The organism is Mesorhizobium sp. WSM4871 (assembly GCF_055811295.1).
The window spans coordinates 228,663-284,106 of the sequence record NZ_JBVVPU010000011.1 but is presented as its reverse complement, the minus strand read 5'-3'; the positions used below and the strand labels follow the sequence as shown (position 1 = coordinate 284,106).

General features: G+C 63.6%; 50 protein-coding genes, 1 tRNA gene and 1 other RNA gene (1 of these 52 running past the window's edge). 28 read left to right on the top strand and 24 right to left on the bottom strand.

Features of this window, described 5'->3' with window-relative positions; translation table 11 throughout:
• The 8 genes from AC0L2H_RS23280 to AC0L2H_RS23245 all read right to left on the bottom strand — a co-directional run.
• The coding region (locus AC0L2H_RS23280; RefSeq protein ID WP_473592393.1) for a hypothetical protein at positions 1 to 186 on the bottom strand (186 nt) is incomplete at its 3' end.
• On the bottom strand, positions 159 to 758 hold the full coding sequence (locus AC0L2H_RS23275; protein ID WP_473592392.1) for a VOC family protein: 600 nt from the start codon (positions 756 to 758) through the stop codon (positions 159 to 161). The genes AC0L2H_RS23275 and AC0L2H_RS23280, both read right to left, overlap by 28 nt.
• Positions 759 to 841: 83 nt before the next feature.
• Positions 842 to 1,672, bottom strand: a complete 831-nt coding sequence (locus tag AC0L2H_RS23270) for an ATP-binding cassette domain-containing protein (RefSeq protein ID WP_473592391.1) — start codon at positions 1,670 to 1,672, stop codon at positions 842 to 844.
• Positions 1,665 to 2,546 (bottom strand): ABC transporter ATP-binding protein, encoded by an 882-nt coding sequence (locus AC0L2H_RS23265; protein ID WP_473592390.1) that lies wholly within the window; start codon positions 2,544 to 2,546, stop codon positions 1,665 to 1,667. Before AC0L2H_RS23265 ends, AC0L2H_RS23270 begins: the two co-directional genes overlap by 8 nt.
• Positions 2,543 to 3,391, bottom strand: coding sequence for an ABC transporter permease (locus AC0L2H_RS23260; protein ID WP_473592388.1), 849 nt, complete (start codon positions 3,389 to 3,391; stop codon positions 2,543 to 2,545). Before AC0L2H_RS23260 ends, AC0L2H_RS23265 begins: the two co-directional genes overlap by 4 nt.
• Complete coding sequence (locus tag AC0L2H_RS23255) at positions 3,384 to 4,391, bottom strand: ABC transporter permease (protein WP_473592387.1); 1,008 nt, start codon at positions 4,389 to 4,391, stop codon at positions 3,384 to 3,386. Before AC0L2H_RS23255 ends, AC0L2H_RS23260 begins: the two co-directional genes overlap by 8 nt.
• A 64-nt stretch (positions 4,392 to 4,455) precedes the next feature.
• The gene (locus AC0L2H_RS23250) at positions 4,456 to 5,982 is read right to left on the bottom strand and encodes an ABC transporter substrate-binding protein (protein WP_473592386.1); all 1,527 of its coding nucleotides are present in this window, start codon (positions 5,980 to 5,982) and stop codon (positions 4,456 to 4,458) included.
• A 132-nt stretch (positions 5,983 to 6,114) separates the two neighbouring features.
• On the bottom strand, positions 6,115 to 7,689 hold the full coding sequence (locus AC0L2H_RS23245) for a phytoene desaturase family protein (RefSeq protein ID WP_473592385.1): 1,575 nt from the start codon (positions 7,687 to 7,689) through the stop codon (positions 6,115 to 6,117).
• 121 nt (positions 7,690 to 7,810) lie between these two features.
• Between AC0L2H_RS23245 and AC0L2H_RS23240 the strand changes: the two genes are divergently transcribed.
• The 5 genes from AC0L2H_RS23240 to AC0L2H_RS23220 all read left to right on the top strand — a co-directional run bounded on the left by AC0L2H_RS23240 (position 7,811) and on the right by AC0L2H_RS23220 (position 14,700).
• Positions 7,811 to 8,602, top strand: a complete 792-nt coding sequence (locus AC0L2H_RS23240) for a cyclase family protein (protein ID WP_473592384.1) — start codon at positions 7,811 to 7,813, stop codon at positions 8,600 to 8,602.
• 249 nt (positions 8,603 to 8,851) lie between these two features.
• Entirely contained in the window at positions 8,852 to 10,423 is a 1,572-nt protein-coding gene (locus AC0L2H_RS23235) for a phytoene desaturase family protein (protein WP_473592382.1), read from the top strand.
• A complete protein-coding gene (locus AC0L2H_RS23230; protein WP_473592381.1) occupies positions 10,423 to 10,905 on the top strand; it encodes a MarR family winged helix-turn-helix transcriptional regulator in 483 nt (160 codons plus the stop codon). Before AC0L2H_RS23235 ends, AC0L2H_RS23230 begins: the two co-directional genes overlap by 1 nt.
• A gap of 47 nt (positions 10,906 to 10,952) precedes the next feature.
• Entirely contained in the window at positions 10,953 to 13,106 is a 2,154-nt protein-coding gene (locus AC0L2H_RS23225; protein WP_473592380.1) for a thiamine pyrophosphate-dependent enzyme, read from the top strand.
• On the top strand, positions 13,099 to 14,700 hold the full coding sequence (locus AC0L2H_RS23220) for an indolepyruvate oxidoreductase subunit beta family protein (RefSeq protein WP_473592379.1): 1,602 nt from the start codon (positions 13,099 to 13,101) through the stop codon (positions 14,698 to 14,700). Before AC0L2H_RS23225 ends, AC0L2H_RS23220 begins: the two co-directional genes overlap by 8 nt.
• Positions 14,701 to 14,792: 92 nt before the next feature.
• Here the strand turns inward: AC0L2H_RS23220 and AC0L2H_RS23215 are convergent, their stop codons facing one another.
• Positions 14,793 to 15,587, bottom strand: a complete 795-nt coding sequence (locus tag AC0L2H_RS23215; RefSeq protein ID WP_473592378.1) for an FkbM family methyltransferase — start codon at positions 15,585 to 15,587, stop codon at positions 14,793 to 14,795.
• A gap of 333 nt (positions 15,588 to 15,920) precedes the next feature.
• Here AC0L2H_RS23215 and AC0L2H_RS23210 point away from each other — a divergent pair, with 333 nt between their 5' ends.
• Positions 15,921 to 16,181, top strand: coding sequence for a GCG_CRPN prefix-to-repeats domain-containing protein (locus AC0L2H_RS23210; RefSeq protein WP_473592377.1), 261 nt, complete (start codon positions 15,921 to 15,923; stop codon positions 16,179 to 16,181).
• 96 nt (positions 16,182 to 16,277) lie between these two features.
• On the opposite strand, the gene AC0L2H_RS23205 is transcribed toward AC0L2H_RS23210, so the two are convergent.
• Positions 16,278 to 16,353, bottom strand: a tRNA-Thr gene (locus tag AC0L2H_RS23205).
• Between the two features lie 353 nt (positions 16,354 to 16,706).
• Here AC0L2H_RS23205 and AC0L2H_RS23200 point away from each other — a divergent pair.
• Positions 16,707 to 17,915 carry a hypothetical protein gene (locus AC0L2H_RS23200; protein WP_473592375.1) on the top strand — a complete coding sequence of 403 codons (1,209 nt, stop codon included), beginning with the start codon at positions 16,707 to 16,709 and terminating at the stop codon, positions 17,913 to 17,915.
• A 58-nt stretch (positions 17,916 to 17,973) separates the two neighbouring features.
• On the opposite strand, the gene AC0L2H_RS23195 is transcribed toward AC0L2H_RS23200, so the two are convergent.
• Positions 17,974 to 19,572: a cisplatin damage response ATP-dependent DNA ligase gene (locus tag AC0L2H_RS23195; RefSeq protein WP_473592374.1), complete on the bottom strand. Its 1,599-nt coding sequence runs from the start codon at positions 19,570 to 19,572 to the stop codon at positions 17,974 to 17,976.
• A gap of 241 nt (positions 19,573 to 19,813) precedes the next feature.
• Positions 19,814 to 20,824 (bottom strand): ligase-associated DNA damage response exonuclease, encoded by a 1,011-nt coding sequence (locus AC0L2H_RS23190; protein WP_473592373.1) that lies wholly within the window; start codon positions 20,822 to 20,824, stop codon positions 19,814 to 19,816.
• A 105-nt stretch (positions 20,825 to 20,929) separates the two neighbouring features.
• Here AC0L2H_RS23190 and AC0L2H_RS23185 point away from each other — a divergent pair, with 105 nt between their 5' ends.
• Positions 20,930 to 21,856 (top strand): methyltransferase domain-containing protein, encoded by a 927-nt coding sequence (locus tag AC0L2H_RS23185; protein ID WP_473592372.1) that lies wholly within the window; start codon positions 20,930 to 20,932, stop codon positions 21,854 to 21,856.
• A gap of 98 nt (positions 21,857 to 21,954) precedes the next feature.
• Positions 21,955 to 22,314: a hypothetical protein gene (locus tag AC0L2H_RS23180; protein ID WP_473592371.1), complete on the top strand. Its 360-nt coding sequence runs from the start codon at positions 21,955 to 21,957 to the stop codon at positions 22,312 to 22,314.
• Here the strand turns inward: AC0L2H_RS23180 and AC0L2H_RS23175 are convergent.
• From AC0L2H_RS23175 to AC0L2H_RS23145, 7 genes are all read right to left on the bottom strand, one after another.
• Positions 22,311 to 23,252 carry a 2-hydroxyacid dehydrogenase gene (locus tag AC0L2H_RS23175; protein WP_473592369.1) on the bottom strand — a complete coding sequence of 314 codons (942 nt, stop codon included), beginning with the start codon at positions 23,250 to 23,252 and terminating at the stop codon, positions 22,311 to 22,313. The two genes, AC0L2H_RS23180 and AC0L2H_RS23175, sit on opposite strands and share 4 nt — an antisense overlap.
• A 40-nt stretch (positions 23,253 to 23,292) precedes the next feature.
• Positions 23,293 to 24,924: an ABC transporter ATP-binding protein gene (locus AC0L2H_RS23170; RefSeq protein WP_473592368.1), complete on the bottom strand. Its 1,632-nt coding sequence runs from the start codon at positions 24,922 to 24,924 to the stop codon at positions 23,293 to 23,295.
• A complete protein-coding gene (locus AC0L2H_RS23165; protein WP_473592367.1) occupies positions 24,921 to 26,060 on the bottom strand; it encodes an ABC transporter permease in 1,140 nt (379 codons plus the stop codon). The genes AC0L2H_RS23170 and AC0L2H_RS23165 overlap by 4 nt, the downstream gene beginning before the upstream one ends.
• Complete coding sequence (locus tag AC0L2H_RS23160) at positions 26,060 to 27,157, bottom strand: microcin C ABC transporter permease YejB (protein WP_473592366.1); 1,098 nt, start codon at positions 27,155 to 27,157, stop codon at positions 26,060 to 26,062. Before AC0L2H_RS23160 ends, AC0L2H_RS23165 begins: the two co-directional genes overlap by 1 nt.
• Positions 27,158 to 27,478: 321 nt before the next feature.
• On the bottom strand, positions 27,479 to 29,356 hold the full coding sequence (locus tag AC0L2H_RS23155; RefSeq protein WP_473592365.1) for an extracellular solute-binding protein: 1,878 nt from the start codon (positions 29,354 to 29,356) through the stop codon (positions 27,479 to 27,481).
• Positions 29,356 to 31,233 (bottom strand): extracellular solute-binding protein, encoded by a 1,878-nt coding sequence (locus tag AC0L2H_RS23150; protein ID WP_473592364.1) that lies wholly within the window; start codon positions 31,231 to 31,233, stop codon positions 29,356 to 29,358. The genes AC0L2H_RS23155 and AC0L2H_RS23150 overlap by 1 nt, the downstream gene beginning before the upstream one ends.
• A 158-nt stretch (positions 31,234 to 31,391) precedes the next feature.
• Entirely contained in the window at positions 31,392 to 32,132 is a 741-nt protein-coding gene (locus AC0L2H_RS23145; protein WP_473592363.1) for a c-type cytochrome, read from the bottom strand.
• Positions 32,133 to 32,325: 193 nt separating this feature from the next.
• Between AC0L2H_RS23145 and AC0L2H_RS23140 the strand changes: the two genes are divergently transcribed.
• Positions 32,326 to 33,054 carry a 3-deoxy-manno-octulosonate cytidylyltransferase gene (locus tag AC0L2H_RS23140; RefSeq protein ID WP_473592362.1) on the top strand — a complete coding sequence of 243 codons (729 nt, stop codon included), beginning with the start codon at positions 32,326 to 32,328 and terminating at the stop codon, positions 33,052 to 33,054.
• Positions 33,055 to 33,078: 24 nt separating this feature from the next.
• Entirely contained in the window at positions 33,079 to 33,942 is an 864-nt protein-coding gene (locus AC0L2H_RS23135; RefSeq protein WP_473592361.1) for a prephenate dehydratase, read from the top strand.
• Positions 33,943 to 34,273: 331 nt separating this feature from the next.
• Here AC0L2H_RS23135 and AC0L2H_RS23130 read toward each other — a convergent pair whose 3' ends face one another.
• The 4 genes from AC0L2H_RS23130 to AC0L2H_RS23115 all read right to left on the bottom strand — a co-directional run bounded on the left by AC0L2H_RS23130 (position 34,274) and on the right by AC0L2H_RS23115 (position 36,224).
• Positions 34,274 to 34,573, bottom strand: coding sequence for a Dabb family protein (locus AC0L2H_RS23130; protein WP_473592360.1), 300 nt, complete (start codon positions 34,571 to 34,573; stop codon positions 34,274 to 34,276).
• A gap of 21 nt (positions 34,574 to 34,594) precedes the next feature.
• Entirely contained in the window at positions 34,595 to 35,536 is a 942-nt protein-coding gene (nudC, locus tag AC0L2H_RS23125; protein ID WP_473592358.1) for an NAD(+) diphosphatase, read from the bottom strand.
• A 41-nt stretch (positions 35,537 to 35,577) separates the two neighbouring features.
• Positions 35,578 to 35,997, bottom strand: a complete 420-nt coding sequence (locus AC0L2H_RS23120) for an HIT family protein (protein WP_473592357.1) — start codon at positions 35,995 to 35,997, stop codon at positions 35,578 to 35,580.
• Positions 35,998 to 36,101: 104 nt separating this feature from the next.
• The gene (locus tag AC0L2H_RS23115; RefSeq protein WP_473592356.1) at positions 36,102 to 36,224 is read right to left on the bottom strand and encodes a hypothetical protein; all 123 of its coding nucleotides are present in this window, start codon (positions 36,222 to 36,224) and stop codon (positions 36,102 to 36,104) included.
• 191 nt (positions 36,225 to 36,415) lie between these two features.
• Here AC0L2H_RS23115 and ffs point away from each other — a divergent pair.
• From ffs to AC0L2H_RS23050, 13 genes are all read left to right on the top strand, one after another.
• An RNA gene (gene ffs / locus AC0L2H_RS23110) (signal recognition particle sRNA small type) lies at positions 36,416 to 36,512 on the top strand.
• 106 nt (positions 36,513 to 36,618) lie between these two features.
• Positions 36,619 to 38,475, top strand: a complete 1,857-nt coding sequence (locus AC0L2H_RS23105; protein ID WP_473592355.1) for a DNA polymerase III subunit gamma/tau — start codon at positions 36,619 to 36,621, stop codon at positions 38,473 to 38,475.
• 31 nt (positions 38,476 to 38,506) lie between these two features.
• The gene (locus tag AC0L2H_RS23100; protein ID WP_097576964.1) at positions 38,507 to 38,830 is read left to right on the top strand and encodes a YbaB/EbfC family nucleoid-associated protein; all 324 of its coding nucleotides are present in this window, start codon (positions 38,507 to 38,509) and stop codon (positions 38,828 to 38,830) included.
• Between the two features lie 15 nt (positions 38,831 to 38,845).
• Positions 38,846 to 39,265 (top strand): hypothetical protein, encoded by a 420-nt coding sequence (locus AC0L2H_RS23095; RefSeq protein ID WP_473592354.1) that lies wholly within the window; start codon positions 38,846 to 38,848, stop codon positions 39,263 to 39,265.
• A gap of 132 nt (positions 39,266 to 39,397) precedes the next feature.
• Positions 39,398 to 40,366, top strand: coding sequence for a cell wall hydrolase (locus AC0L2H_RS23090; RefSeq protein WP_473592353.1), 969 nt, complete (start codon positions 39,398 to 39,400; stop codon positions 40,364 to 40,366).
• Positions 40,367 to 40,654: 288 nt separating this feature from the next.
• The gene (gene recR, locus AC0L2H_RS23085) at positions 40,655 to 41,260 is read left to right on the top strand and encodes a recombination mediator RecR (RefSeq protein WP_473592352.1); all 606 of its coding nucleotides are present in this window, start codon (positions 40,655 to 40,657) and stop codon (positions 41,258 to 41,260) included.
• Between the two features lie 175 nt (positions 41,261 to 41,435).
• Complete coding sequence (locus AC0L2H_RS23080) at positions 41,436 to 42,713, top strand: lytic murein transglycosylase (RefSeq protein ID WP_473592351.1); 1,278 nt, start codon at positions 41,436 to 41,438, stop codon at positions 42,711 to 42,713.
• 772 nt (positions 42,714 to 43,485) lie between these two features.
• Entirely contained in the window at positions 43,486 to 45,129 is a 1,644-nt protein-coding gene (locus tag AC0L2H_RS23075) for an ABC transporter substrate-binding protein (RefSeq protein ID WP_473592350.1), read from the top strand.
• 18 nt (positions 45,130 to 45,147) lie between these two features.
• Positions 45,148 to 46,215 (top strand): ABC transporter permease, encoded by a 1,068-nt coding sequence (locus AC0L2H_RS23070; protein WP_473592349.1) that lies wholly within the window; start codon positions 45,148 to 45,150, stop codon positions 46,213 to 46,215.
• Positions 46,212 to 47,132 (top strand): nickel transporter permease, encoded by a 921-nt coding sequence (nikC, locus tag AC0L2H_RS23065; protein WP_352934111.1) that lies wholly within the window; start codon positions 46,212 to 46,214, stop codon positions 47,130 to 47,132. The genes AC0L2H_RS23070 and nikC overlap by 4 nt, the downstream gene beginning before the upstream one ends.
• Positions 47,129 to 47,968: an ABC transporter ATP-binding protein gene (locus AC0L2H_RS23060; protein WP_473592348.1), complete on the top strand. Its 840-nt coding sequence runs from the start codon at positions 47,129 to 47,131 to the stop codon at positions 47,966 to 47,968. The genes nikC and AC0L2H_RS23060 overlap by 4 nt, the downstream gene beginning before the upstream one ends.
• Positions 47,965 to 48,714 (top strand): ABC transporter ATP-binding protein, encoded by a 750-nt coding sequence (locus AC0L2H_RS23055; RefSeq protein WP_473592347.1) that lies wholly within the window; start codon positions 47,965 to 47,967, stop codon positions 48,712 to 48,714. The genes AC0L2H_RS23060 and AC0L2H_RS23055 overlap by 4 nt, the downstream gene beginning before the upstream one ends.
• Before the next feature lie 147 nt (positions 48,715 to 48,861).
• Positions 48,862 to 50,139 carry a 4-aminobutyrate--2-oxoglutarate transaminase gene (locus AC0L2H_RS23050; RefSeq protein ID WP_473592346.1) on the top strand — a complete coding sequence of 426 codons (1,278 nt, stop codon included), beginning with the start codon at positions 48,862 to 48,864 and terminating at the stop codon, positions 50,137 to 50,139.
• A 9-nt stretch (positions 50,140 to 50,148) separates the two neighbouring features.
• On the opposite strand, the gene AC0L2H_RS23045 is transcribed toward AC0L2H_RS23050, so the two are convergent.
• Positions 50,149 to 51,402 (bottom strand): NAD(P)/FAD-dependent oxidoreductase, encoded by a 1,254-nt coding sequence (locus AC0L2H_RS23045; RefSeq protein WP_473592345.1) that lies wholly within the window; start codon positions 51,400 to 51,402, stop codon positions 50,149 to 50,151.
• Between the two features lie 437 nt (positions 51,403 to 51,839).
• Between AC0L2H_RS23045 and AC0L2H_RS23040 the strand changes: the two genes are divergently transcribed.
• The 4 genes from AC0L2H_RS23040 to AC0L2H_RS23025 form a co-directional block, all read left to right on the top strand.
• Positions 51,840 to 53,129: an imelysin family protein gene (locus tag AC0L2H_RS23040; RefSeq protein ID WP_473592344.1), complete on the top strand. Its 1,290-nt coding sequence runs from the start codon at positions 51,840 to 51,842 to the stop codon at positions 53,127 to 53,129.
• A gap of 96 nt (positions 53,130 to 53,225) precedes the next feature.
• On the top strand, positions 53,226 to 53,537 hold the full coding sequence (locus tag AC0L2H_RS23035) for a (2Fe-2S)-binding protein (protein WP_006338010.1): 312 nt from the start codon (positions 53,226 to 53,228) through the stop codon (positions 53,535 to 53,537).
• Positions 53,503 to 53,988: a bacterioferritin gene (bfr, locus tag AC0L2H_RS23030; protein WP_008872249.1), complete on the top strand. Its 486-nt coding sequence runs from the start codon at positions 53,503 to 53,505 to the stop codon at positions 53,986 to 53,988. The genes AC0L2H_RS23035 and bfr overlap by 35 nt, the downstream gene beginning before the upstream one ends.
• Before the next feature lie 96 nt (positions 53,989 to 54,084).
• A protein-coding gene (locus tag AC0L2H_RS23025; protein ID WP_473592343.1) for a di-heme oxidoreductase family protein crosses the window boundary here: on the top strand, positions 54,085 to 55,444 show its 5' portion. The gene runs 164 nt beyond the window's last position; the window shows 1,360 of its 1,524 coding nt (coding positions 1-1,360); the start codon lies at positions 54,085 to 54,087; the stop codon falls past the right edge of the window.

Sequence of the window (55,444 nt, the reverse complement as noted above, 5' to 3'; positions counted from 1 at the left end):
CCCCCCCCCCCCCCCCCCCCCCCCCCCCCCCCCCCCCCCCCCCCCCCCCCCCCACACAAAAAAAAAAAAAAAAAAAAAAAAAACAAAACCCCCCCCCCCGCGGCGGGGGGGGGGGGGGGGCGGGGGGGGGGCCCCCCCCCCCCCCCCCCGCTCCCGGATTACTTTTCCGGGCTCTTGGGGCTCCACAGCACCGTTTCGGCACCCTTCTCGTAGGCCATGCCCTCGGGATAGCTGATCGCTTCCAGTTGCAGTCCCCAGGGTGCCTGGAAATAGAGGATGGTCTGCCCGGCGGCCGGCCCCTCCTTGACTGGCAGCGGCCCCATCCGTGTCTTCACGCCCTTGGCGTCGAGATATGCCTTGGCCGCGGCGACGTCATCGACATAGAAGGCGATGTGATAGCCACCGATATCGCTGTTCTTCGGTGTCGCGTCCTTCTGGTCCGGCGCGGTGTATTTGAACAGTTCGATGTTCGATCCGTAACCGCAGCGCACCAGGGTGATCTCCTCGATCACTGCCTTGGGGTCGACGCCAAGCAGATCCTGCATGAACGTGCCCTTGTCGTCGGCGAAGGGACCGAACGCCATCGCCTTCTTGCAGCCCACCACTTCGGTGAAGAAATCGACGGCCTGCTTCATGTCGGGCACGGTGATGCCGGTGTGGTCGTGGCCGCGCATGCCGGGTATCGTATCGGCCCAGGCCGCACTCATCGAGCCAAGCAAGGCGGCCGCAAGCATCGTGTTTCTGATCGCGTATTTCATTCCAGTCACCCTCCGTTTCGCGGTCTGTCTGGTCGGCGCACGTCCGAGGCCCGCTTTTCGGCGTGCGGATGCGTTGAGCTTTCTCATGCCGGGGATGTCGCGGCGGGTTGCAGCCAATCCGCATCGATCTCGGGCAGCGGAATGGCCGCGATGAGGTCGCGCGTGTAAGCCTGCTGTGGATTTTCGAACAAGGCGTCGGTGGCGCTGGCTTCGACGATCCTGCCTTCGCGCATGACGATCACCTGTTGGCACAGCCGCCGGATCACCGACAGATCATGGCTGATGAAGGCAACGGTCAGGCCCATCTCTGCGGCCAGCTTTTCCAGCAGCGTCAGGATCTGCGCCTGCGTCGACACATCGAGGCCGGAGACGATCTCGTCGGCCAGCACGAATTTTGGCGACAGCGCCAAGGCGCGTGCGATGCCGACACGCTGGCGCTGGCCGCCCGACAGTTCGTGGCGGTAGCGCCTGGCGAAGCTTTGCGGCAGGCCGACGCGCTGCAAGGCTTCCGCCACGCGCTGCTTGAGCCTGTCGCCGAGACCGTTCTGCTTGAGCGGGGCGGCGATGATGCTGGCAATGGTGCGGCGCGGGTTGAGCGACGACATCGGATCCTGGAAGATCATCTGCAGATTGCGGCGCAGCGGCCGCAGCTCCGCCTCCGGCAGATGCGTGATGTCGCGGCCGTCGAATGTGATGCTGCCGGCGCTCGGCTCCAGCAACCGCACCAAAGCGCGCCCGAGCGTCGATTTGCCCGAACCGGATTCGCCGACGATGCCGGTCACCGATCCCCTGGGCAGGTCGAAATCCAGGCCTTTCAGGATTTCGGCCAAGGGCGCACGGCCGATCAGCGGCTTGCGCGTCATGTCGGGCAGCGCAACCTTCAGCCCGCGCACGGAGATGAGCGACTTAGCCATGCGGCGGCCTCCAGGCCCGGTCGGCGGCGGCGATCTCCGTTGCCAGTCCGGCCAGCACCGCCTCATCCACCGGTTTCAGCGAGGCGAGCGGATCGGTGTAGCGCGGCGTCGCCGCCATCAGCGCCCGCGTGTAGGGGTGTTGAGGTGCTGCGAAAAGCGCCGCCGTGTCGGCTTCTTCGACCACCTTGCCGGCATAGAGCACCGACACTTTCTGGCTGATCTTGGCGACGACGCCGAGATCATGGGTGACGAACAGGATCGCCGTCCCGTGGTCGCGCTGCAATTGCGCGATCAGCCGCAAAATCTGTTTCTGCACGGTCACGTCGAGCGCCGTCGTCGGCTCGTCGGCAACGATCAGTCGGGGCTCGGCGGCAAAGGCAGCCGCAATCAGCACACGCTGGCGCATGCCGCCGGAAAGCTCGTGCGGATAGCTTCTCAGCACGCGGTCCGGGTCGCGGATCTGCACCTCGTCCAGCAACTGGCGGATGCGGGCGTCCGCCCTCTGTCCGCTCCAGCCAAGAATGCGCACCAGCCTATCCGTCATCTGCGGGCCGATGCGGCGCGACGGGTTGAGCGCGGTCAGCGGATCCTGCGGGATCAGCGCCGTGCGGGCGCCGATCAGCGTGCGCCGCGCCTTCGGTTGAAGCCGGCCGAGATCCTCGCCTTCCAGCAGCATTTCGCCTTCGACGATGTGCACGCTGGACGGCAGCACGCCGAGCACCGCTTTGCCGATCATCGTCTTGCCGGCGCCGCTCTCGCCGACCAGCGCGCGCACCTCGCCGGGCTGGACGGCGAGCGACACCGAACGCAGCACGCGCTGTCCGTTCGCCAGCGCGGCGCTGAGGTTTCGAATATCGAGGCAAGCGGCGCTCATCGCAGCACCGGATCGAAACGAGCCTTCAGCGCCTCGCCGAACTGGCTGAATGACAGCACGGTCAGGATCAGCGTGATCAGCGGAAACACCAGCACCCACCAGGCCTGATGGATCGACAGCCGGCCCTCGGCGATGATGCCGCCCCAGGTCGGGTCGTCGGTCGAGATCGACAGATTGACGAAGGACAGGATCGCCTCGACGATCACGGCAATGCCCATTTCCAGCGACAGCAGCACCACGATCGACGGCACCACATTGGGCAGCACTTCGCGCAGCATGATGCCGATGCGGCCATAGCCGGCGATACGCGCATTCTCGACATAGTCCATGCGCGCCTGCCCCATCGCCTCGGCACGGATCACCCGGCAAAAGCGCGTCCAGTCGATGACGGCGATGGCAATGATGACCGAGCTCAGGCCGGTGCCGAGCACGGCGACCAGCAGGATGGCGAACAGCACCGGGGGGAACGCCATCCATATATCGACGATGCGCGAGATGATGCGGTCGGCCCAGCCGCCGAAATAGCCGGCGATCAGCCCGAGCGAAGCGCCGACCAGGCAGGCGGCAATGGCCGCTGCGAAGGCAACGACAAAGGCGATGCGGCCGCCGAAGATCAGTCGTGACAGGAGATCGCGACCGAGGCTGTCGGTGCCGAGCCAGTAGCCCGGCTCGGCACCGCTCATCCAGAACGGCGGCAGGCGTTCGAACATCAGGTCCTGCGCCAGCGGATCCTGCGGCGCGACCAGCGGTGCAAAGATCGCGGCCAGCAGCGCGAGCAGCAACCAGCCGCCGGCAAGCCACAGCCTTGGCCCCAAGCCGCGCCTGCCGATGCGTGCCTCATCCATGGCGCAGCCTCGGATTGAGCAGCGCATACATCATGTCCACGGTGAGGTTGATGAGTACGAACAGCAGCGCGAAGACCAGCACGATGCCCTGGATCAGCGGCAGGTCGCGGTTGATCACGGCATCGATCGCCATGTTGCCGAGACCTTCATAGGAAAACAGCCGCTCGACGATGACCGTGCCGCCGATCAGGAAGGTGAATTGCACGCCGACCAACGTCAGCGTCGGCAGCGCGGCGTTCTTAAGCGCCTCGCGCAGGACCACCTGCGTTTCCGAGAATCCCTTCACCCGCGCGAGCACGACATAGTCGAGGTCGAGCACCTCCTTCAGCGATTGTTTCAGCAGTTGCGCGATGATTGCCGCGAGCGGCAGCGCTAGCGCAACCGCCGGCATCAGCATGTGTTTCAACAGATCCCAGGTCAGGTCGAAGCGCAGCCGCAGGATGCTCTCGACGAGGTAAAACTGGGTGACGAAGGGCAGGTCGAGTTGCGGCGAGACGCGCCCGGAAATGTCGAACACCGGGATCAGCACGCCGAACAAGAGGATCAGCACGAGGCCCCACAGGAAATCGGGAATGGAAAGCGCCGTGCCGCTGGCTATGTCGATGCCGGCCTCGACCGCGGTGCCGCGTTCGCGCGCGCCGAGGATCGCCGCCGTGCCGCCGATAGCCACTGCCATCAGAAGTGCTGTGATGGCGAGCTCCAGCGTCGCGGGCAGCCGGTTGAACACCAGCCCCAGCACGTCCTGGCGCAGCGAGATCGATGTGCCGAAATCGCCTCTCACGACGCCGGACAGCCAGATGAAGAACTGCTGCACGATGGTCTTGTCGAGCCCGTAGAGCGCGCGCAACCGGGCAATGTCGGCATCGGTGGCACCTGGCGGCAACATCATCGCGATCGGGTCGCCGGGCGCGACGCGAATGACGACGAAGACCACGACGGCCACGCCAAACAGCGTGATCGCCATCGTCAGCAGGCGGATCAGAAATCTTTGCAGAAGCATGGTCGCCTGTACATCTGGCGAAAAGGGGCGCGCCACCTTTTTGCGGTGGCGCGCATGCAGTCTATCAGGCCGGGGTCATCAGCGCCGGCAGCAGCGCGCCGGAGACATGCTGCACCACATTGACGCCCTTGGCATGCACGATCGGCTGCGCATATTGCATCAGCGGCAGCACATAGGCCTGCTCGGCGATGTATTTGTCGACGGCCTTCCAGCCGGCAATGCGCTTGGCCTCATCCTTCTCGCCCCACAGCGGGTTGATCATGTCGATCAGGTCCTGGCTGTCCCACACCGAATGCGGGCTCGGCCCGTACATCGCAAAGCCGGTCGACGTCGTCGGATCGCCGATGGCGTTGCCCCAATTGTAGAAGGCGGCCGGCGCCAGCTTGTCGGCGGCGCGCAGCTCATAGTGCTTGGCGATCTCGTAGACCTCGATCGTGGCCTCGATGCCGACCTTGCGCCACATGCCGACGATCGCCTGGATCATCTCGTAGTCCTTGGGCTTGAAGCCCTTGGTCGTCTGGATCGTGAACTTGACCGGCTTCTCCGTCGAATAGCCGGATGCGGCGAGCAATTCCTTGGCCTTTTCCGGATTGTGCTCGACCTTGATGGAGGGATCGTAGGCGGCGTATTCCGGCGTTTCCAGCGTGTCGATCGGCTGGCCGTAGCCGCGCAGCAGCCGGTCTACCAAAAGCTTCTTGTCGACGGCCATCACCGCGGCCTGGCGCACATTCTTGTCCAGCATCACCTCGATGTCGTTGAAGAAGATCATGCCGATGTCGGAGACGTTCTTGCACGAGCCGGCCAGCCCGTCCTTGGCGATCAGCCGGTCATACTCCTCATAGGGGATTTCGAGCGTCACCTGCGAGGAGCCGGATTCGATTTCGGCGACGCGGCTCGCCGCGTCGGTGACGAACTTGATCGTCACATTCTCGAAGGCCGGCTTGCCGCCCCAATAGTTCGGGTTGGCCTTCAGCCGCAGGAAGGCGTTGCGCTCGAACTTGTCGACCATGTAGGGGCCGGTGCCGATCGGCGCCTTTTCGAAGCCCTCGGCGCCGACCTTCTCGTAGTAGGCCTTCGGCATGATGTAGCCGGTCAGGAACGACATCCACTTGAAATACACCGGGTCGAACTGCACCACGTCGCCGGTGATCTTGTTGCCGTCGATCTTGAAGTTGTTGACGTTCTTCCAGACGAACTGGATGGGGTTTCCGGTCTTTTCGTCGCCCGCCCGCTGCAGCGACCACACCACGTCCTCGGCCGTGAAGGGGGAGCCGTCATGCCAGGTCACGCCCTCGCGCACCGTCATCATCATCTTGGTGCGGTCGTCGTTCCAGCCCCATTCGGTGAGCAGGCCGGGCGCGAAGGAAAGGTCCGGCTTCTGCGGGATGAACTGGTCGAACACCGACTGGTAGAGACCCTGAATGGTCGGGTTGACCGCCGATGGCCCCGTGGTCGGATCCCAGGACGGCAGGTTGACATTGTAGGCGATGGTGAGTTCGCCGGCCGCCTTGGCGATCTGCGGCAAGCCGATGGCGGCTGCGCCAAGTGCCGCCGCACTGTATCCGAGCAATTCGCGTCTGTTGATTGTCATGGTCGTTCCCCTGTTGGTTGTATTTTCTTTGCGCGGCGTCTGTGACTGATCAGTGGGTTCAGGCTCCTTGGGCGACCGCGCCTCGCCCCTCCTTCACACCAGAAGTTTCCTTCATCCGGAAGAATCCTGTTTCTACCTCCCGCCAAGCTGTTGCGCGAGCATGTAGCCCGAGGCCGCGCCGGTGCCGGCGCCCGGCCAGGTCGCCGCGCCCGTGAGATGCAGATTGCCGACCGGCGTGTTCCAGCCGGCGTATCCACGTGCCGGGCGAAACAAAAAATTCTGCGCCAGATGGTGGCTGCCGCAGACTTGGTCGCCGCCGACGAGGTTAGGGTTCTCGCGCTCGAGGTCGAGCGGCGAGAACACGGCGCGGCCGAGGATCTTCTGGCGCAGGCCGGGCGCGTAGCGCTCGATGATGTCGAGCACGCGCTCGGCATAGTGCTCCTTGACCGCGTCCCAGTGCTCCGGCGCGATCAGGCCTGCCGCATCGCCCGATATCTCGGCCGGCAGCATGCGCACCTGCACCCACAGCACATGCTTGCCCTCGGGTGCGCGCGAAGGATCGACCGCGGTCGGCTGGCCGACGACCAGCACCGGCTCGTCCGGCAGCATGCCCGCCATCGCCTGCTGATACGTGCGTGACATGGCGTCGAGCGATGGCGACAGATGCACATAGGCGAACTGCCGAAGCTCAGGCCCGGCGCGCCAGTCCGGCAAATCGTCCAGCGCCAGGTGGATCATCATCGTTCCCGGTGCGTGGCGGAATTTTTTCATTGCCATGTCGAAGCCGGCGTCGCCGGAGCCATCGGGCAAAAGCTTGCCGGGCAGCGCCCTCGGCGCAACGCCGGCGATGACTGCCTTGGTGGCGATGTGGAAGTCGCCGGACGCAAGCCGCACGCCGGTCGCCTTGCCGGCGGCAACAGTGATCTCGGCCACTTCCGCGCCGGTGGCGATCTTGCCGCCGGCTGATGTGACCATGCCTGATAGCGCGCGGATGATGGTGTCGGCGCCGCCCTTGCCCAGCACCATGCCGAAGCACTGGTTGGCCATCGATTCCAGATAGGGGAACACGGCGCCGCCGGCGATGTCGGGGGCGAAATCGAGATGCATGCCCCAGGCGGCGAGCGTCGTCCTGACATGCGCAGTTTCGAAATTCTCCTCCAGCCAGGCGCGGGGCGACGACAGCAGCAACCGCCCGGTGTCGAGCGCGCCGGACATGCCTTTCTTGCGCCACAGGTTCCACGCGGTGCCGGCAAGAGCGCGGGCACTCATCGGCGAACCCAGCACTCTGAACAGATGCTCGGCTTCTCCAGGGAAGGCCGCGACCAGCCGCCGCCAGGTGGCGGCGTCGGCCTGCGAGAAGGCGGCGAGGCGCGAGGCGGTCTTTTCCAGGTCGTTGCTGACGCCGAACCAGCGACCGTCAGGGAAGGCGCTGGCGAAGCAGTCGGCTACGGGGGAGAATTCCAGCCCGTGCGTTTTCAATTCATTTGCATATTTCCGGTGGAAGGCAGAGCCGGCGAACAGGCTGAGATTCATCGCACCGAAATCGTGCCGGAAGCCGGGCAGTGTGAATTCGCGGGTCTGGACGGCGCCGCCGATGGTTTCGCTACGCTCGAAAACCCCGATTTTCCAACCCTTGAGCGCCAGATGCGCGGCGCATGCCAGACTGTTGTGGCCCGCCCCGACGAATATGGCGTCAAACTCGCTCACGCCCACCCAACCCATTTCCTTTATGCTTAAAGATAATTGCAGATGCATATGTTTTCGTCTAGTAGGATATTAAGGGCCGCAACGAGCCTTCAGAGCTATCCACCAAGAGGGAACAGAGACCATGGACACGCAAAAACTTCTCGGCGAGGTCGCCGGCCAGCTTCTTTCCGGCGCCATCCAGGTGGTCGACCTGTCGGCGCCGCTCGGGCCGGACACGCCGCTGATCAAGTTGCCGCCGGAGCTTGCCGTCGACACGCCGAAGGTCGAGATCCATTCGATCTCCCGCTATGACAAGAACGGTCCGTGGTGGGCGTGGAACTGGCTGAAGCTCGGCGAACATTCGGGCACGCATTTCGACGCGCCGCAGCACTGGATCACCGGCAAGGACTATCCGGACGGCGCCACCGACACCATTCCGGCGCAGAACTTCGTCGGCCCGGTCAACGTCATCGACTGCTCCGGGGAAGCCGCCGCCGACCACGATTTCCTGCTCACGGTCGATCACATCAAGGCATGGGAAGCCAAGCATGGCGCGATCAATGCCGGCGAGTGGGTGGTGATGCGCACCGACTGGTACAAGCGCAACGGTTCGGAAGCCGAATTCCTCAATGCCGACGAGACCGGCCCGCATACGCCCGGCCCGACGGCGGAAGCCATCCAGTTCCTGATCGGCAAGGACATCAAGGGCTGGGGCAGCGAGACGATCGGCACAGATGCAGGCAAAGCAGGGGGGATGGAGCCGCCATTCCCGGCGCACACGCTTATGCACAAGGCCAATCGCTACGGCCTCGCCAGCCTCTGCAACCTTGATCGGCTGCCGCCCAAGGGCGCCATCCTGATCGCCGCGCCGCTCAAGATCGAGCACGGCACCGGCAGCCCGATCCGCGCGCTGGCGCTGGTGCCAGGGAAATAGGGCAGTTGGCGGTCTTCGGGAGAAGATCATGCTCGCAGGCAACGCTGTAGTGATGGATTGGGAGCGGCTGCCTTGGAGATTGGCTGTCGTCGCCATCTTCGCCAATCTCCAAAGCCGCAGGAATGAGCGGGGCGCTGAAGCTGCAAATCTCCCCCCTAGAGGGGGAGATGTCCGGCAGGACAGAGGGGGGCGCCGTAGAGCGCCACCGCGCGCAATTGCCCCCAACCTGCCTGCCGGGAGCAACCCTCTATGAACGCGCCCGATCACATCATCGTCGGCAGCGGCATCAACGCGCTGGTCTGCGCGGCGATGCTTGGCGGCAAGGGCGCGAAGGTGCTGGTGCTTGAGCGCAACGACCGCATTGGCGGCTGCATGCGCACCGAGGAGATCACCGCGCCCGGCTTCGTCCATGATGTGATGGCGACGACCTTTGTCCTGTTCATCACCTCGCCGGCCTTTGCCGCGCTTGGCAAGGACCTGGCGCGGCACGGGCTCGAGTTCTGCCACACCGCCACGCCTACCGGTGTGCTCAGGCCGGATGGCAGTCATGCTGTGCTTAGCACCGACCGTGCCGCCAATATCGCCGCGCTCAATGAGGTTGCCTCAGGCGACGGCGACCGGCACGGCAGTGATGTCGGCGGTATCGAGCGCGATGCCGGCCTGCTGTTCGGCCTGCTCGGCGGCAGCCTGTGGTCCTACCCGACGACCAGGCTGCTCGCCGGCGAAGCATGGCGGCGAAGCCCGCGCAATCTTGCCGGCTTTCTTGGCGAAGCGCTGGTGCCGGCGCGCGGCTGGCTGGAAAGCACCTATCAATCCGAAACCATCCGCGCGCTGTGGGCGCCCTGGGTGCTGCATGCAGGCCTGGGGCCTGAAGACGCTTTCTCCGGCCAGATCGCCAAGGTGATCGCCTTTGCGCTGGAGGCCGCCGGCGCGCCGATCGTCAAGGGCGGGGCGAGGAACCTGCTGGCCGCATTCGAGGCCTTGATCAGGGAGCGGGGCGGCGACATCCGCACCGGCGCCGACGTCGCCTCAATCGTTCAGAGCAATGGTCGCGCCAGTGGCGTGCGGCTGGCCTCGGGCGAGACGATTATGGCGAACAGGAGCATCATCTGCTCGGTCACGCCGACACAGCTTTACGGCCGCCTCCTAGGCAAGGACGCGCCGGAGGCAGCCGTCGAAGCGACGCAAAAATACCGCTACGGCAAGGGCAATTTCCAGATCCATTACGCGTTGGACAAGCCGCCCGCATGGCGCGGCGAGGGCCTGGACAAGGTGGCGCTGCTGCATCTGACGCCGGGACTCGATGGTGTGTCCAAGGCCTGCAACGAGGCGGTGCGCGGCCTGCTGCCGGAGGTGCCGACCATCTGCGTCGGCCAGCCGCACGCGCTCGACCCGTCGCGCTGTCCCGACGGCAAGGCGGTTCTGTGGCTGCAATTGCCCGAGGCGCCACGCCACATCAAGGGCGATGCCGCCGGCAAACTCGAGGCACCGGCCGACGGGCAATGGACCGAGAAGCTGCGCGAGACCTATGCCGATCGCGCTGAAGCGATCCTCGGCAACCATATCGATGGCTTCAAGGACAGCGTGATCGCGCGCCGCGCCTATACGCCGGCCGATCTCGAAGCCATGAACATTAACCTGGTCGGCGGCGATCCCTATGGCGGCTCCTCGACCATCGACCAGTCGTTTCTGTGGCGGCCGTTCAAGGCGAGCCGCAACCACGACACCGGCATCAAGGGCCTCTACCATATCGGCGCCTCCACTCATCCCGGCGCCGGGCTTGGCGGTGGTTCCGGCTTCCTGCTGGCGGGGAGGCTGTGATGGAGCAGAGCGTTCCCGAAAAACGCCAGCGCATCTCGACCCTCGGCCAGATCGGCTTGCAGCAGTTCGCGCCCTATCTGATGAACCGCATCATGGGCCGCTACAACGCCACCTTGCGCGACGAGTTCCGCAAGCAGGGCCTGACCATTTCGCAAGTCCGCACGCTGGCCGTGCTCTCCGTCACCGACGGCGTCACCGTCAACGACCTCTCGGTCTACACGGTGATCGAGCAGTCGACCTTGAGCCGCACGCTCGACACGCTGGAAGGGCAAGGTCTTGTCCGGCGCGAGCAGGGCGTCACCGACAGCCGCATTCGCCACGTGTTCCTGACCGACGATGGCCGCGCCGAGTTCACCCGCGCCTGGCCGGCCATGCATGACGCGTTCGAGGCGATGTTCGACGGCATCGACGATGCCGAATACGCCACCCTTATCGCCACGCTGCTGAAGATGCTGAAGAACATTCGCAAGCACGAGATTTGAGTTGAAGTACGCGCCGCCCTGCCGGGCGGCAACGGAAGGAGGCCACCATGGCCGAACGGTCTTTTGCCAAGGAAGTCGAAAAACTCCGGCTCGGCGCCGGCGAGGAGTTTGCCGGCGAAGGCATCCTCGCCATCACCAAGGCGCTGCTGCAATGCGGCGTCGGCTATGTCGGTGGCTACCAGGGCGCGCCGATCAGCCATTTGATGGACGTGCTGGCTGACGCGCAGGATATCCTTGGCGAGCTCGGCGTGCATTTCGAGGCCAGCGCCTCGGAAGCCACCGCCACCGCCATGCTGGCCGCCTCGGTGCATTATCCGATCCGCGGTGCGGCCACCTTCAAGTCGACGGTCGGCACCAATGTCGCCTCCGATGCGCTCGCCAACCTGGCGTCGGGCGGTGTCACCGGCGGCGCGCTGATCATCGTCGGCGAGGATTATGGCGAGGGCTCCTCGATCATGCAGGAGCGCAGCCATGCCTTCGCCATGAAGAGCCAGGTCTGGCTGCTCGATCCGCGCCCCAATCTGCCGTCGATCGTCAAGGCGGTGGAGGACGGTTTTGAGCTGTCGGAGGCATCCAACACGCCCGTCATGCTGCAGGTGCGCATCCGCTGCTGCCATGTGCACGGCCATTTCATCGCCAAGGACAACAGGCGGCCGCCAATGTCGGTGGCCGATGCGCTGGACGCACCGCGCCGCGACACCGGCCGCATCGTGCTGCCGCCCGCCTCCTTCCTGCATGAGAAGGAGAAGGTCCAGAAACGCTGGCCGGCAGCGGTGGATTTCATCAAGAGTCGCAACATCAACGAATTCTTCGGCTCGGATCACGGCTCGGTCGGCATCGTCATGCAGGGCGGCATGTACAATGCGGTCATCCGCGCGCTGCAGCGCCTCGGCCTCGCCGACACCTATGGCGACACTGACGTGCCGCTTTATGTGCTCAATGCGGTGTATCCCCTGATCGACGACGAGTTCCTGTCCTTCTGCGAGGGCAAGGACGCCGTGCTCGTCGTCGAGGAAGGCCAGCCCAACTATATCGAGCAGGCCTTTGCCGCGATGCTGCACAAGGCCGGACGCGGCACGAAGCTCGTCGGCAAGGAACACCTGCCGATGGCCGGCGAATACACCGGCCAGGTCATGCTCGACGGCATCGGCTCCTTCCTGCGCACCGAGGCTCCGTATCTGCTGCCGGGCGAGGTGCGCGCGCCGAACAAGTCAGGCGAGGGCGTCGACGCCGCCGACCTGATCAACGTCGTTCCCGGCCGTCCGCCCGGCTTCTGCATCGGCTGCCCGGAGCGGCCGATCTTCGCCGCGACAAAGCTGGTCGAGCAGGAACTCGGCAAGCATCACATCGCTTCCGACATCGGCTGCCATCTGTTCTCGATCATGCCGCCCTTCGAGCTCGGCGCCACCACCATGGGCTACGGGCTGGGGCCGGCCTCGGCCTCGGCCTTCAATTCGCCTGACGCCAAGCGCCGCTCGATCTCCTTCGTCGGCGATGGCGGCTTCTGGCACAACGGCCTGACCTCCTCGATCGGCAATGCGGTGTTCAACAAGAACGACGGCGTCATCGTCATCGTCGACAATTTCTATTCAGCGGCGACGGGGGGGCAGGACATTCTTTCGTCCCGCGCCGGCAACAAGACCAAGTCGACCAAGCATCCGATCACCGAGGCGGTGAAGGGCATGGGCGTCAAATGGCTGCGCCACATCGACCGCACCTATGATGTCGGCAAGATGCAGGACACGCTGCGCGAGGCGCTGACGACGGGCGAGAAGGGGCCAAAAGTCATCGTCGCCTCGTCCGAATGCATGCTCAACCGGCAGCGCCGTGAAAAGCCGCTGGTCGACAAGGCGATCAAGGGCGGCGAGCGGATAGTGAAGCCGAAATTCGGCGTCGACGAGGACATCTGCACCGGCGACCATGCCTGCATGCGGCTTTCCGGCTGCCCGTCGCTGTCGGTGAAGTCGCTCGACGATCCGCTGCGTGACGATCCGGTGGCGCATATCGACCAGAGCTGCGTCGGCTGCGGCAATTGCGGTGAGGTGGCGGATGCCGCGGTGCTGTGCCCGTCCTTCTACCGCGCCGACGTCGTCCACAACCCAAGCCGCTGGGATCGCTTTCTCGAAAGCGCACGTCGTTCAACGATCGGCATGCTGCAGCGGCGGCGCGAAAGCCGGCGCCTGACCTTCGCCGATGCTTGACGCCGTCCCATCATCTCGCCCTGGGGCCGACGCTTCGGACGAGCCCGTCATCAAGCTTGCCGTGCTGGCGGTCGGCGGCCAGGGCGGCGGCGTTCTGGCTGACTGGATCACCGATGTCGCCGAGCGCAACGGTTATGTCGCGCAATCGACCTCGGTCGCCGGCGTCGCCCAGCGCACCGGCGCCACCATCTACTATGTCGAGATGGCCAGAGACACCGGCCGGCTGCCGGTCTTTGCGTTGTCCCCGTCGCAGGGCGATGTCGACATCCTGATTGCCGCCGAGCTGATGGAAGCCGGCCGCGCCATCATCCGCGGCTTCGTCACGCCTGAGCGCACCACGCTGATCACCTCGTCGCACCGCATCGCCGCCGTGTCGGAAAAGATCGAACCCGGCGACGGCAGCGCCTCGTCCGCCAAGGTGCACGCAACGGCTGAAGCAGCCGCCAAACATCTCATCGCCTTCGACATGGAGAAGATCGCCGCCGACAATGGCTCGATGATCTCGGCCAGCCTGCTTGGCGCGCTTGCCGGCTCCGGCGCGTTGCCGTTCACGCGCGAAAGCTACGAGCAGGCGGTCAGCGCCGGCGGCCGCGGCGTCAAGGCCAGCCTCGCCACCTTCGGCGCTTCCTTTGACCGCGCGCGTGGCATTGCTGGCGCTGCCTCTTCGGAAACGGTGGAGAAGCTGGCGGCCCCCGAAACCGGTTCCGGCATGGCGGCAAGGGTCAGCGGGCCGCAAAGTCTCTTGAAGGGCTGGCGGCAATTGGCCGCCCGCATCGATGCTTTGCCGGCTCCTGTTCGCGACATGGCGATGCTTGGCCTGAAAAAAGTCGTCGACTATCAGGATATCGCCTATGGCGGCGAGTATCTCGACCGGCTGGACCGGGCGGTCGTCCTGGACAATGCCGGCGGCTACGGGCCCGACCATGCCTTCGCGCTGTCGGTGTCGGCGGCAAAGCATCTGGCCAACGCCATGTGCTACGACGACATGATCCGCGTCGCCGATTTGAAGACCCGTTCGACCCGCGACAGCCGCGTGCGCCGCGAGGTCGGCGTCAAGGATGGGACGGTCCTGCAGGTGACCGAATATTTCCATCCGCGCATCGAGGAATTCTGTGGCACGCTGCCCGCAGGCCTTGGCAGCTACATCGAGGCGCGGCCGAAGCTGGCCGCCTTTCTCGACCGCCGCATCAATCGCGGCCGCCACATCCGCACCGACAGCTTTGCCGGCTTTGCCGCGCTGTGGTTCATCGGTGGCCTGCGCCGCTGGCGTCGTCGCCTGCTGCGCCACAAGGTCGAGACCGAGCATCTGGAGCGCTGGTATGATCTGGCGCTTGGCCATGTCCGGCAAGACTACGCCTTGGCCGTCGAGATCCTCAACTGCCGCCGGCTGATCAAGGGCTACAGCGACACCCATGCCCGCGCGCGATCCAAGTTCGATCGCGTGCTCTCGGCGCTCGACCTGGTCAAGGGCCGGGACGATGCCGCCGATTGGATCAGGCGCCTGCGCGAAGCGGCGCTCAAGGACGAGAAGGGCGACATGCTCGATGGCGCGCTGAAGACCGTGGCGTCATTGGGCTCGCATCTGGAAAACTGAACGCTCCGGTTCGGTACCGAACCACTCAGGGGTCCGGGCAAGCCGGTCACATATCGAGATGACCGGCTTGCCCGTCCTTTTGATCATAGCGCCTAAATCCATTCGCGGAAGCGCGTGCCCGCCTTGCGGAATGCATCCATGACTTGGAATTCTGCGACGCGTTTCTTTCGTCTCTCGGGAGTCCGCATTTTGAGGGAGTGGAATTCCACATATGCGGCATAGAGATCGCGATGGCTTCCAGACCGGATCATGTCGTCAAGGATCTCGTACTCCGCCCCTTCGACATCGAGCTTGAGAACGACCACGTCATACAGTTCACGCTTCGCTCGGATCATCTGCGACAGCGAAAACGTTTCGACCAGGTCAGGACTAAATCGTAGCGATTGATACAAGCTTTCGTTGTGGTCAAAGACGATCGAGCATCCTTGGTGGGTGGGCCCCGACCGCTCCGGAGGGGGACCAAATAGTTCGGCAAAGCCATCTTTGACGCTTGCCGCCTTGACGATAATCTCCATGGTCGCATTTTCCGAACGCAAGGCGTCAAGGTGCGGCAGGCAATTCCTGTTGGGCTCGACCAGAACGTAGTCGTAGCGGTCGGGAGTGTAGTACCGAGAGAAGTATTTATACCCCTGGCCGACGTTTGAACCGCAATCGATAAACAATCCGCGATTTCGCTCTGCCGCCTTGAGCTTGGACGATGCCTGCCTTGCATCGGCCGCAACACGGCGGCGGAGCCATACCGACCTAAGTGGTTCGCTCAACGACCAGGCTGACAATTGGAGAAATCGACCGAACCCTTCTGCTCTCAGGACGTGTGTTGCTTGCTGGGTCTTTCTATTGAGCTTTGTTGCCAATTGGACAATAGGTGCCGTTGCTGAAATTGACATTCTCTGCCTCCGGATTGCCTCCCGCCCAAGGTTGACCATTCCGTTTGCATATAAATGCTTGAACTTCGTACAGAGCTTCCGGTCCGCAATGCTACTTGGGAAGCGAGCGTAGGAAACTACGCTTAAATCCGGGCTTGTCTTCGTCCGTTCGAGGGAAGCCCCCTCTTGCGCTGGCGCTCGGCCATGTCCGGGAAGACCATGCGGTGGCCGTCGAGACACTCAACTGCTGCCGGTCGCTAAGGGCCAACGAACTTTTGATTGCGATGTCATCCGGCGTTCAGCCGATCGGGTGCTATTTATTCCCCAGGGGTGTGAACCATGGAGAATACAGTCATGCTCACCAAACACATTCTGCCCATCGCTCTTGCGGCGGGCACCCTGATGCTGTCGAGCGCCGGTTCGCAGGCCATGCCGATGGCAAGGCCAGGCGCGGCCCAGACCCCCGTCGAAACGGTCGGCTGGCGATGCGGCCCCGGCTGGCACGTCAACAATTGGGGCAATTGCGTGCCGAACCGGCGGTTTCGCCCAGTCCACCGTTGGCATCGCGGGGTCTGGTTTCATCACCGCTGGCACCCCGGCTATTGGGCCCGGTAGGCGCTGACGGGTTCGAAAAGCACCCGCGTCGGAAACGGCGCGGGCGTTTCTGTCGCCAAGTAGTCAGGGATTGCAGGGGAAACAGGCGGAAACAACTGGTGCCGCTTGCGTGACTCGAACACGCGACCCCATCATTACGAATGATGTGCTCTACCAACTGAGCTAAAGCGGCCCGGGAAGCCCGAGGCCTCCAAGATGCGCTGGGTGATAGACGCAACCCGCCGCGAATTCAAGATGGGCCGCCACGAATTCAGGCAAGGACTTGGCAATTCGGATCGCGGCCCATGTCAGGATCAAGGGGAGCCACACCGCCGAACCGTCATTGTCGCGTGATGCCACACCAGCAGGTTGTTTGCCGACGCGATGGAAAAATCGGCGAGAAATGTTGATTTCTTTACCGAAAAGCCGCGGAAATCGGCTTTGGACGCGCCCGCAAGGCAGAATGCGGCCGCTCGCCCGTTGATTGATTGGTCGCCTGCGGCTAACGATCATGACAATGTGAGCGAACGTGCAGAGGGATCCGGCTTGGACGCCATCGAAAAAGCGATCCGGAATGCTTTCGAAAAAGGCAATGCCGAAGACCGGGCGTTTCGCGAGAGGGTCTATCGGTCGGCCTTCGCGGCACTTGACCGGGCTCTCCAGGCCAATCCGAACGTGACGGTGGAGGTCGCCATCAAACGCCGCAAGGCGGTGCAGGCCAAGATCGCCGAAATCGAATCCGAATTCCTGCCGGCGGTTCCCGACATTGCCGTGCCGGCGGACAACGCCGCGGCAGCGCCGGGGGACAACGCTGCGGCAGCAGAGGGCAACGCCATGGCGGCGCCCGCGGTCGAGCTGCCGGCAAATGGCGATCCTGCGGTCGAAGCTGCCGAGCCGGCGCCGTCGCCCGACATCGTCGTCGACGGGCCGGCAGAGCCTCCTCCATCCGACGAACCCCGGTCGCGCGTGCTGCCGGTCGTCCCCGATATCATGCCCGAAGCGGTTTTCCCCGGCGTTCCGGAGATCGACATGTCGGCCCCCGCGCCGACGGAAGCCGACGAGGCGGAGGTGACGCCCGACCGCGACGAAAGGCGGGTGGTGGGGCGCCGCTTGCCGCTGACGGGTATATTCCTTGGCGTGACCCTGCTCGCGGCAGCCGGCATCGGCCTGTATTTCGCCGCTCAGACCGGCGTCTTCAAGACGCCGGCGGAGCTCGATACGGCGCCGCCGCAAGAGCCGCCGACCGTGGACGACGACGACTTCGCGCCGCCGGCGGACACGGCCTCGCCGCAGAAGCCCGGCGAGGCGGATCAGGCGCGCGACTGGATCAACGTGTTTTCGCCGAGCGACCCAACGCTCGTCAGTGCACCCTCTGATGCCAAGGCCGAAGTCATGCAGGACGACAGCGGTTCGTTCCTGCGCATCCGTTCGGGCGCTTCCGGCTCGGCCATCAGCTTCGATGTCGGGCAAGGCGTGCTGGACAAGCTCGCCGGCAAGCATGCGACGTTCGACATCCTCGCCCGCTCCGAGGAAGGCAAGGAGACGCAGATCTCCATCGACTGCAATTTCGGCGAACTCGGCGACTGCGGCCGCAAGCGCTATGCGGTCGGCCGCGAGCGCAACGAATATCTGTTTGATGTGCGGTTCCCCGACAAGCGTCCGGGTGCCGCCGGCACCATCGCCATCAATTCCGACTTCGACAAGCAAGGCAAGTCGGTCGACATCTACGAGATCCGCGTCTCGGTGGTGCCATGAGCATCGGACCCAAAAGTGGGAACCGGTTTTGGGAAAATTCGATGCTTAAAATAGAAATCTAACTATCGAGCAGCGCCTGCAGCGTCTCGATGCGGTCGGCCTCGGCCGCCGGCTTGTCCCAGCGCAGTCGCGAAATGCGCGGAAAGCGCATGGCGACGCCTGATTTGTGCCGTGTCGAGCGGTTGAGTCCTTCGAACGCCACCTCCAGCACCAGGCCTTGTCTGCGATCGGCCCGCACCGAGCGGACCGGGCCGAAACGCTCGATCGTGTTGTCCCTGACATATTTGTCGATCTGCTTCAGCTCCTCGTCGGTGAAGCCGAAATAGGCTTTGCCGACCGGCACCAGCTCTTCAGCGCCTTCAGGGCCGGACCAGACGCCGAACGTATAATCGGAATAGAAGCTCGAACGTTTGCCATGGCCGCGCTGGGCATACATCAGCACGGCGTCGACCGTGTGCGGGTCGCGCTTCCATTTGAACCAAGGACCTTTCGGCCGTCCGGCGAGATAGGGCGAATCCCAGCGCTTCAGCATGACGCCTTCGATGATCGGGTGCGGCGGCGCGCTGCGCAATTCCTCGAGTGCCGCCCAGTCGGTGAACTCGACCAGCGGCGACAGGTCGAAACGGCTGGGATCGAGTGTTCCCACGAAGGCTTCGAGGCGGCCGCGCCGCTCGCGAAACGAAAGCGCGCGCAAATCCTCGTCGCCGATCTGCAGGACGTCATAGCAGCGCATGAACGCCGGAAATTGCTGCTGTATCTTCGCTGACACGCTCTTGCGGTTCAGCCGCTGCTGCAGATCCGAAAACGTGCCGGTCGCCTGGGGATCGCCGACCAGCAGTTCGCCGTCGAGCGCGGCTGAAAAATCCATGGCTTCGGCAAGGTCGGGGAAAGCCCCGGACACATCGTCGCCGGTGCGCGAATAGAGCCGGCGAACGCCACCTTCGCAAACCGCCTGGACGCGGATGCCATCCCATTTCCACTCGGCCGCATAGTCGGCCGGATCGAGCTTTTCGAGGTCGCCGTCGCCGACAGCATTGGACAGCATCACCGGCCTGAACAGCGCCAGTGCGGTCTTCTCGGGTCTTTCGGCCTTGCCTTCCAGCCAGGCGAAGAGGCCGGCATAGGGCGGCGTCAGACCGTGCCAGAGCTCCTCGATCTCGGCGACGTCGACGTGGCCGAGGTCGGCCAGCGCCTGCTTGGCCAGCCGCGCCGAGACGCCGATGCGCAGGCCACCGGTCACCAGCTTGATGATGGCAAAGCGCGCCGAAATGCTGGCGCTGTCCAGCAGTCTCGCCAGCACCTTCGGCCCGTCGGAACGGCTCGCCGCCTGCAGTTTGGCCACGACTTCGGCGAGCGTCGGCGAATGGTTCGGCATGTCTCCGGGCGGCTGCGGCCAGACCAGCGACACGGTTTCGGCGAGGTCCCCGACATAGTCGTAGGAATAGCCGAACAGCACCGGGTCCATGCGCTCGATGACCAGCGTGCGCAGCATGGCCGGCTTGACCGCGGCGATCGAAAGGTCGCCGGTGATCGCGGCCAGCGCCAGCCCGCGATCCGGATCCTCGACGCTGCGGAAATAGTCGGTCAACAGCGTCAGCTTGCCGTTGCGCGAAGGCGTCAGCACCAGGCGGTCGAGGAGTTCGGCGAAGCGGTTCATGACGGGGCGCGCCGGGCCAATCGGACGAGCTTGCGTTTCGTCACACCCCCCTCTGGCCTGCCGGCCATCTCCCCCGCAAGGGGGGAGATCAGATGTCGCCACTGGTTTCGGCAATCTCCAACATTGGAGGAATGAGCGCGGCACCGAAGCTGCCAATCTCCCCCCTTGCGGGGGAGATGGCCGGCAGGCCAGAGGGGGGTGGCGTGGAGCGCCGCGTAAGCGATTACCGAATCTCCTGCCATCAATCGCCCTCGTCCTCATATCCCACGAGATGCAACGGCCGTGCGGCAATGCCTTCGAGCTCGCACCAGCGCACCAGGGCTTCCTCGCGCCCATGCGTGACCCAGATCTCCTCGGCGCCGGTCTCCTTGATCGTAGCAATCAACTCGTCCCAGTCGGCATGGTCCGAAATGATCAGCGGCAGCTCGACGCTGCCCTGCTTGGCGCGCTGGCGGATGCGCATCCAGCCGGAGGCAAAGCACGAGATCGGATCGGGAAAGCGCCGCGCCCAGCGGTCGGCGAAGGCCGAGGGCGGGCCGACGACGATGGCCCCGGTGAAATCGTCCTTGGCGCCGCTTTCGACGGTTGCCGGCTCCAGGGTGCCGAGGTCGATGCCCTGGCTCTGGTAATACTCGCTGAGCTTGGCCAGCGCGCCATGGATGTAGATCGGCCTGTCGTAACCGGCATCGCGCAGCAGTCGCATCACCCGCTGCGCCTTGCCGAGCGCATAGGCGCCGACCAGATGCGATCGTTCGGGGAACTGCGCCGCCGATTTCAGCAGCCGGGCGATCTCTTCGCTGTCGGGCGGATGGCGAAACACCGGCAGGCCGAAAGTCGCCTCGGTGATGAAGACATCGCATTGGACCGGTTCGAACGGTTCGCAGGTGGCGTCCTTCTGGCGTTTGTAGTCGCCGGAGGCGACGATGCGCCTGCCCTGATGCTCGACGGCGATCTGCGCCGAGCCGAGCACATGGCCGGCCGGATGAAAGGTGACGGTGACCCCGTTGAGCGCGATTGTCTCGCCTAGTGTGGCGGCTTGCGTCGTCCCGGCAAAGCCCTCGCCATAGCGCAACCCCATGATGTCGAGCGTCTGCCTGGTGGCCAGCACGCAACGGTGGCCGGAACGGGCATGGTCGGAATGGCCATGCGTGATCAGCGCCCGGTTGACCGGCCGCACCGGATCGATGAAGAAATCGCCGGGCGGACAATAGAGGCCTTCGGGCCGGGGGTGAAGCAGGTCGCTGGCGCGCATTTTTCCAAGATAGTTGCTAATTCCGCCGCGGGAAGCCTGTTGCAAGAGACTGCTGACTCCAGCATACACCCGTTCCGGCTTCATTGGCTGGTGGAACAACAGTCCATGAAACCGCTCCAGACCTCATCCGGCGACCGCAACACCGATCGTCGTGCCGACTATGCCGAAATGCTTCACGCATCTGGCGATCATGCGGTAGCAGCCGAGCTGCTGCTCGGCGCGCTGGAACTGGCGCCGCAATGGGTGATGGGCTGGTTCCGCCTCGGCGAGATGCAGGAAGCCGCGGGCGCCTTCGAACAGGCGTCGCAGGCCTGGACTATGGCGCTCAAGCTGGAGCCGGTGGATAGGCTTGGTGCGGGGCTGAAACTGCAATTGATAGGCAAGGCGCCGGCCGCCGCGGCACCCCCGAGTGCCTTCGTCGAAACACTGTTCGACCACTACGCCGGGACCTTCGACGAGGCGCTGGTCGACAAGCTCGGTTACCTGCTGCCCGATTTCCTCGACCAGGCCATTCGGGCGGCAAGGCCGGGCCGTTTTCGGCTGGCGATCGACCTCGGCTGCGGCACCGGGCTGATGGGGCAGAGGCTGCGGCCGATCGCCGATCGCCTGGAAGGTTACGACATCTCCGCCAGGATGTTGGGCAAGGCGCGGGCCAAATGCGTCTATGATCATCTCGCCAAGGCGGACCTGCAGGACTTTTCCCATGCCGGCGAAAGAGCGGATCTGGTGGTGGCGGCCGACGTGTTCATCTACGTGGGCGCGCTCGAAGGCATCGTCGGCACGGTTGCAAAGATGCTTGCCGATGACGGCCTGTTCGCGTTCTCGGTAGAGACGCTCGCCGGCATCATTGATTTCGCGTTGCAGCCGTCGCGGCGCTACGCGCATTCGGAAATCTATGTGCGCAGGGTGCTCGTCGCCAACGGCTTTTCGATCCTGTCGCTGGAAACAACCGTCATCCGCCAGGATCGTCGTGAACCGGTCGAAGGGCTGGTTGTGGTCGCGGCCTTGCACACTCCACAGGGCAATGTGTGAACAGGATTTTCGTATACAGGCCACACCATCGTTGCATTGGCTGCGAAAAAGTCCGATTCCCATGCCCGAGAGATAGAACATTGATACGGAGCACGTCCATGCGCTGGAACTTGGTGGTCTTGGCATCTTGCCTGGCAATGGCCGGCTGCGCCGGCTCTTCGCTGGCCGAACGGCAAGATGAAAACGTCGAGTCCTCCCTGCAATTCGACAGCGTGCCTTGCGACCGATTGCTGGCGCAACGCAACGCCTTGGCGCAGCAATATCACCTTTCGCAGGACGCCAAGCCCGCCTTCTCCAATTCGGGGGTAGGCTTCGGCCCGTTCACGCCCGATGTCCGTTCCAAGGCCCAGCGCGATGCCGAACAGGCGAGCGGCCGCATCGACGCCATGAACCGGTCGATCACCCGCCGCGAATGCGGCAAGCCGGCCAAGCAGAACAAATTCGCCTTGCCCGGCTAATATCCCGCCTTGCGATCCACCAGATTGTCGAGCGTCTCGCCACGCTCGAACGCCGCCATCTGCCGCAGCATGATCGGCACCAGATGCACAGGATCGGAGGTCGCCGCCGCGTGCGGCGTGACGAACACCTTCGGGTGGCTCCACAGCGGACTGGTCTTGGGCAGCGGCTCGACCTCGAACACGTCGAGGCTCGCTTCCTTCAGCGTGCCGTCCTCCAGCGCGCGCAGGATGTCGGCGTCCTTCTGCAACCGGCCGCGCCCGGCATTGATCAGCACCGAGCCGCCGAGGCCATTGCGCTTGCGCAGCTCCTTCAGCACACCATGGTTGATCATGCCTTGCGTCTGCGGGGTGAGCGGCAACAGCACCACCAGAATGTCGGTGGCATTGAGGAAAGGGATCAATCCGGCCTCGCCCGAATAGGTCGAGACGCCTTCCATCGGCCGCTCGCTGCGCGACCAGCCATTGACCGCAAAGCCGAGCGACTTGAGCGCCGACGCCGCGGCGCGACCGAGATTGCCTAGCCCCATGATGCCGACGGAGATGTCGCCGGCCGGCCGCTGCGGCGGCTCGTGCCAGATCTTCTTGGGCTGCTGCGAGCGGTAGAGCATGCCCTGGCGGTGATGGTCGAGCACCCGCCACACGACATATTCGGTCATGTGCTGGGTCAAATTGTCGGCGACGATCTTCACGATCGGCACATCGGGCAAGGTGGGATCGGCAAAGATGTGGTCGACGCCGGCGCCGATGGAAAAGATGGCGCGCAGATTGGGCAGCGACGACAGAAGGTTCGGCCGCTGCTTCCACACCACCGCATAGGTGATCGAGGGGTCGCTGGCGCCCTCCGGCTCAAGCACGACTTCGCGCTCCGCCGACAGCAGCTCTTGCCAGCGCCGTGGATGGATGCCGGTAAGAGCAAGCAGGATACGGCCTTTTTCCATTCGCGGAGTATTCTTCCCTGTTGTCCGAGCCTTTTGCAGCCTACTCGCTGACGATGCCGACCGGCGCCGTCTCGATCTTGAAGGCGGCCGAGATCAGCGCCCGAGTATAGTCGGTTTGCGGGTTTCCAAAAATCTGTTCGGAAGGACCGGCCTCGACGATCCTGCCATTGCGCATGACGATGACGTCGTTGGCAAGGGCCCGAATGACCTTCAGATCATGACTGATGAACAGATAGGCGAGGTCGTGCTTGGCCTGCAGGCTGCGCAGGAGGTCGACGACCTGTGCCTGTACGCTCATGTCGAGCGCCGAGGTCGGTTCGTCCAGCATGACGAAGCGCGGGTTGAGCACCATGGCGCGCGCAATGGCGACCCGCTGCCGCTGGCCGCCGGAGAATTCGTGCGGATAGCGGTTGCGCGTGGCGGGATCGAGCCCGACCTCCTTCAGCACATCGACGATGCGCTTGTCGCGCTGATCGGGCGACAGTTTCGGCTCATGGATCTTCAGCCCTTCCTCGATGATCTCGGAGATCGACATGCGCGGGCTGAGCGAGCCGAACGGATCCTGGAAGACGATCTGCAACTCGCGCCGGAGCGGCCGCATGTCGTTGAAGGTCAGCTTGTTGATATCGCGTCCGTTGAACTGGATGCTCCCGGTCGACGAGATCATCCTGGCCAGCGCCAGGCCGAGCGTCGTCTTGCCCGAACCGGATTCGCCGACGACGCCGAGCGTCTGCCCGGCGCGCACTGTGACGTCGATGCCGTCGACCGCCTTCACATTGTCGACGGCGCGCCGGAAAAAGCCTCGTTTGATCGGAAACCAGACCTTTATGTCCTTGCCCGTCATCACAGGCTTGGCGGCATTGTTGGCGGCCGGCGGCTTGCCCTTCGGTTCGGCGGCAAGCAAATGCCTCGTGTAAGCGTGCTGCGGATTGGCGAAAATGTCCTTGGTCGGACCGGTCTCGACGATCTTGCCCTTGGTCATCACGCAGACCCGATCGGCGATCTTCCTGACGATGCCGAGATCGTGCGTGATGAACAGCATCGACATGTTCTTGCGGCTCTTCAGGTCCGCCAGCAGTTCGAGGATCTGCGCCTGCACGGTCACGTCGAGCGCCGTCGTCGGCTCGTCGGCGATCAGAAGCTCGGGCTCGTTGGCCAGCGCCATGGCGATCATGACACGCTGGCGCTGGCCGCCGGAAAGCTGGTGCGGATAGGCGTCGAGCCGTTTCTCCGGCTCGCGGATGCCGACTTCGTTCAACAATTCCAGCGTGCGCGCCTTGGCCTGGCGGTCGCCCAGCCCCTGATGCAGCTTCAGCACCTCGACGATCTGCTGCTCGATCGAGTGCAGCGGATTGAGCGAGGTCATCGGCTCCTGGAAGATCATGGTGATGTTGTTGCCGCGCACGCGGCGCAGTTCCTTCTCGTTGGTGGCGAGCAGGTCGGCGCCCTGGAACAGGATCTGCCCTGACGGATGGCTGGCGGTCGGATAGGGCAAGAGCTTCAGCACCGACAGCGCCGAGACCGACTTGCCGGAGCCGGATTCGCCGACCAGCGCCACCGTCTCGCCCTTGGCGATGTCGAAGGAGATTTGGTCGACGGCCATCGACTGGCGGCCTTCCTGCACGAAGGCGACGCTGAGATCCCTGACGGAAAGGAGAGGGGCTTCGCTCATCTGAATGTCTTGCGCGGATCGAAGGCGTCGCGGGTCGCCTCGCCGACGAAGACCAGCAACGACAGCATCAGCGAGATGACGACGAAGCCGGAAATGCCGAGCCATGGCGCGTTGAGGTTGCGCTGGGCCTGCTTCAAGAGTTCGCCGAGCGAAGCCGAACCGGGCGGCAGGCCGAAGCCGAGATAGTCGAGCGAGGTCAGCATCGAGATCGAGCCACTGAGCAGGAACGGCAGGAAGGTCAGCGTCGCCACCATCGCATTGGGCAAGAGATGCCGGAACATGATGGTGCGGTTGGGCACGCCGAGCGCGCGCGCCGCGTTGACATATTCGAAGTTGCGGGCGCGCAGGAATTCGGCCCGCACCACGCCGACCAGCGCCACCCAGGAAAACAGCAGCATCAGCCCGAGCAGGATGAAGAAACCGGGCGGCAGGATGGCGGCGATAATCAGCAGGAGATAAAGCACCGGTATCGCCGACCAGATCTCGATGAAACGCTGGAACAGAAGGTCGGTCCAGCCGCCGAAATAGCCTTGCAATGCGCCGGCCGACACGCCGATCAGCCCCGAGCCGGCGGTAAGGATCAGCCCAAACAGCACCGAGATCCTGAAGCCGTAGATGACGCGCGCCAGCACGTCGCGCGCCTGGTCGTCGGTGCCCAGCCAGTTCCAGTTGCCGATGTTGCAATTGGGATCGGCCGCACCTTGCGGATACTGGTTGCAAAGGGTCTGCTTGTCATAGAGCCAGGACGGTTTGGTCGGCGCCGCCTCGGGAATGGCGTTGTTGACGGTCTGGTAGGAATAGCGGACCGGCGGCCAGATCATCCAGCCGTGGGCCTTGATCTCGTCCTGGATGACCGGGTCGCGATAATCGGTGACCGCATAGAAGCCGCCGAACTTCTCTTCCGGGTAGGCGACCAGAACCGGAAACAGGATTTCGCCCTTGTAGGAGGCGACGATCGGCTTGTCGTTGGCGATGAATTCGGAAAACAGCGACAGCACGAACAGCACGAGGAATATCCACAAAGACCAGTAGCCGCGCCGGTTCGCCTTGAAATTCTGCCAGCGGCGCTGGTTGAGCGGCGATAGCCGGGGCCGGGCGATCCGGTCCGGCGTCGTTTCGGCGGCAGCTTCCGCCATCAGATGTCTCTCCGCTCGAAATCGATGCGCGGATCGACCCAGGTGTACATCAGGTCGGACAGCAGCCCGATGAACAGCCCGATGAGCGAGGTGATGTAGAGATTGGCGAAGACCACCGGATAGTCGCGCTGCAGCACCGAGTTGAAGCCGAGCAGGCCGAGACCATCGAGCGAGAAGATGTTCTCGATCAGCAGCGAACCGGTGAAGAAGGCCGAGATGAAGGCACCGGGAAATCCGGCAATGACGATCAGCATGGCGTTGCGGAAGACATGGCCGTAAAGCACCTGCCGTTCCGTCAGGCCCTTGGCGCGGGCGGTGACCACATATTGCTTGCGGATCTCTTCGAGGAATGAGTTCTTGGTGAGCAGCGTCGTCGTGGCGAAAGCCGACAGCACCAGCGCCGTCAGCGGCAGGGTCATATGCCAGAGATAATCGGCGATCCGCTCCGGCCAGGACAACTGGTCCCAATTGTCGGAGACGAGGCCGCGCAGCGGAAACCAGTCGTAGAACGATCCGCCGGCAAACAGCACCATCAACAGGATGGCGAACAGGAAGCCTGGAATGGCGTAGCCGACGATGACGACGCCGCTGGTCCACACATCGAAGGCCGAGCCGTCCTTGATCGCCTTGCGGATGCCGAGCGGGATCGAGATCAGGTAGGACAGAAGGGTGATCCACAGCCCGATCGAGATCGACACCGGCATCTTTTCGAGGATCAGGTCGAGCACCGAAATGTCACGGAAATAGCTGTCGCCGAAATCGAACCTGATATAGTTCCACAGCATCATGCCGAAGCGCTCGAGCGGCGGCTTGTCGAAGCCGAACTGCTTTTCCAGCTTGGCGATGAATTCCGGATCAAGCCCTTGCGCGCCGCGATATTTCGAGCTGACGTCGCCGGCGACGTCGAAATTGCTGCCGCCTGTGTCCCCGCCGCCGCCGCCGCCAAGGCGATCGTTGCCGCCCTGGTTGGTCAGCCTGGCAATGACCTGCTCCACCGGTCCGCCCGGCGCAAACTGGATAACGGCGAAGGATATCGCCATGATGCCGAACAGGGTCGGGATCATCAACAGGATGCGGCGCAGTATATAGGCGCCCATCAGATAGTGTCCTCCTTGAGGAGAATCATCGTGTCGGAAGGTGCCTCCGAGGCCATTGCTTCAGGCCAGCTGTCGACGCCGGCGCAGCCCCTCATTGTCCTGCCCGTCCTCCGCAGCAGCTGCGCTGCAGCTGCGGAGGGTCGACCGGACATTTCTCCCCGTAAAGTGACGCGGAGAAGGGGACTGGCCGCAGTCTCGGCACTTTTACTACAACGCTTGTGATTGGCGAAACCATCGATGAGAGCGCCCCTCTCCCCGTCACTATGCGGGGAGAGGATGCCGGCAGGCAGGTGAGGGGCGGCGCCGACGCTCGCAAGAAATTCACCCTTTGCCAATTTTTGCCGCCTTGCCCTTGTCGAACCACCACAGCGTTTCCACCGGAAAGCCGAAATCGGGTTTCTGCTCGGGAAAGCCGAACATGTCCCAATAGGCTACGCGGTGATTCGCACCGTAATATGTTGGAATCCAGTCTAGCCGCGCGCGCAAGACCCGGTCGAGCGCCCTGAGGGCCGTAACGAGCTCTGCCCGACTGCTGGCTTTGCCCGCCGCGACGATCAGCGCGTCGATGGCAGGGCTTTCGGTACCTGGATAGTTGCGCTGCCCCGGCGTCTTCGCCATCCGGGAATCGTACAGCATCTCTAGGCCGTCGACGGTGGGCGTCGCCCCGATCGACCAGTGGAGCACGTTGAAATCGAAGTCGAAATCGCTCTGCCGCTTTTCATATTGTGTCGAATCGACCTGTCGGATCGAAGCGTCGATCCCGATCGCCTTCATATTCTCGGCCCATGGCGCGAAAATGCGCACGAGGCCATCGTCCTCGGCGAGCATTTCCACCCGCAGCCGTTCGCCCTTGCCATTGACGACGAAATTGCCGGCTCGCTTCCAGCCGGCCTCGGCAAGCAGTTTCGAAGCCGCGCCCAGCAGCTTGCGGTCGTGGCCCGACCCGTCGGAGACAGGTTGCATCACCGGTTCGCCGAAGGTTTCTGGTGGCAACTCGGCTCGAAACGGCTCGAGCAGGGCCAATTCCCCGGGCGAAGGTAGTCCTACGGCCTTGTAGTCCGACCGTTCGAAATTCGATTGCGAGCGCTCGTAGGAGCCGAAAAACAGAACCCGCTGGATCCATTCGAAATCGAAGCAATTGGCGATCGCTCTTCTCACGCGCGCGTCGCGGAATTGCGGACGGCGCTGGTTCAGCGCTACGGCCTGCATGTCCGGCGATTTCTCGCCGGGAAACTCCCGTTTGACGACCTTGCCGTCCTTCAGCGCCGGAAAGTCGTAGCCGGTCGCCCATACCCGCGAGGTGAATTCCTCGCGAAAATGCGTGTCGCCTTTCTTGAAGGCTTCGAACGCTGCCTGGCGATCAAGATAGAAGTCGATACGGATGCGGTCGAAATTGTAAACACCGCGGTTCACCGCGAGATCCCTGCCCCAATAATCGGCGACGCGTTCATATTCGACCGTCCGTCCGGCTGCCACACGCCCGATTTTATATGGTCCCGAGCCGAGCGGCGGTTTCATCGTCGAGGCATCGAACTCATTGGCCGCGTAGAAGGCCTTGGACACGATCGGCATGCCAACGACCGACAGGATATTCTGCGCGGACTGCTCGCCGCTGAAGGTGAGGTCGACGGTAGTGGGATCGACTACGATTGCCTCCGTCATATGCCGCAACGCTTGGGAAAGGTTCGGATGGCCCTTGTTTTTGTAAAGCTTCAAGGCGAAGGCAACGTCCTCGGCGGTCAGCGGCGAGCCGTCATGGAAGCGCGCTTGCGGCCGCATGCTGAAGCGGAAGCCGTTGCGGTCCTGCGACAAGGTGACGGACTCGGCAAGCAGCCCATAGACCGCATCCGGCTCATCGAGTGTGCTCGCCATCAGCGAGTCGAAGCAGAGTTCGGTGCGCGGCGGTGAATCGCCCTTCAACACCAGCGAATTCAACGTGTTGAAGGTCAGGAAGCTTTGATTCAAGGTGGAGTTGGGCGGCGCGAAATTCATCTGGCCGCCCTTGGGGGCGTCCGGATTGACATAGTCGAAATGCTTGAAATCCGCCGGATATTTAAGGTCGCCGAAAGCCGACAGGCCGTGCAGTTTCACGCCGGTCGGGATGGTGGCGAAGGCGCGGCCGGGCAGCAGCGCCGTGGCCGCAACTGCGGCGCCGAGCGCCAGGAAATCGCGGCGCGGAAGCAATCTCCGCCGCTCCATCAATTACCGCCTTTGTATTTGGCGGACAGCGCCTTTTCCTTGTCCAGGTCGATCCACCAGGAATCCGTGTCCACGCCGAGATAGGCGGGCTGCTTGTCAGGCATGCCGAACTTGTTCCAGTAGGCCATCCAGACTGCCGAGCGGTAGTATTGTGGCACGACGTAGAAATTCCACAACAGCACGCGGTCGAGCGCATGGGTGGCGGCCACCAGATCGTCGCGGTCCTTGGCGAAGATCACGCGGTCGACCAGCGCGTCGACAACTGGATTCTTGATCCCCATCAGGTTGCGGGAACCCGGCCTGTCCGCTGCCTTCGAGCTCCAGAAATCGCGTTGCTCGTTGCCCGCCGAATCCGACTGCTGGAGCATTCCGGTCACCACGTCGAAATCGAAATTGTTGACACGGTTCACATACTGCGACTGGTCGATGATGCGCAGCGTGGCGTCGATGCCGATCTTGCGCAGATTGGCGATGTAGGGGCTGGCGATGACCTCGTCCGTATCGTACCAGCCGAGGATTTCGAACTTGAACGGCTCGCCGGTCTTGGCGTTGACCATTTTGCCGCCCTTGATCACCCAGCCCGCCTTGGCGAAAAGATCGACCGCAGCTTTCAGGTTCCTGCGTTCGGCTTGTGGCGAGTCGTAGACGGGCAGCTTGAACTCCTGCGTGAACAGTTCGGGTGGCAACTTGTCGCGATAGGGCTCGAGGATTTCGAGTTCCTTGCCTTGCGGCAGGCCGCTGGAGGCCAACTCCGTGCCCTGGAAATAGCTTGATGTGCGGGTGTTGAAGCCGAAGAACAGCGTGCGGTTCATGGTCTCGAAGTCGAAGGGATAGGTCAATGCCTCGCGCACCAGACGATCCCTAAACAGCGGACGCCGCTGATTGAGCACGAAACCCTGCATCGGCTGCGGCGACTTGGTCTGGAAATCCTTCTTGATGACGTCGCCGGCCTTGACGGCTGGGAAATTGTACGCGGTCGCCCATTTGCGGGAACTGTATTCCCGGTTGATGTCTTCCAGCCCGCCCTTGGTGAAGGCCTGCCATGCGGCGTTGTTGTCGAGAATGTAGGTGAAACGCTGTGTGTCGAAATTCTCGCGGCCGATCTTCACCGGCAGCTTGGCGGCCCAATAGTCGGGCACGCGCTGCCAGAGGATTTCCGACCCCGGCTTGAAGCTGACGACCTTGTAGGCGGCGGAGCCGAGTGGAATTTCCAGAGTCGGCTTGGTGACGTCGCGCTTCTTGCCGTTGGCGTCGGTGCCCTCCCACCAGTGCTTCGGCAGCACGGCGAGGTCGCCCAGAATTTGCGGCAGTTCGCGGTTGCCCTTCTGGTTGAAATGGAATTCGACCTCGCGGTCGGAGATAGCGACCGCGTCGGTGACATTCTCGAAATAGCGGCTGTATTGCGGGCTGTTGGCCTTCAGCACCTGGAAAGACCAGATCACGTCGTCGACGGTGATCGGCTGGCCGTCATGCCATTTGGCGCGTGGGTCGAGGCGGTAGGTCGCCGAGGAATAATCGTCAGGATATTTGTAGGCGTCCGCGACCAGCGGATGGCTGGTGCCGCCTTCGTCGGTCGCTTGCTCCATCAACGTGTCGTACAACATGCCGCCGCCGAACGCGGCGAAACCCGCTGCCGGCGAGCCCTGGACGATATAGGGATTGAAGCTGTCATAGGTGCCAAGCACCACCGAATTCAGCGTGCCGCCCTTCGGCGCGTCCGGATTGACATAGTCGTAGTGCTGGAAACTGTCGCCATATTTGGACTTGCCGATCAGCGACGAGGTGGTGCGCCATTCGTCCGCACGGGCCGCCTGCAATCCGGTGGTCAGAAGGACCGCTGCCAGCAACGACCTCATAAGCGTTCGGCCAACCGTCATGCCTTCTCCTCTTCGCGATGCACGTCCTCAGGCAATCTAGATCATTTGACGCCTATGAAAACCGCCGCAGGCCGGCTTTGTCGCCGCATATGCGGTTTTCCTAACAAAAAAGCCGGGCAGAACCCGGCTTTTTCATGGATATGACCATTACAATTTTGTCATTGGGCCGGGGCGGGCTCCGCAGGAGCGGCAGGCGCCGGCGCAGCAGGTTCTGCCGGCTTTGCCGGCGCAGCAGGTTCTGCCGGCTTTGCCGGCGCAGCACCTTCGGCGGGCTTGGCCGGAGCGGCACCTTCCGCAGGCTTGGCCGGAGCCGCACCTTCGGCGGGCTTGGCCGCATCGGCCGAAGCGCCAGGCGTCGGCAGCGGCTTCGGATTGTCCGACAGCGTGCGCAGATAGGCGATGACGTTGGCGCGGTCCTCGTCCTTGGGCAGGCCGGCAAAGCCCATCGCCGTGCCCTTAATGAACTTCTTCGGCGAGATGAGGAAGTGATTGATGTTGTCGTAGGTCCACTTCTCGGCGCCGCCCTTGGAAAAATCCTTCATGCCGGCCGAATAGGCAAAGCCCGCATGCTCGGCGACAGGACGGTCGATGAGATCCCACAGGTCGGGGCCAACCTTGTTCGGGCCGCCCTTCTCACCGGAATGGCAGGCCTGGCATTTCTTGAACACGGCCGCACCCGCTTCGACATTGGCGGTGGCGAGCAGGTCGGCGATCGGCTTGGCTTCCGCGGCGGGAGCTGCCGGACCGCCTTCGGTGGGCTCCGTGGCCTCAATGGCAAAGCCGGGCTTTTCGGGGGCGGGGGAGGCGAACAGCGCATCGGACACAATGCCGACCGAGAAGACCACGAAGATGGTTCCGAGCAGCCCGCCGATCAGCTTGTTGATTTCGAAAGAGTCCATACGCCCCAGGCTCCCTTTTCCGGCGGACCGATCCGTCCACTCCGTCCGTCGGTATCGTGACCTGGCCCTCGGAGCCGGTCAAATCGGGCGGAAACTAGGTCTTTTGCTCCGGCGTTGCAACACCTATAAGGGCCCTTCCAGTGAGACCTTTTGCCACTTTTCCCATCCTCTTTTTCGAACGCTTGCCGTCGTCATGTCCACGCTGATCCTCATCCCGGCCCGCATGGCCTCGACCCGCCTGCCGGGCAAGCCGCTGGCCGACATCGCCGGCGCTCCGATGATCGTCCATGTCGCCCGCCGCGCCGCCGATGCCGGGCTTGGCCGGGTGGTGGTCGCCACCGATACGCAAAGCGTGGCGGAAGCGGTGCGCCTGCACGGTTTCGAGGCTGTCATGACGCGTACGGAACACGAATCGGGCTCTGACCGCATCTTCGAGGCGCTGACCACCCTCGACCCCGGGCGCAAGGTCGAAACCATCGTCAATGTACAGGGCGACCTGCCGACGATCGATCCCGATACGATCAATGCCGCGCTGAAGCCCTTCGACGATCCGGCGGTGGACATCGCCACGCTCGGCGTCGAGATCGTCCGCGACGAGGAAAAGACCAATCCCAATGTCGTCAAGATCGTCGGCTCGCCGCTGTCCGGGACGCGGTTGCGGGCGCTCTATTTCACCCGTGCCACCGCACCCTGGGGCGAGGGGCCGCTCTATCACCACATTGGCCTCTATGCCTACCGCCGCTCGGCACTCGAACGCTTCGTCGCGCTGAAGCCATCGCCGCTGGAGCGGCGCGAGAGACTGGAGCAATTGCGGGCGCTGGAGGCCGGCATGCGCATCGACGCCGAGATCGTGCAGTCGCTGCCGCTCGGCGTCGACACGCCGGAAGATCTGGAACGCGCCAGAACCATCCTTTCGATCTGAGACATTTCAACCGAGACATTTGGCATGCCTGAAAAGACCAACAGAATATCCTTCCAGGGCGAGCCGGGCGCCAATTCCGACACCGCCAGCCGCAACATGTTCCCTGACATGGAGCCGTTGCCGTGCCCGACCTTCGAGGACGCCTTCAATGCTGTCGAGACCGGCAAGGCCGACCTCGCCATGATCCCGATCGAGAACACCATCGCCGGACGTGTCGCCGACATCCATCATCTCCTGCCGGAATCGAAGCTGCACATTATCGGCGAGTATTTCCTGCCGATCCATTTCCAGCTCATGGTTTTGCCTGGCGTCAAGCGCGACGAGATCAAAACCGTGCACAGCCATATCCATGCGCTCGGCCAATGCCGCAAATACATCCGCAAGAACGGCTGGAAGGCGATCGTCGCCGGCGACACGGCGGGCGCCGCCAAGCAGGTTGCCGCGGTGAAGGACCGCACCATGGCGGCGCTGGCGCCGGCCCTGGCCGCGACGCTTTATGGGCTCGACATCATCGAGGAGAATGTCGAGGACACCGACAGCAATGTCACCCGCTTCGTCGTGCTGACCAGGAACAGGCAATGGGCCGAACGCCGCTCGGCCGATGCCAAGATGATGACGACGTTCATCTTCCGCGTCCGCAACGTGCCGGCCGCGCTCTACAAGGCGATGGGCGGTTTCGCCACCAACGGCATCAACATGACCAAGCTGGAGAGCTATCAGCTCGGCGCCTTCACGGCGACGCTGTTCTATGCCGATATCGAGGGCCATCCCGACGATCCGCTGGTCAAGCTGGCGCTCGACGAGCTGCGCTTCTTCTCGCGCGAAATGCGGATACTCGGCGTCTACCCAGCCAGCGAATCGCGAGAGCAGTGGAAGGTGGCGGATTAGGCTGGTTTCTCAGCGTGTCGGCGACTGGTGCCAACAGGCGATTACATCGGTAAGAATGGCCGAAGCCTACCAGCTTCGTCATCCTAGGGCGAAGCAGGAGCGAAGCTCCGTCGCGGAGACCCTAGGATCCATGCCGTAACTTGCAGGTTTCACGGCGGTGCAGAATCCCGTTTTTGTGAGTGAGCGTCTCAACCGCTGTTCTTAGCCGCCGCATTTCTCGGCTGATGTCATGGCATGGATCCTAGGGTTCTTCGCGACGCCGCTTCGCGGCTGCTCCGCCCTAGGATGACGAAGTCATAGATGCCCGTGCCAATCGCAGATGTTGTGGCAGTCAGAGACCAAGCGGCACGTAGTCGATCTCCATGAAGGCCTCGACCTCCGGGATCCAGCGGTCGCGAACGAAGGCGACATGGTCGGGATGGTCGTTATAGCCGGTATAGGCCCGCTGGTCAGCGAACTCCATCGAGAAGCCGAAGCGATAGTCGTTCTTCGGGCTGACCTGCCGCAATTGCTCGAAATGCGTGACGCCCTTTATTCCCGTGAGGATTTTCTTGGCGTCGGTGAGGAACCGTTTCTCCTCGATCGAGTGCGGCTTGTGCTTCAGCGTGAACACGACGGTGTGACGGATCATTTCTCTCTCCTGCGATGTTCTTTAGTCGTTGTCTGCCCAGGCCCGGATGAGGTTGTAGGCAATCGCCCCCTTCGGCGGCGTGACCAGGCCGCCCGGGTGCTCGCGGGCCAGCATCGAACGCACCTCGTCGCGATAGAACCAGCGGCAGTCTTCCAGCTCGTTGAGATCGGCCTGGATGTCGTCGTTGAGCGGCTCGCCGAAGCAGCCGATCATCAGCGAATAGGGGAACGGCCAGGGCTGGCTGGCATGGTAGACGACGCGGCCAAGCCTGATGCCGGCTTCCTCCAGCGTTTCGCGGCGCACCGCCGCCTCGATCGTCTCGCCGGGTTCGATGAAGCCGGCAAGTGCGGAATACATGCCCGGCGCAAAATGCCGCCCGCGGCCGAGCAGGCATTTTTCGGGCGTCGCCGTCAGCATGATCGCCACCGGGTCGGTGCGCGGAAAATGCTCGGTGCCGCAGGCCGGGCAAAGCCGCTTGTAGCCGCCGGCCCGCATTTGCGACTCCGTGCCGCATTTGCTGCAGAAGCGGTGGCTGGCATGCCAGGCGAGCAGTGCGGCGCCTTGCGCCAGCGCGCCGGCCGCCGCCTCGTCGATCAGCCCCTGCATATAGACCGAGCGGTAGTCGATGGCCTTGATCGCCTCCGGCAATTGCTCGGGCTCGAGGCCTGCGGGCACGGCAAGCACCGGGCCGCTTTCGGAAAAGCCGAGCAGCACGCCACGGTCGAGCGGTGCCTCAAGCGGCTGGCTCTCCTTGGCGCCGAACCAGGGATCGAAGCCGCCGTCTCCGGGTTTCAGGTAGAGTCGCCCGCCATGCATCAGCAAAAGCCTTGTCGATGGATCGGCGAGCGCCTTTTCGACGGAATCGTCGGCGCGGTTTTCGGATTGCCGGTCAATTGTGTTGCCGGCGAAGCCGACGAACTGGCTCGGCTCGCGCAAGGGCGCGTCAAACAGGCGGAAGCTCATGGGGGACCCGGCAAAACTCAAGGATGGACACACAGACAGGCTTATAGCGCTGCCTTGATCGTTTCGGCAAACCGGCGCAGGTCCGATTGCTGGTAAGGCTCGCGCATGCCGTGCCCCCACACCGGGCCTGGCCAGCCGGGATCGCCTTCCGAGCGGGCAATGACATGGACATGCAGCTGGCGCACGATGTTGCCGAGCGCGCCGGTGTTGATCTTGGTGCAGCCGGTCACGCGCTTCAGCGCCTGCGCCACCATATTGGTCTCGAAGGTCAGCATCGCCTGGTCGAGCGGGGTCATATCGTGGATTTCCTCCACGCCCGGCCGCTGCGGGACCAGCAGCAGCCACGGCCAGCGCCGATCGTTCATCACCCGCAACTCGCACAGCCCAAGCCACATAAGCTGCTCGCTGTCTGCCTCCAGGCGGGCATCCAGCGTGAATCCGGCCTTGAGGCCCGGCAGCATCGGCGTTTTCCTCGCTTTGTAGTGTTTTCCTCAAACTCATGAACGCTAGAGCGGCTGCCAAAGGGCCGCAAGAGGCCCGCGAGCGAATCATTGGAGCAATCGCTTCAGGTCGGCGCTGCCCTCGTCGCTCTGCCGGTCACCTGGAACATTCCGAACCAGGCGCCATCGGCGAAGCCGTCGATCATTGCCGCAAGGGAGGAGATCGGATGCGCCTTGGTTTTCGCCAATCTCCAAAACCGAAGGCGTGCACATTCGTTCTCGCTTTGTGCCCGCAATTATGCTACATTTTTCGGTAGGGTGCTGATTTGCGGCGATGACCTGCCGCCAAGGCGGGTTTTTGTTTCAGCCTTTGGCTCCATCCCGGCTGATTGGTCCTGCGCTCTTGCATTTCACCGCCGAATTGCCGATATGGAAAGCGGGAGGTTGGTGGTGGACGATCCACTCGCCAACCGGGTCAGGTCCGGAAGGAAGCAGCCCTAACGAGCCCGGAACGGGTCATTGTTCCAGCCTCCCGCCTCTTCGCCTTTCTCCCGCGACATTGACGGCGCCAAGCCCTGCGGGCGAGACTACGGGCAGGAATCGGCCGCCTTGCAGACGTGGCCTTTGGAGCTTTACGGGCGAATGAGCGAAGCCGGAAATTCGGGAACCGACCGAGCGATTCAAGGCGGGGCCGTCGCCTATCGCGTTCTGGCGCGCAAATACCGTCCCTCGAATTTTTCCGAACTGATCGGCCAGGAGCCGATGGTCCGCACCCTGACCAACGCCTTTGCCAGCGGCCGCATCGCCCAGGCCTGGATGCTGACCGGCGTGCGCGGTGTCGGCAAGACGACCACGGCGCGCATCCTGGCGCGGGCGCTGAACTACAAGACATCAACCGTCGACCAGCCATCGGTCGACCTTTCCGTGCCGGGCGAGCATTGCCAGGCGATCATGGAAGGCCGCCATGTCGACGTCATCGAAATGGACGCCGCCTCCCACACCGGCATCGACGACATCAGGGACATCATCGAGCGCGTGCGCTATGCGCCGGTCTCGGCCCGCTACAAGGTCTACATCATCGACGAAGTCCACATGCTCTCCACCCAGGCCTTCAACGGCCTGCTGAAGACGCTGGAAGAGCCGCCGCCGCATGTGAAGTTCATCTTCGCCACCACCGAAATCCGCAAAGTGCCGATCACCGTTCTGTCGCGCTGCCAGCGCTTCGACCTCAGGCGCATCGACCCCGCGGTAATCAAGACCGATCTTGGTCGCATTGCCGGTCTCGAAGGCATCGATGCCGAGGATCAGGCATTGGCGATGATTGCGCGGGCCGCCGAGGGGTCGATGCGCGACGCGCAATCGATCCTGGACCAGGCGATCGCCCACGGCGCCAGCAAGGTCACTGCCGAAGCCGTGCGGGCCATGCTGGGGCTGGCCGACCGCGCCCGCATCGTCGACCTGTTCGAACATGTGATGAAGGGTGACGTGGCCGCAGCCCTTGCCGAGTTCCGGGCCCAGTACGACATCGGCGCCGATCCGGCCGCGGTGCTGACCGACCTTGCCGAGTTCAATCACCTCGTCACCCGTTTGCGCTTCGTGCCGACAGCCCTTGAAGATGCCTCGCTGTCGGAGGACGAGCGCCGCCGCGGCGCCGACTTCGCCAAGGCGCTGTCGGTCAGGGTGCTGTCGCGGACCTGGCAGATGCTGCTCAAGGGCATTCCCGAAGTGCAGTCTTCCAACCGGCCGGTCAGCGCCGCCGAAATGGTGCTGATCCGGCTGGCGCATGCCGCCGACCTGCCGACGCTAGACGAGGCGCTGAAGTCGCTGGAGGGCGCGGGCCCGAACGGCGCGCCGCGTTCGAATGGGGCGCCGGCAAGCTCCGGCCAGATAAATTCTGGCCCCGCAAGTCCTAGTCCTGCAAGTTCTGGTAATGGCGGCGGCGCCGGCACCGTGACCCAGACGCGGATGCCGGCGGCCAATGGCGGCGCGCAGACGATGCGGCTGGTCGAGCCCGAACCCATGCCGGTTGCCTTTGTTGCGCCGCCGGATCCGGTCGTCGAGACCCCGCCGGTGCCGGTCAAATCGCTGGCCGACATCGTCGCCCTTGCCGACGCCAATCGCGACATGGCTTTCAAGGTGCTGGTGAAGCGCTGCGTGCGCCTGGTGCGCATCGAGCCCGGCCGCATCGACGTCAGCCTGACCGCCGACGCGCCGAAGATGCTGCTCAACGATCTGACCGCCAAGCTGCGCGCCTGGACCGGCCGCAACTGGCTGGTGTCGCTGTCGAAGGAAGAAGGCGGCCAGACGCTGGCCGAGATGGAATCGACAAAGCGCGAAAATGCCTTCCTCGACGCCAAGAGCGACCCGACCGTTGCCGCCATCCTCGCGCGGTTTCCCGGCGCCAAGATCATCGATGTGCGCATTCCCGACGCGCCGGAAGCCGATGAGGCCGAGGCCGAAATGCCGGTCGAGCCGGCGGCGGACGACGACGAAACCTGACCAACCGTGTGAACCTGCAAAGGATCGAACCATGAAAGATCTTCTCGGCCTGATGGGCAAGGCGAAGGAAATGCAGGCCAAGTTCCAGGCCATGCAGGATGAGATCGCCACGCTGGAGGCCACCGGCCAGGCCGGCGGCGGACTGGTCAACGTGACGCTGACCGGCAAGTTCGAGATGAAGTCGCTGAAGATCGACCCGTCGCTGTTCAAGGAGGACGAGGTCGAGATCCTGGAGGATCTGCTGCTTGCCGCTCACAATGACGCCAAGAACAAGGTCGAGCAGGTCATGCAGGAGAAGACCAAGGCGCTGACGGCAGGATTGCCGATACCGCCGGGAATGAAGCTGCCGTTCTAGGATCGGGATCCGGCCATGCTAGCGGCGCCCGTGACCGATGACCCTTCCGCCAGGCTGATAGAGCAGCGCGTCCGAAACAGGATCTATGAGATCCTGGAAATCCTCGCCGACTGCGACAACGGCGTGGATCTGGTCGGGATCAGCGGTTATCTCAATCTCTTCGAGGATTTCGTCCACCGCCCATCGATCGAATCCGGCACGTCCGCTCTTTCGAGGGACGAACGCGCGATCGTGCTGGAAATCGCCGATTTTCTCGAAGCAGCCTGCGCGGCAACCCCTGACTTCACCAAAGCCGAGTTCGTCGAGAGTGACTGGCCGCGTCAGATTGCGCCCAAAGCAAGGGATGCACGGCTGCTGTTCCTGCAACGCGGGCTGTTTTCGGAGGCGTTCGAAGAGGCCGAACCCGGGCAGCGGTTCGTGCCGTCAGCCAATTGAACCTGCTCCGTGTCGGGTGTGGCTATTCTGCCACCTTCCACTTAATAACGCTTTAGCCATCTTTTTGCCTGAAAGTGTCTCATTCTTGCCGCAACCAGGGGCGGGCTGGGCAGCAGAAACGAGGGGACACTTTTGATCTCTACCCCATGGAAGATGCCGTTGTTGCTCGGCGTCGTCACTTCTCCGTTGTTTTTGGCCGCCTGTAGCCAGACCACTTCGCACGGCATGTCCAGCCTGACCGATGCGATAACGCCGAGCTTCCTGAGTTCGCGGGCCTATGGTTACACGCCGAAGGACAGGGAGTGCCTGCAGCGGGCGATGTTTTTCGAATCCAACCGGTCGAGCCGTGACGGCATGATTGCCGTCGGCACGGTGGTGATGAACCGGCTGCGCTCCGGCAAGCACGGCAACACCATCTGCCAGGTGGTCGGCGAGCGCGGCCAGTTCGCGCCGGGCGTGATGACGCGGCCGATGAATTCCAAGGCGATGCCCGATGTCGAGGAAGCCGCCGAGGCCGTCCTCAAGGGCGAGCGCAAGACCAAGCTGAAGAACACGATGTTCTTCCACACCGCGGGCCTGCGTTTCCCATACAAGAACATGCACTACACCATGGTTGCCGGCGGCAACGCCTTCTATGAAAAGCGCGGACGCAACTGGAGGCCGCTGCCCGACGAGCCGATGGTCGCCGTGGCCCAGGCCGCGCCGCGGACGTCGGCGCCTGCCGCTCCGGTCACGCTCGTCGCCTCCGCCGCGCCGGTAAAGGCGGCCAAGGCAACCTCCGCCAGGATGACTTCGGACCAGGCGACCCCCATCCAGGCAACCTATGTGACAGCAGCGGCTTCGCTGCCGGCAAAGCCAGCAAAGGCAACCTTTGCGAACGCGACCCCCAGGAAGGAAACGCCCGAGACCGTCGTGGCAATGCAAGAGCCGATGCAGGAACCGGACGCGGCCCGTTTCGGCGGCACTGCCGCACCGCCACCTGTCACCGCATCCCTGGCGGCGCCGGCCGAGCCGACAATGGCGTTTGAACCAACGCCCGAGAACACCGATGCCATCGCTGCGATGATCGTCGGCCAGGCACGGCCGCTCGAGGAGAACTGACGGCGATCGACTGTCGAGGTCGGCGCCGCCCCTCATCTGGCTGCCGCCATCTTCTCCCCGTAAGCGACGGGGAGAAGGACGCTCTCGTTGATGATTTCGCCAATCATCAGCCTTGCAGCAAGGGTGCCGAGGTTGCGGTCAGCCCTTTCTCCCCGTCACTATACGGGGAGAAATGCCCGGCAGGGCAATGAGGGGCAGCGCCGATCCGAAGCAATTGCGTGGCAGCAGCAGTCCTTGCGCTCCGAGGACACTGTTCCAAAGCGCGCGGAAAAATCCTAAACCGATGCGATGTCCAAGCGAATCGCCGGTCCCGAGATCGAACGCCTGATCCAGCTCCTGGCCAAGGTGCCGGGGCTCGGTCCCCGTTCGGCCAGGCGCGCGGCGCTCCATCTCATCAAGAAAAAGGAGCAGTTGCTGTCGCCGCTCGCCGCCGCCATGAGCGAGGCGCTCGACAAGGTACGCATCTGCTCGACCTGCGGCAACGTCGATACGTCGGACCCTTGCATGATCTGCACCGATCCGCGCCGCGATGCCGGCACGCTCATCGTCGTGGAGGACGTTTCTGATCTCTGGGCGCTGGAGCGGGCGGCGGCCATGAATGTGCGCTATCACGTGCTTGGCGGCACGCTGTCGCCACTCGACGGCATCGGCCCCGAGCAGCTCAACATACGCTCGCTGGTCGATCGTGTCGCCGGTGGCGAGGTCAAGGAGATCATCCTCGCCGTCAACGCCACGGTCGAGGGCCAGACCACGGCGCATTACCTGACGGATCAGCTCTCCGGCTTCGAGATCAAGGTGACGCGGCTGGCGCATGGCGTGCCGGTCGGTGGCGAGCTCGATTATCTCGACGAAGGCACGCTGGCCGCCGCGCTGCGCTCGCGGACGGCGTTTTGACGGGGTGGGGGAGCCTCATATGGAAATGACGGCATTCCTTCGCGCCCCCCTCTGTCCTGCCGGACATCTCCCCCTCAAGGGGGGAGATTGGCTATCATCACTGCTTTCGCCAATCGCCAACGTTGGAAGAAGATCGCCGCCCACGAAGCTGCGAATCTCCCCCCTTGAGGGGGAGATGTCCGGCAGGACAGAGGGGGGCGCGACAGAACGCAACCTTCGCAACCTCGTCTTTGCATTTCTTTTAGCCGCGCTAGCCAGCCTTTTCATTTCCACCCCCATCTCCGCCGCAAAAATCGACGACCAGTTCCGCGGCTGGCTGCAGAACGACCTCTGGCCCGAAGCCAGGGCAAAAGGCATCTCCGAGAAAACCTTCGATGCCGCCTTCGACGGCGTCAAACCGAACCTCAAACTGCCCGACCTCGTGCTGCCGGGAAAGAAGGCGACGACGCCGCGGAAGCAGCATCAGGCGGAGTTCGGTTCGCCCGGCGCCTATTTCGCCGAAAAGACGGTTCGCGCCGTCACATCGGGCGGGCGGAGGCGCGAGGCGGCCAATGCCAGGACGCTTGCCGCGATCGAGAAGCGCTACGGCGTGCCGGGCGAAGTGCTGTTGGCAATCTGGGGCCGCGAGACCGGTTTTGGCGCGGCGAAGATGCCTTACGACGCCTTCGAAGTGCTGGGCACCAAGGCGTTCATGGCGACCAGGAAGGACTTCTTTCGCACCGAGCTTTTGGCGGCGCTGGAAATCGTCGAGCGCGGGCTGGCCCCGGTCGGCGCGATGAAATCGTCCTGGGCGGGCGCGCTCGGTCAGCCGCAATTCATGCCGACCTCCTTCCTCAAACACGCTGTCGATTTCGACGGCGACGGCCGCGCCGATATCTGGAATTCGGTGCCGGACACGCTGGCCTCGATCGCCAATTATCTCGTGCATTACGGCTGGGTGAAGGGCCGTGGCTGGGGCTTCGAGGTGACTGTGCCCGAGAGCGTTTCCTGCTCGCTCGAAGGCCCCGACCAGGGCAAGAAGATTTCTGAGTGGACCGCGATGGGCATCAAGCGCGTCGGCGGCAAGACGTTCCCGGCGAGCGAGTTGAAGAAGGAAGGATTTCTCTTGATGCCGGCCGGCCGCAGCGGTCCGGCCTTCATCGCCACGCCGAATTTCTACGTGCTGAAGGAATACAACACCAGCGACCTCTATGCCCTGTTCATCGGCCATGGAGCCGACCGCATCGCCAACGGCGACAGCAATTTTTCGGGCAGCTGGGGCGCGGTCGGCGGTTTGCACAGGTCTGATATCGCCGCTCTGCAGCGGGCACTGGAAGCCAAGGGCTATGATGTCGGCAGCGCCGACGGCCTGCCCGGGTTCAAGACGCGCCGGTCGATCGGCAAATGGCAGGCCAAGAACGGCCAGGCAGCCACCTGTTTTCCCGACGCCGATCTGGTCGCGGCGATTAAGTAGCCGCAGTGCTAGTTGTGTTGACGAACCGCATGCGTTGAAGATTAGCCGAAACGCCCATCGCTTCGTCATCCTGGGGCGAAGCAAGGAGCGAAGCGACGCGGCGCAGACCCCAGGATCCTGTGTGTTGTTCAGGTGCTATGGTTGAAGTGGGAAGGAGGCCGAAAGGATCCTGGTCGCCCTTTCGAGGACAGGCCGCGGCATGGCTCGGTCCCTTCCCACCGGTGAACCATCAACCTGAACAGTTGCACGGGGCTGTCACAAGCAGACCCCGCACCACAGGAAGAGGCATGGACATGATAGTGCAAAACTACATCGGCTGCGACATCTCCAAGCTGTGGCTCGACTTTTTTGATGAGGCAAGCGGCCGTTACCAGCGCATCGACAAGCCATGCCGTGACGTCAGAGCGCCGCTGCGGTGCAAAATCTTGCTCCACTGCATTCTTTGGCTGGGGTCACGGCATGGATCCTTGGGTCTTCGCTCCGCTTCGCGTCGCTACGCCCAAGGATGACGACGTTGAGGGCTTAGGTCGCTCTCGAACGTTTGCGGCGGTTCATCGAAACAAACGGCGGCTTGTCGACTCGACCTGGCCCGTTCCGACCCGATACGCTGTCCTGCAAATGCTTGCCGCCGGTCCTGAAGCGGCCGGACAAGGGTGTTGACCAACTGGACAAAAACCACGACGGTATGCGGTCGGGGCGATCGTCCGACCCCGAAAAAGAACATTTCAACCTGAGCCGGGAACTCAGGTCAACAAAACAGGGAACAATCACCATGATGATGGAAAAGTTTGCTCTTCGCTCGCGTACCTTGCTCGCTGGCGCGGCCATGTCCGCGCTGCTTTTGGCCGGCGCGCCCGCCCTTGCCGTCACGCCCGCCGACACGCTGGTCGAGGGCTTCGCGATCGACGACATCATCTCCATGGATCCGGGCGAGGCGTTCGAGCTGTCGACCGCCGAGGTCACCGGCAACACCTATGATCTTCTGGTCCGCCTCGACCTCAGCGACACCTCCAAGGTCAAGGGCGATCTCGCCGAGAGCTGGACCGTCTCCGACGATGGCCTGGTCTATACCTTCAAGCTCAAGCCCGGCCTGAAGTTCGCTTCGGGCAATCCAATCACGGCGGCCGACGTCGCCTATTCCTTCGAGCGCGCCATCAAGCTCGACAAGAGCCCGGCCTTCATCATCGGGCAGTTCGGCATCAGCGGCGACAATGTCGCCGAAAAAGCCAAGGCCGTCGATGACGCCACCTTCCAGTTCACCGTCGACAAGGCCTATGCGCCGAGCTTCGTGCTGAACTGCCTGTCGGCAACCGTTGCCTCGGTCGTTGACGCCAAGCTGGTCAAGGAACATGTCGCCGCGGTGACGCCGAGCGCCGACTACAAATGGGACAATGACTTCGGCAATGCCTGGCTGAAGACCGGCTATGCCGGCTCCGGCCAGTTCAAGTTGCGCGAATGGCGGGCCAACGAGGTCGTCGTGATGGAGCGGAACGACAATTATTACGGCGAAAAGGCCAAGCTTGCCCGCGTCATCTACCGCAACATGAAGGAAAGCTCTGGCCAGCGCCTGGCGCTCGAGGCCGGCGATATCGACGTTGCCCGCAATCTCGAGCCGAACGACCTCGACGCCATCGCCAAGAACGCCGATCTCACCACCACCAGCGCGCCGAAGGGCACAGTCTATTACATCAGCCTCAACCAGAAGAACCCGAACCTCGCCAAGCCGGAGGTTCGGCAGGCCTTCAAATATCTCGTCGACTATGATGCCTTGAGCTCGACCATCCTCAAGGGCATCGGCGAGATCCACCAGACCTTCCTGCCGAAAGGCGTGCTCGGCGAGCTGGACGAGAATCCTTTCAAATTCGACGTCGCCAAAGCCAAGGAACTGCTCGCCAAGGCCGGCTTGGCCGACGGCTTCAGCGTCACCATGGACGTACGCAACACCCAGCCGGTGACCGGCATGGCGGAATCGTTCCAGCAGACGCTGGGACAGGCTGGCATCAAGCTGGAAATCATCCCCGGCGACGGCAAGCAGACGCTGACCAAATACCGCGCCCGCAACCACGACATCTACATCGGCCAGTGGGGCCAGGATTATTTCGATCCGAACTCCAATGCCCAGACGTTCGCCAGCAACCCCGACAATTCGGATGAAGGCAAGACCAAGACGCTTGCCTGGCGCAACGCCTGGGACATTCCGGACTTGACCAAGGAAACCGAAGCGGCCCTGCTCGAGAAGGATCCGGCCAAGCGCGCCGCAATGTACCAGGATCTGCAGAAGAAGATCCTCGAAACCAGTCCTTTCATCATCGTTCACCAGCAGCTGGAAGTGGCCGGCCTGCGCAAGAACCTCAAGGGCTTCGCGCTCGGCCCGAGCTTCGATACCAACTTCGTCGGCCAGATCTCCAAGGAGTGATGCCGGCGGACGCGCCGCATGAGCACGGTTGAAAGCGAAGCGACCGCAGGGCGCGGCAGCGCCCGTGCCGTCGCTGTCGCGTCATCGATCGTCCGTTTCCTGGCCATCGCGATAACCACCTATCTCGGTCTTCTCGCGGTGACCTTCTTCATCGGCCGGGTGATCCCGATCGACCCGGTGCTGGCGGTGCTCGGCGACCGGGCGCCGGCCAATGTCGTCGAGCGCACGCGCCGCGAGATGGGGCTCGACCTGCCGCTGATCGAGCAGTTCTACATCTATGTGAAGAATGCCCTGAATGGTGATTTCGGCACATCGGTGCTGACCACCAATCCGGTCATGACCGACATCCGCCGCGCCTTTCCGGCGACGATCGAACTGGCGACGCTGGGGACGCTGATCGGTTCGGTGATCGGCGTGCCGCTCGGCGTGCTGGCCGCCGTCAAGCGCGGCAGCATTATCGACCAGGTCGTGCGCATCATCGGCCTGGTTGGTTATTCCGTGCCGATCTTCTGGCTGGGGTTGCTGGCGCTTGTGCTGTTCTATGCTAGGCTGCAATGGGTGGCTTTTCCCGGCCGCCTTGATATCGTCTACGAATACACCTTCACGCCGACAACCGGCTTCTATCTTCTGGATGCGCTGTGGCAGCGGCAGTGGGATGTGTTTCGCGATGCCTTCCGCCACATCATCCTGCCGGCCTCGCTGCTCGGCTATTTCTCGCTCGCCTATATCAGCCGCATGACGCGCTCGTTCATGCTGAACGAACTTGCGCAGGAATATATCGTCGCGGCGCGCGCCAAGGGCCTGTCGGAAACACGCATCATCTGGGGCCACGCGCTGCGCAACGCGGCGGTGCCGATGGTCACCGTGATTGCGCTTTCCTATGCCGGCCTGCTCGAAGGCTCGGTGCTGACCGAGACCGTGTTTTCGTGGCCGGGCATCGGCCTCTATATCACCAATTCCCTGCAGAACGCCGATATGAACGCCGTGCTCGGCGGCACCATCGTCATCGGCTCGGTCTTCATCGGCATCAACCTCCTGTCCGATCTGCTCTACCGGGTGCTCGATCCAAGGACCAAGGTACGATGAGCGCTGAGACGATCCAGAGCCGTCGCGACTGGCTGCTCAGCGAGCGGCCGGCGTCGCGCATGCAGGCAAGGCTCGGCCGCGCCTATGTGGCGTGGCGGCGCTTTTCCGCCAACCGGCTGGCGTTTCTCGGCCTGCTCATCATCATTGCTTTGCTCGTGGTCGCCGCCCTTGCCAATGTACTGGCGCCCTATTCTCCGACATTCGGCGACCTCAAGGGCTCGCGCCTGCTGGCGCCGAGTGCGGAGCACTGGTTCGGCACCGACGACCTCGGCCGCGACATCTTTTCGCGCGTCATCTTCGGCTCAAGATGGACGCTCTACGTCGTCATTCTCGTCGCCGTCATCGCCGCCCCTATCGGCCTGCTGGTCGGCACGGTCGCCGGTTATGCCGGCGGCTGGATCGATGCGATCCTGATGCGCATCACCGACATCTTTCTGGCCTTTCCGAAGCTGATCCTGGCGCTGGCCTTTGTCGCTGCACTTGGCCCCGGCATCGAGAATGCGGTGCTCGCCATCGCCATCACCTCATGGCCTCCCTACGCCCGCATTGCGCGCGCCGAAACGCTGACCGTGCGCAATTCCGACTACATCAAGGCGGTGCAATTGATGGGTGCTTCGCCATTCCGCATCGTGCTGCGCCACATCATGCCGCTCTGCATCTCGTCGCTGATTGTCAGGGTGACGCTCGACATGGCCGGCATCATCCTGACCGCCGCCGGCCTTGGTTTCCTCGGCCTCGGCGCCCAGCCGCCGCTGCCGGAATGGGGCGCGATGATCGCGTCGGGCCGCCGCTTCGTGCTCGACCAATGGTGGGTGGCCGGCGCACCGGGCTTTGCCATCCTTATCGTCAGCCTCGGCTTCAACCTGCTCGGTGACGGCCTGCGCGACGCCCTCGATCCCCGGAGCGGCGACCAATGAGCGGCCAGACGTTGCTGGAGGTCGAGGACCTGCGCGTCACCTTTCCGACGCGCATCGGCCAGGTCCAGGCGGTGCGCGGCGTTTCCTTCTCGCTTGGCCGCGAGCGGCTGGGCATTGTCGGCGAGAGCGGCTCAGGCAAGTCGCAGACCGGCCGCGCCATCATGGGCCTGACGCCGCCGCAGGCGCAGGTGACGGCCAGGACGCTCGCTTTCGACGGCATCGACCTGCTTGCCGCGCCGGCGCGCGAGCGCCGGGCGCTGCGGGGAAAACGCATCGCCATGATCCTGCAGGATCCGAAATATTCGCTCGACCCGGTGATGAGCATCGGCCGCCAGATCGTCGAGACGCTGCGCACGCATGAGAAGGTCGGAAAGGCGGAAGCCCGCGACCGCGCGCTCGCCATGCTGGAGGCTGTGCAGATCCGCGACCCTTCGCGGGTTTTCGACTTGCATCCGCATGAGGTTTCCGGCGGCATGGGCCAGCGCGCCATGATCGCCATGATGCTGATTGCCGGTCCCGAGATGATGATCGCCGACGAGCCGACCTCGGCGCTCGACGTCACCGTGCAGCTCGACGTGCTCGGCATCCTCGACCGGCTGGTCAGCGAGCGCGGCATGGGGCTGATCTTCATCTCGCACGATTTGCGCCTGGTCTCCTCCTTCTGCGACCGGGTGATCGTCATGTATGCCGGCAAGGTGGTCGAGCAGCTCAAGGCATCGGAGCTCCGCGACGCGCAGCATCCCTACACGCGCGGCCTGCTCAACTGCATGCCCAGGATCGGCTTCGAACGCCACCCGCTGCCGGTGCTCGACCGCAAGCCGGAGTGGGCGGTATGAATGCGGCGCTTTCCGTCGACGGGTTGGAGGTGATCTTCGACCGCTTCCGCGCGCTGAAGGGCGTCAGCCTCGAAGTCAAGTCAGGCGAGTCCTATGGGCTCGTCGGGGAGTCCGGTTCCGGCAAGTCGACGCTGCTGAGGGCAATCGCGGGCCTCGCGCCCGTCGCCTCCGGCAGCATCACCGTCAACGGCAAGAACCTCGGCAAGGGCCGGGACAAGGCCTTCTATCGCGAGGTGCAGATGGTCTTCCAGGATCCCTACGGCTCGCTGCATCCGCGCCAGACCGTCGACCGCCTGTTGCAGGAGCCGCTCGCCATCCATCGCTTCGCCGACGGCGAGAAGCGCATCGAGCGCGCGCTGGACGAGGTGGGCCTGGGCACCGGCTTCCGCTTCCGCTATGCGCATCAATTGTCAGGCGGCCAGCGCCAGCGCGTGGCGATCGCCCGCGCACTCATCCTCGAGCCGTCGATCCTGCTGCTCGACGAGCCGACCTCGGCGCTCGACGCCTCGGTGCAGGCGGAAGTGCTCAACCTCCTCGAAGAGGTCCGGCGGCGGCGCAAGCTGACCTTTCTGATGGTCAGCCACGACCTCGCCATCATCACCCATATGTGCGAGCGGCTGATGGTCATGCAGAGCGGCGAGGCGGTCGAGAATCTCACGGCGAGCCAGCTTGTCGGGCACCGCGTGACCAAGGATTATACGCGCAACCTGCTCAGGGCGAGCGAGGGGTTTGTGCGGACGGCGTGAGTCAAACTCAACTGTCAGCGACGCCAATGGCGGCAGGCCCAATCGCCTCCCACCGGTGCCAACTTGAGGAAAACGTGAAATAAGGTCAGAACAATTTCCGGCAGTCATCCAAACGAGAACGGGCGCCGGCCCGGCGAGGGGGCGAACATGAAGAACTCAGCCATTTCCGAACGCAAGAACCAGTCGATCTCGCGCGGCGTCGGCATGACCACGCAGATCTATGCCGACCGCGCCGAGAATTCGGAGATCTGGGACGTCGAGGGCCGCCGCTATATCGACTTCTCGTCCGGTATCGCCGTCGTCAACACCGGCCACCGCCACCCCAAGGTGATCGAGGCGGTGAAGGCGCAGCTCGACCGCTTCACCCACACCTGCCACCAGGTGGTGCCCTATGAGAGCTATATCAGGCTGGCCGAGCGGCTGAACGCCATGCTGCCCGGCGCGTTCGACAAGAAGACGATTTTCGTCACCACCGGCGCCGAGGCGGTGGAGAACGCCATCAAGATCGCCCGCAACGCCACCGGTCGTCCGGCCGTCATCGCCTTTTCCGGCGGCTTCCATGGCCGCACCTTTATGGGCATGGCGCTGACCGGCAAGGTCGTGCCCTACAAGGTCGGCTTCGGCGCCATGCCGGCCGATGTCTTCCACGCACCGTTCCCGGTGGCGCCGCATGGCGTTTCTACAGCCGATTCGCTGGCGGCGCTCGACCGCCTGTTCAAGGCCGATGTCGACCCGGCCCGTGTCGCCGCCATCATCGTCGAGCCGGTGCAGGGCGAGGGCGGCTTCTACGAGGCGCCGCGCGACTTCATGACGGCGCTGCGCAAGATCTGCGACCAGCATGGCATGCTCCTGGTCGCCGACGAGGTGCAGACCGGCTTTGCCCGCACAGGCAAGATGTTTGCCATGGATCACCATGAGGTGGCCGCCGACATCACCACCATGGCCAAGAGCCTGGCCGGCGGCTTTCCGCTGGCGGCGGTCACCGGCCGCGCCGAGATCATGGATGCGCCGAACCCCGGCGGCCTCGGCGGCACCTATGGCGGCAGCCCGATCGGCGTCGCCGCCGCGCACGCGGTGCTCGACGTGATCGACGAGGAAAAGCTTTGCGACCGCGCCAATGCGCTGGGAGCCCGGCTGAAGCAGCGGCTGCAGTCGATCCGCGACGAAGTTCCCGAGATCGTCGATATCAGAGGTCCGGGCTTCATGAATGCGGTCGAGTTCAACGACGTCAAGAAGGGCTTGCCCTCGGCGGAAATCGCCAATGCGGTCCGGCTGAAGGCGCTCGACAAGGGGCTGATCCTGCTCACCTGTGGCGTCTACGGCAATGTCATCCGCTTCCTCGCGCCGATCACCATCCAGGACAACGTCATGAACGAAGCTCTCGACATTCTGGAAAGCTCGATCCGCGAAGTCTGCGCTGCCTGACCTGTCAGATCACCCCGCCGCTCTGGCGGGCTCGTTCTCCTGGAAGACGGCCAGTGCCGCCTTCAGCGCGTCGGGTCCGGCCGCCACGCTCTGCGGCGGCGGCGAAAAGCCGGCGCCGAGCATCTTGCGGCCGAGCATATGGTCGCCCGGCCGGTTGACCGATTCGATGCCAAGCAGCCGGTCTGCGGCATAGTGGTAGATCGAGAATTTGTTCTCGCCGAGGTCGCCCAGCACGACATGGTTGTGGCCGCCGGAGGTCAGGCCGACCATCTGCAGCTTCATGTCGCCAATGTCGGACCAGAACCACGGCACTGCCGCAAAAGCATCCGCATGGCCGAGAATGGTGCGCGCGGCAAGCCGCGCCTGGTCGGTGGCGTTCTGCACCGATTCCAGCCGCACATCCGCGCCGGTGAACCAGTGCCGGTAGGAAGCGGCATCGCCGATGGCGAGGATTTCGGGCACTGAGCTGCGCATCTGCTGGTCGACGCGGATGCCGTTGGCGATCGCGATGCCGGCGGCTTGCGCCAGCTCGACATTCGGCACCACGCCGATGCCGATGATGACCATCTGCGCCGGCAGCCTTTCGCCGGACGACGTCACCGCCGCCGAGACGCGGCCGTTTTCGCCTTCCAGCCGCGCGATCGTAGTGCCGGTGAGGATGCGCACACCGATAGCTTCGAGGCGCTGCCGCACATGGCTGGCGATGACCGGCGCTACCGCGCGGCCGAGCAGCCGGTCGACGGCTTCAACAACGGTCACCTTGCGTCCGGCCGCCTTGAGCGTCGCGGCGATCTCCAGTCCGATGAAGCCGCCGCCGAGAATGACGACATCCTCGCTTTGCGCGCTGAGTTCGCGGATCAGCCGCGCGTCGGCGAGCGAGCGCAGCGAGACCACGCCGGAAAGATCGACGCCTGGCAAAGGCAGCATGCGCGGCCGCGAACCGGTCGCCAGGATCAGCCGGTCGAAAGGCAGCATGCCGTCGCCTGATATTTCCAGCCTTTGGCCGGCGGCATCGATGCGCTCGACCTTGATGCCTGGCCGGTAGTCGATGGTGCTGCCTGTGTAGAACGCCTCGCCGCGCAGCGGCTGCGGTTTGGCTTCCTGGTCCTTGATGAAGGTCTTCGACAGCGGCGGCTTGTGATAGGGCAGCTCGCTCTCGTCGCCGACAAGGATCACGGGCCCGTCGTAACCCTCCTCGCGCAGGCTGGCGGCCGCTTGCACGCCCGCGTGACCCGCACCGACAATGACCACACCGTTCTTCATCGCAGCCCGATTTTCTTTTTCGATTCTAGGACGTCCCGCCACATGGCGATTGTCTGGCGCCGCCGCAAGAGCCCTGGTCGGGGTCGCACCCGGAACGGCCGCCTGTCAATCGAGATCTCACGGTAAAAGCCGGCACGTGAAGGCATTTAAAGTTGATATTTGCAGTTTAGAATTATTCTAAACTGTTGTTTCAATTGATTTTTCTCTTCGATGCCAGTTGACTTCCGGCGCCTTCATCGTGTTATGGAAGCTTGCGCGTCAAGCGCATCCCTTTGATGTCTGGGCCTTGAACCCTTTCGATTGGAGGCATTTCGGTGTCTTTCTTACGCGAACCGCGCAATGGCGCGGCGTCTCTTGCCTTTGACGGCATGCGAATGCCCTGGGGCCTGTTGGCGCGTGCGCCTTTTACTGAATTTCCAAGAAACTGGAGAACGATGATGACAGTACGCAATGGCGGCAGGCTGGCTGCGATCTGCGCTACGGCTATGTTGACGGCGGCGGTGTTCGTGCTGCCGGCCAAGGCCGAAACCGATGCCAAGGCAGTCATCAAGACCTATTCCGACATCGCGCTGGCCAAATATGAGGATTCGCTGACCACCGCGCAGGCGCTCGACAAGGCGGTCGACGCGCTGCTCGCCAAGCCGTCGGTGGAAACGCTGAACGCCGCCCGCGAGGCCTGGAAGGCGTCGCGGGTCCCTTATCAGCAGACCGAGGTCTACCGCTTCGGCAACAAGATCGTCGACGACTGGGAGGGCAAGGTGAATGCCTGGCCGCTGGACGAAGGCCTGATCGACTATGTCGCCAAGAGCTACGGCACCGAGTCCGACGCCAACTCGCTCTATACCGCCAATGTGATCGCCAGCAAGGAGATCGAGATCGACGGCAAGAAGGTCGACGCCACGAACCTGACACCGGAGTTCCTCTCCGGCACGCTGCAGGAGGCCGGCGGCATCGAGGCCAATGTCGCCACCGGCTATCACGCCATCGAATTCCTGCTCTGGGGCCAGGACCTGCACGGCACCGGCCCGGGCGCCGGCGAGCGGCCCTATACGGACTACGACCTTGCCAATTGCACCGGCGGCAATTGCGACCGCCGCGCGCAGTACCTGAAGTCGGCGAGCGACCTTCTGGTTTCCGACCTGCAGGACATGGTCAATGACTGGAAGGAAGGCGGCGCCGCGCGCAAGAACCTCGTCGACGGCGAACCCAATGCCGGCATCTCGACCATCTTCACCGGCATGGGCTCGCTGTCCTATGGCGAATTGGCCGGCGAGCGCATGAAGCTCGGCCTGCTGCTGCACGATCCGGAGGAAGAGCACGACTGCTTCTCCGACAACACCTACAACTCCCATCTTTATGACGCGATCGGCATCCGCGCCGCTTACCATGCCAGCTACGTCAGGCTCGACGGCAGCGTCGTCGAGGGGCCGTCGGTATCCGACATGGTCAAGGCCGCCGATCCGGCGATCGACAAGGAACTGTCGGACAAGCTGGATGTCACTGTCGCCAAGATGGAGGCGATCAAGGCGCGGGCTGTTGCCGGCGAGGCCTATGACGAGCAGATCGCCGAAGGCAACACTGAAGGCAACGCCACCGTGCAGGCGGCGATCGACGCGCTGGTCGACCAGACCAAGTCGATCGAACGCGCTGTAGGCTCCCTGAAGCTCAATGCCATCGCCTTCGAGGGCTCCGACAGCCTCGACGCGCCGGACAAGGTGTTCCAGTAAGCCTTGAGCACGATCCCGAAGGGCGGACCTTCAGGATCGTCCTCCATCGAAACCAGCCACACGGCGCCTGGGAACGCCGTCAGCCAGAGCAAATAAATGCTGATCTGCCATTGCAACATCATCACCGAGAAGGAGATTGAGCAGACGATCGTCGGGCTGCTGGATCAGGATCCCTGGCAACTTATCGTGCCGGCGAAGATCTATCATGCCATGCAGAAGCGCGGTCGCTGTTGCGGCTGCTTCCCAAATGTGGTCGAAACGATCATTCGGGTAACCGAGAACTACCATGCCCGCTCGGAGGCGAGCGGCGTGGACATCGTTTCACACCTGGATCGCGTCAGAGGCCTGCGCATCCAATACGGGAGCAGAACCCATGAAGGGCGAAAAGCAGATCATCGAGCGGCTTAACGAGGCTTTGTTTCTGGAGCTTGGAGCCGTCAACCAGTACTGGGTGCATTTCCGGCTGCTGGAAGACTGGGGATACGCCAAGCTGGCAAAGAAGGAACGCGCGGAATCGATCGAGGAGATGCACCATGCCGACCGGCTCGTGGCCCGCATCATCTTCCTCGAAGGCCATCCTAACCTGCAGTCCGTGGCGCCGCTGCGCATAGGGCAGAATGTCAAGGAAGTGCTCGAATCCGATCTTGCCGGCGAGTATGACGCACGCACCGCCTACAAGCGGTCGCGCGAGATTTGCGAAGAAGCGGGCGACTACGTGTCGATGAAACTGTTCGAGGAATTGCTGTCCGACGAGGAAGGTCACATCGACTTCCTCGAGACCCAGCTCGACCTGCTCGCCTCGATCGGCGAGGAAAAATACGGCCAGCTCAACGCCGCATCGGCTGACGAGTCGGATTAAGGACATGCGGGAATGCGGCGCCCCCTAGCATTCTTGCGCCGCCTGCGGCGGGCGGGGAATTTTGGCCTGCCGTCCCTCCAAAACCCGCGATACCGATTGCTTCGCGGGCTTTCGCTTGTCGTTTTGGCGTCGTTTGCCGCCACGGCACTGGCCGGCCCGCCGGAACCGGCGGGCCTCGCCACCAGCCGTACCGATCTGACGCCGAAGGATCTGGCGCGCGTCATCGCCGTCACCAGGCCAACCACTGATTTTTCCAGGCCCGAGCAGTTCGAGTTGATGCAAGGCGGCGCCGGCACGTCGCGCAAGGACGCCAACCGCGACGCCTTCTCGCAATCCTCCGCCAACATCACCTTCGAGGAAGAAGGCACGTTCAAGCTCGGCAACGCCCTTTTCCGCAAGAACTGGGTGTCGTCGCCATCCTCGACGCAGGCCTCGGACGGGCTTGGCCCGCTGTTCAACGAACGGGCTTGCCAGAATTGCCATCTGAAGGACGGCCGCGGCCATCCGCCGGAAGGTGACACGCGCACCACCTCGATGTTCCTGCGGCTGGCGCGCGATGCGAGCAATGAGGAGGAGAAAGCCGCGCTCGCCGACCGTAAGGCGCTCAATTTCCCCGATCCCGTCTACGGCTCGCAACTGCAGGAACTGGCGGTGCCTGGCCTCAAGGGCGAGGGCAGGATGCATGTCGACTACAGGGAAGAAAAGGTGACGCTCGGCGACGGCAGCATCGTTTCGCTGCGCAAGCCGAGTTACACCGTGGACAGCCTGGGATACGGGCCGCTCGACCCGCACACCACGCTGTCGCCGCGCCTCACGCCGCCGATGATCGGCCTCGGCCTGATCGAGCAGATCGCGCCGGCCGACATCCTTGCCCATGCCGATCCGGACGACCGCGGCGGTGACGGCATTTCCGGCAAGCCAAACATCGTGCGCGATAGCCGTAGCGGCGAGCTGACGCTTGGCCGCTTTGGCTGGAAGGCGCAGACGCCGTCGATCCGCGAGCAGGCGGCGGATGCATTCTCGGGCGACATCGGCATCTCGACGCCCGAAATGCCGAAAAGCGAGGGCGACTGCACCGCTGCCGAAAAGGCTTGTCTTGCCATGCCCAACGGTGTGCAGAAGCGCCTCGGTCCGGTCGAGGCGCCGCCGCCGGTCATGGACCTCGTCACCTTCTACTCGCAAAACCTCGCGGTGCCGGCGCGGCGCGATATCGACACACGGCAAGTGCTCGCCGGCAAGAAGCTCTTCTACGACATGGGCTGCATCTCCTGCCACACGCCGAAATTCGTCACCCGTCGCGACGCGCCCAACAAGGCGCAAGCCTTTCAACTGATCTGGCCGTATTCCGACTTCCTGCTGCACGACATGGGGCCGGGTCTGGCCGATGGGCAGGCCGTGGGCGAGGCGACGGGCAGCGAATGGCGCACTCCGCCGCTATGGGGGATCGGCCTGACCG

Coding starts and splice junctions, on each gene's coding strand:
- AC0L2H_RS23275 (WP_473592392.1), bottom strand. CDS start 758: ATGAAATACGCGATCAGAAACACGATGCTTGCGGCCGCCTTGCTTGGC.
- AC0L2H_RS23270 (WP_473592391.1), bottom strand. CDS start 1,672: ATGGCTAAGTCGCTCATCTCCGTGCGCGGGCTGAAGGTTGCGCTGCCC.
- AC0L2H_RS23265 (WP_473592390.1), bottom strand. CDS start 2,546: ATGAGCGCCGCTTGCCTCGATATTCGAAACCTCAGCGCCGCGCTGGCG.
- AC0L2H_RS23260 (WP_473592388.1), bottom strand. CDS start 3,391: ATGGATGAGGCACGCATCGGCAGGCGCGGCTTGGGGCCAAGGCTGTGG.
- AC0L2H_RS23255 (WP_473592387.1), bottom strand. CDS start 4,391: ATGCTTCTGCAAAGATTTCTGATCCGCCTGCTGACGATGGCGATCACG.
- AC0L2H_RS23250 (WP_473592386.1), bottom strand. CDS start 5,982: ATGACAATCAACAGACGCGAATTGCTCGGATACAGTGCGGCGGCACTT.
- AC0L2H_RS23240 (WP_473592384.1), top strand. CDS start 7,811: ATGGACACGCAAAAACTTCTCGGCGAGGTCGCCGGCCAGCTTCTTTCC.
- AC0L2H_RS23235 (WP_473592382.1), top strand. CDS start 8,852: ATGAACGCGCCCGATCACATCATCGTCGGCAGCGGCATCAACGCGCTG.
- AC0L2H_RS23230 (WP_473592381.1), top strand. CDS start 10,423: ATGGAGCAGAGCGTTCCCGAAAAACGCCAGCGCATCTCGACCCTCGGC.
- AC0L2H_RS23225 (WP_473592380.1), top strand. CDS start 10,953: ATGGCCGAACGGTCTTTTGCCAAGGAAGTCGAAAAACTCCGGCTCGGC.
- AC0L2H_RS23220 (WP_473592379.1), top strand. CDS start 13,099: ATGCTTGACGCCGTCCCATCATCTCGCCCTGGGGCCGACGCTTCGGAC.
- AC0L2H_RS23215 (WP_473592378.1), bottom strand. CDS start 15,587: ATGTCAATTTCAGCAACGGCACCTATTGTCCAATTGGCAACAAAGCTC.
- AC0L2H_RS23210 (WP_473592377.1), top strand. CDS start 15,921: ATGCTCACCAAACACATTCTGCCCATCGCTCTTGCGGCGGGCACCCTG.
- AC0L2H_RS23195 (WP_473592374.1), bottom strand. CDS start 19,572: ATGAACCGCTTCGCCGAACTCCTCGACCGCCTGGTGCTGACGCCTTCG.
- AC0L2H_RS23190 (WP_473592373.1), bottom strand. CDS start 20,824: ATGCGCGCCAGCGACCTGCTTCACCCCCGGCCCGAAGGCCTCTATTGT.
- AC0L2H_RS23185 (WP_473592372.1), top strand. CDS start 20,930: ATGAAACCGCTCCAGACCTCATCCGGCGACCGCAACACCGATCGTCGT.
- AC0L2H_RS23180 (WP_473592371.1), top strand. CDS start 21,955: ATGCGCTGGAACTTGGTGGTCTTGGCATCTTGCCTGGCAATGGCCGGC.
- AC0L2H_RS23175 (WP_473592369.1), bottom strand. CDS start 23,252: ATGGAAAAAGGCCGTATCCTGCTTGCTCTTACCGGCATCCATCCACGG.
- AC0L2H_RS23170 (WP_473592368.1), bottom strand. CDS start 24,924: ATGAGCGAAGCCCCTCTCCTTTCCGTCAGGGATCTCAGCGTCGCCTTC.
- AC0L2H_RS23165 (WP_473592367.1), bottom strand. CDS start 26,060: ATGGCGGAAGCTGCCGCCGAAACGACGCCGGACCGGATCGCCCGGCCC.
- AC0L2H_RS23160 (WP_473592366.1), bottom strand. CDS start 27,157: ATGGGCGCCTATATACTGCGCCGCATCCTGTTGATGATCCCGACCCTG.
- AC0L2H_RS23155 (WP_473592365.1), bottom strand. CDS start 29,356: ATGGAGCGGCGGAGATTGCTTCCGCGCCGCGATTTCCTGGCGCTCGGC.
- AC0L2H_RS23150 (WP_473592364.1), bottom strand. CDS start 31,233: ATGACGGTTGGCCGAACGCTTATGAGGTCGTTGCTGGCAGCGGTCCTT.
- AC0L2H_RS23145 (WP_473592363.1), bottom strand. CDS start 32,132: ATGGACTCTTTCGAAATCAACAAGCTGATCGGCGGGCTGCTCGGAACC.
- AC0L2H_RS23140 (WP_473592362.1), top strand. CDS start 32,326: ATGTCCACGCTGATCCTCATCCCGGCCCGCATGGCCTCGACCCGCCTG.
- AC0L2H_RS23135 (WP_473592361.1), top strand. CDS start 33,079: ATGCCTGAAAAGACCAACAGAATATCCTTCCAGGGCGAGCCGGGCGCC.
- AC0L2H_RS23130 (WP_473592360.1), bottom strand. CDS start 34,573: ATGATCCGTCACACCGTCGTGTTCACGCTGAAGCACAAGCCGCACTCG.
- nudC (WP_473592358.1), bottom strand. CDS start 35,536: ATGAGCTTCCGCCTGTTTGACGCGCCCTTGCGCGAGCCGAGCCAGTTC.
- AC0L2H_RS23120 (WP_473592357.1), bottom strand. CDS start 35,997: ATGCTGCCGGGCCTCAAGGCCGGATTCACGCTGGATGCCCGCCTGGAG.
- AC0L2H_RS23105 (WP_473592355.1), top strand. CDS start 36,619: ATGAGCGAAGCCGGAAATTCGGGAACCGACCGAGCGATTCAAGGCGGG.
- AC0L2H_RS23100 (WP_097576964.1), top strand. CDS start 38,507: ATGAAAGATCTTCTCGGCCTGATGGGCAAGGCGAAGGAAATGCAGGCC.
- AC0L2H_RS23095 (WP_473592354.1), top strand. CDS start 38,846: ATGCTAGCGGCGCCCGTGACCGATGACCCTTCCGCCAGGCTGATAGAG.
- recR (WP_473592352.1), top strand. CDS start 40,655: ATGTCCAAGCGAATCGCCGGTCCCGAGATCGAACGCCTGATCCAGCTC.
- AC0L2H_RS23080 (WP_473592351.1), top strand. CDS start 41,436: ATGTCCGGCAGGACAGAGGGGGGCGCGACAGAACGCAACCTTCGCAAC.
- AC0L2H_RS23075 (WP_473592350.1), top strand. CDS start 43,486: ATGATGATGGAAAAGTTTGCTCTTCGCTCGCGTACCTTGCTCGCTGGC.
- AC0L2H_RS23070 (WP_473592349.1), top strand. CDS start 45,148: ATGAGCACGGTTGAAAGCGAAGCGACCGCAGGGCGCGGCAGCGCCCGT.
- nikC (WP_352934111.1), top strand. CDS start 46,212: ATGAGCGCTGAGACGATCCAGAGCCGTCGCGACTGGCTGCTCAGCGAG.
- AC0L2H_RS23060 (WP_473592348.1), top strand. CDS start 47,129: ATGAGCGGCCAGACGTTGCTGGAGGTCGAGGACCTGCGCGTCACCTTT.
- AC0L2H_RS23055 (WP_473592347.1), top strand. CDS start 47,965: ATGAATGCGGCGCTTTCCGTCGACGGGTTGGAGGTGATCTTCGACCGC.
- AC0L2H_RS23050 (WP_473592346.1), top strand. CDS start 48,862: ATGAAGAACTCAGCCATTTCCGAACGCAAGAACCAGTCGATCTCGCGC.
- AC0L2H_RS23045 (WP_473592345.1), bottom strand. CDS start 51,402: ATGAAGAACGGTGTGGTCATTGTCGGTGCGGGTCACGCGGGCGTGCAA.
- AC0L2H_RS23040 (WP_473592344.1), top strand. CDS start 51,840: ATGACAGTACGCAATGGCGGCAGGCTGGCTGCGATCTGCGCTACGGCT.
- AC0L2H_RS23035 (WP_006338010.1), top strand. CDS start 53,226: ATGCTGATCTGCCATTGCAACATCATCACCGAGAAGGAGATTGAGCAG.
- bfr (WP_008872249.1), top strand. CDS start 53,503: ATGAAGGGCGAAAAGCAGATCATCGAGCGGCTTAACGAGGCTTTGTTT.